The sequence below is a fragment of the Nocardia sp. NPDC041819 genome (genome assembly GCF_055590505.1).
The window spans coordinates 227,099-284,769 of the sequence record NZ_JBVJAP010000002.1; the positions used below are offsets into that span (position 1 = coordinate 227,099).

The 57,671-nt window shown below is 68.0% G+C and carries 36 protein-coding genes (2 of these 36 running past the window's edge); 22 read left to right on the plus strand and 14 right to left on the minus strand.

Annotated elements, in window-relative coordinates:
• From lysX to ACZ6DL_RS07965, 4 genes are all read left to right on the plus strand, one after another.
• On the plus strand, nucleotides 1-1,584 hold the final stretch of the coding sequence (lysX, locus tag ACZ6DL_RS07950) for a bifunctional lysylphosphatidylglycerol synthetase/lysine--tRNA ligase LysX (protein ID WP_466049881.1). Its footprint begins 1,740 nt before the window's first position; 1,584 of the gene's 3,324 nt are visible here — the last part of the coding sequence; the start codon falls outside the window, past its left edge; it ends in the stop codon at nucleotides 1,582-1,584.
• A 99-nt stretch (nucleotides 1,585-1,683) separates the two neighbouring features.
• Nucleotides 1,684-1,896, plus strand: a complete 213-nt coding sequence (locus tag ACZ6DL_RS07955; protein ID WP_063048442.1) for a hypothetical protein — start codon at nucleotides 1,684-1,686, stop codon at nucleotides 1,894-1,896.
• A 204-nt stretch (nucleotides 1,897-2,100) separates the two neighbouring features.
• Nucleotides 2,101-2,715 (plus strand): histidine phosphatase family protein, encoded by a 615-nt coding sequence (locus ACZ6DL_RS07960; RefSeq protein WP_466049882.1) that lies wholly within the window; start codon nucleotides 2,101-2,103, stop codon nucleotides 2,713-2,715.
• A 113-nt stretch (nucleotides 2,716-2,828) separates the two neighbouring features.
• Nucleotides 2,829-3,194: a hypothetical protein gene (locus ACZ6DL_RS07965; protein ID WP_466049883.1), complete on the plus strand. Its 366-nt coding sequence runs from the start codon at nucleotides 2,829-2,831 to the stop codon at nucleotides 3,192-3,194.
• Between the two features lie 217 nt (nucleotides 3,195-3,411).
• On the opposite strand, the gene ACZ6DL_RS07970 is transcribed toward ACZ6DL_RS07965, so the two are convergent.
• A complete protein-coding gene (locus tag ACZ6DL_RS07970) occupies nucleotides 3,412-4,092 on the minus strand; it encodes a RibD family protein (RefSeq protein WP_466049884.1) in 681 nt (226 codons plus the stop codon).
• Complete coding sequence (locus tag ACZ6DL_RS07975) at nucleotides 4,089-5,447, minus strand: helix-turn-helix domain-containing protein (RefSeq protein ID WP_466049885.1); 1,359 nt, start codon at nucleotides 5,445-5,447, stop codon at nucleotides 4,089-4,091. Before ACZ6DL_RS07975 ends, ACZ6DL_RS07970 begins: the two co-directional genes overlap by 4 nt.
• A 301-nt stretch (nucleotides 5,448-5,748) precedes the next feature.
• Between ACZ6DL_RS07975 and ACZ6DL_RS07980 the strand changes: the two genes are divergently transcribed.
• Complete coding sequence (locus tag ACZ6DL_RS07980) at nucleotides 5,749-5,928, plus strand: hypothetical protein (RefSeq protein WP_466049886.1); 180 nt, start codon at nucleotides 5,749-5,751, stop codon at nucleotides 5,926-5,928.
• A 107-nt stretch (nucleotides 5,929-6,035) separates the two neighbouring features.
• On the opposite strand, the gene ACZ6DL_RS07985 is transcribed toward ACZ6DL_RS07980, so the two are convergent.
• A complete protein-coding gene (locus tag ACZ6DL_RS07985; protein ID WP_466049887.1) occupies nucleotides 6,036-6,161 on the minus strand; it encodes a hypothetical protein in 126 nt (41 codons plus the stop codon).
• Here ACZ6DL_RS07985 and ACZ6DL_RS07990 point away from each other — a divergent pair.
• The 3 genes from ACZ6DL_RS07990 to ACZ6DL_RS08000 all read left to right on the plus strand — a co-directional run bounded on the left by ACZ6DL_RS07990 (nucleotide 6,150) and on the right by ACZ6DL_RS08000 (nucleotide 8,265).
• The gene (locus ACZ6DL_RS07990) at nucleotides 6,150-6,701 is read left to right on the plus strand and encodes a hypothetical protein (protein ID WP_466049888.1); all 552 of its coding nucleotides are present in this window, start codon (nucleotides 6,150-6,152) and stop codon (nucleotides 6,699-6,701) included. The two genes, ACZ6DL_RS07985 and ACZ6DL_RS07990, sit on opposite strands and share 12 nt — an antisense overlap.
• A 97-nt stretch (nucleotides 6,702-6,798) precedes the next feature.
• Entirely contained in the window at nucleotides 6,799-7,140 is a 342-nt protein-coding gene (locus tag ACZ6DL_RS07995; protein WP_466049889.1) for a hypothetical protein, read from the plus strand.
• A 795-nt stretch (nucleotides 7,141-7,935) separates the two neighbouring features.
• Complete coding sequence (locus ACZ6DL_RS08000; protein ID WP_466049890.1) at nucleotides 7,936-8,265, plus strand: hypothetical protein; 330 nt, start codon at nucleotides 7,936-7,938, stop codon at nucleotides 8,263-8,265.
• 67 nt (nucleotides 8,266-8,332) lie between these two features.
• Here the strand turns inward: ACZ6DL_RS08000 and ACZ6DL_RS08005 are convergent, their stop codons facing one another.
• From ACZ6DL_RS08005 to ACZ6DL_RS08020, 4 genes are all read right to left on the minus strand, one after another.
• A complete protein-coding gene (locus ACZ6DL_RS08005; RefSeq protein ID WP_466050472.1) occupies nucleotides 8,333-9,232 on the minus strand; it encodes a cutinase family protein in 900 nt (299 codons plus the stop codon).
• 336 nt (nucleotides 9,233-9,568) lie between these two features.
• Nucleotides 9,569-11,038, minus strand: a complete 1,470-nt coding sequence (locus tag ACZ6DL_RS08010) for a glutamate synthase subunit beta (RefSeq protein WP_357127461.1) — start codon at nucleotides 11,036-11,038, stop codon at nucleotides 9,569-9,571.
• The gene (gene gltB / locus ACZ6DL_RS08015; RefSeq protein ID WP_466049891.1) at nucleotides 11,031-15,683 is read right to left on the minus strand and encodes a glutamate synthase large subunit; all 4,653 of its coding nucleotides are present in this window, start codon (nucleotides 15,681-15,683) and stop codon (nucleotides 11,031-11,033) included. Before gltB ends, ACZ6DL_RS08010 begins: the two co-directional genes overlap by 8 nt.
• 741 nt (nucleotides 15,684-16,424) lie before the next feature.
• A complete protein-coding gene (locus ACZ6DL_RS08020; protein ID WP_466049892.1) occupies nucleotides 16,425-17,039 on the minus strand; it encodes a chorismate mutase in 615 nt (204 codons plus the stop codon).
• A 185-nt stretch (nucleotides 17,040-17,224) separates the two neighbouring features.
• Here ACZ6DL_RS08020 and ACZ6DL_RS08025 point away from each other — a divergent pair, with 185 nt between their 5' ends.
• Nucleotides 17,225-18,901, plus strand: coding sequence for a DUF4407 domain-containing protein (locus ACZ6DL_RS08025; RefSeq protein WP_466049893.1), 1,677 nt, complete (start codon nucleotides 17,225-17,227; stop codon nucleotides 18,899-18,901).
• Nucleotides 18,902-19,110: 209 nt separating this feature from the next.
• Entirely contained in the window at nucleotides 19,111-20,661 is a 1,551-nt protein-coding gene (locus ACZ6DL_RS08030; protein WP_466049894.1) for an adenylate/guanylate cyclase domain-containing protein, read from the plus strand.
• A gap of 222 nt (nucleotides 20,662-20,883) precedes the next feature.
• Here the strand turns inward: ACZ6DL_RS08030 and ACZ6DL_RS08035 are convergent, their stop codons facing one another.
• The gene (locus tag ACZ6DL_RS08035; RefSeq protein WP_466049895.1) at nucleotides 20,884-22,422 is read right to left on the minus strand and encodes an MFS transporter; all 1,539 of its coding nucleotides are present in this window, start codon (nucleotides 22,420-22,422) and stop codon (nucleotides 20,884-20,886) included.
• Nucleotides 22,423-22,507: 85 nt separating this feature from the next.
• On the opposite strand from ACZ6DL_RS08035, the gene ACZ6DL_RS08040 reads away from it, so the two are divergent.
• The 6 genes from ACZ6DL_RS08040 (at nucleotide 22,508) to add (ending at nucleotide 28,410) form a co-directional block, all read left to right on the plus strand.
• A complete protein-coding gene (locus ACZ6DL_RS08040; RefSeq protein ID WP_391461017.1) occupies nucleotides 22,508-23,047 on the plus strand; it encodes a TetR/AcrR family transcriptional regulator in 540 nt (179 codons plus the stop codon).
• Nucleotides 23,048-23,138: 91 nt separating this feature from the next.
• Nucleotides 23,139-23,936 carry a hypothetical protein gene (locus ACZ6DL_RS08045; RefSeq protein WP_466049896.1) on the plus strand — a complete coding sequence of 266 codons (798 nt, stop codon included), beginning with the start codon at nucleotides 23,139-23,141 and terminating at the stop codon, nucleotides 23,934-23,936.
• Complete coding sequence (locus tag ACZ6DL_RS08050; protein ID WP_466049897.1) at nucleotides 23,933-25,030, plus strand: DUF4129 domain-containing protein; 1,098 nt, start codon at nucleotides 23,933-23,935, stop codon at nucleotides 25,028-25,030. Before ACZ6DL_RS08045 ends, ACZ6DL_RS08050 begins: the two co-directional genes overlap by 4 nt.
• Before the next feature lie 67 nt (nucleotides 25,031-25,097).
• Nucleotides 25,098-26,075, plus strand: coding sequence for an AAA family ATPase (locus tag ACZ6DL_RS08055; protein ID WP_357962750.1), 978 nt, complete (start codon nucleotides 25,098-25,100; stop codon nucleotides 26,073-26,075).
• Between the two features lie 3 nt (nucleotides 26,076-26,078).
• Nucleotides 26,079-27,374 (plus strand): DUF58 domain-containing protein, encoded by a 1,296-nt coding sequence (locus ACZ6DL_RS08060; protein ID WP_466049898.1) that lies wholly within the window; start codon nucleotides 26,079-26,081, stop codon nucleotides 27,372-27,374.
• Nucleotides 27,375-27,390: 16 nt separating this feature from the next.
• A complete protein-coding gene (add, locus tag ACZ6DL_RS08065) occupies nucleotides 27,391-28,410 on the plus strand; it encodes an adenosine deaminase (RefSeq protein WP_466049899.1) in 1,020 nt (339 codons plus the stop codon).
• Here add and ACZ6DL_RS08070 read toward each other — a convergent pair.
• Nucleotides 28,389-29,189: an RDD family protein gene (locus ACZ6DL_RS08070; RefSeq protein WP_466049900.1), complete on the minus strand. Its 801-nt coding sequence runs from the start codon at nucleotides 29,187-29,189 to the stop codon at nucleotides 28,389-28,391. The two genes, add and ACZ6DL_RS08070, sit on opposite strands and share 22 nt — an antisense overlap.
• A 43-nt stretch (nucleotides 29,190-29,232) precedes the next feature.
• On the opposite strand from ACZ6DL_RS08070, the gene ACZ6DL_RS08075 reads away from it, so the two are divergent.
• Nucleotides 29,233-30,249, plus strand: a complete 1,017-nt coding sequence (locus tag ACZ6DL_RS08075) for a stage II sporulation protein M (RefSeq protein WP_466049901.1) — start codon at nucleotides 29,233-29,235, stop codon at nucleotides 30,247-30,249.
• An 886-nt stretch (nucleotides 30,250-31,135) separates the two neighbouring features.
• Here the strand turns inward: ACZ6DL_RS08075 and ACZ6DL_RS08080 are convergent.
• Nucleotides 31,136-32,548 carry a hypothetical protein gene (locus tag ACZ6DL_RS08080; RefSeq protein ID WP_466049902.1) on the minus strand — a complete coding sequence of 471 codons (1,413 nt, stop codon included), beginning with the start codon at nucleotides 32,546-32,548 and terminating at the stop codon, nucleotides 31,136-31,138.
• Between the two features lie 103 nt (nucleotides 32,549-32,651).
• Between ACZ6DL_RS08080 and ACZ6DL_RS08085 the strand changes: the two genes are divergently transcribed.
• The gene (locus ACZ6DL_RS08085) at nucleotides 32,652-33,290 is read left to right on the plus strand and encodes a methyltransferase domain-containing protein (protein WP_466049903.1); all 639 of its coding nucleotides are present in this window, start codon (nucleotides 32,652-32,654) and stop codon (nucleotides 33,288-33,290) included.
• Between the two features lies 1 nt (nucleotide 33,291).
• Here ACZ6DL_RS08085 and ACZ6DL_RS08090 read toward each other — a convergent pair whose 3' ends face one another.
• The 4 genes from ACZ6DL_RS08090 to ACZ6DL_RS08105 are packed head-to-tail and all read right to left on the minus strand — an operon-like array spanning nucleotide 33,292 to nucleotide 37,545.
• Entirely contained in the window at nucleotides 33,292-34,059 is a 768-nt protein-coding gene (locus ACZ6DL_RS08090; RefSeq protein ID WP_393231521.1) for an SDR family NAD(P)-dependent oxidoreductase, read from the minus strand.
• An 8-nt stretch (nucleotides 34,060-34,067) separates the two neighbouring features.
• Nucleotides 34,068-35,063 carry a Rossmann-fold NAD(P)-binding domain-containing protein gene (locus ACZ6DL_RS08095; protein WP_466049904.1) on the minus strand — a complete coding sequence of 332 codons (996 nt, stop codon included), beginning with the start codon at nucleotides 35,061-35,063 and terminating at the stop codon, nucleotides 34,068-34,070.
• On the minus strand, nucleotides 35,060-36,499 hold the full coding sequence (locus tag ACZ6DL_RS08100; protein ID WP_466049905.1) for a pyridoxal phosphate-dependent aminotransferase: 1,440 nt from the start codon (nucleotides 36,497-36,499) through the stop codon (nucleotides 35,060-35,062). The genes ACZ6DL_RS08095 and ACZ6DL_RS08100 overlap by 4 nt, the downstream gene beginning before the upstream one ends.
• On the minus strand, nucleotides 36,496-37,545 hold the full coding sequence (locus ACZ6DL_RS08105) for a helix-turn-helix domain-containing protein (protein WP_466049906.1): 1,050 nt from the start codon (nucleotides 37,543-37,545) through the stop codon (nucleotides 36,496-36,498). The genes ACZ6DL_RS08100 and ACZ6DL_RS08105 overlap by 4 nt, the downstream gene beginning before the upstream one ends.
• Nucleotides 37,546-38,167: 622 nt before the next feature.
• On the opposite strand from ACZ6DL_RS08105, the gene ACZ6DL_RS08110 reads away from it, so the two are divergent.
• The 4 genes from ACZ6DL_RS08110 to ACZ6DL_RS08125 all read left to right on the plus strand — a co-directional run.
• On the plus strand, nucleotides 38,168-38,500 hold the full coding sequence (locus ACZ6DL_RS08110) for a hypothetical protein (RefSeq protein ID WP_466049907.1): 333 nt from the start codon (nucleotides 38,168-38,170) through the stop codon (nucleotides 38,498-38,500).
• Between the two features lie 179 nt (nucleotides 38,501-38,679).
• Nucleotides 38,680-39,288 (plus strand): hypothetical protein, encoded by a 609-nt coding sequence (locus tag ACZ6DL_RS08115; RefSeq protein ID WP_391461037.1) that lies wholly within the window; start codon nucleotides 38,680-38,682, stop codon nucleotides 39,286-39,288.
• A gap of 179 nt (nucleotides 39,289-39,467) precedes the next feature.
• A complete protein-coding gene (locus ACZ6DL_RS08120) occupies nucleotides 39,468-41,195 on the plus strand; it encodes a WXG100 family type VII secretion target (RefSeq protein ID WP_466049908.1) in 1,728 nt (575 codons plus the stop codon).
• Nucleotides 41,195-57,671 carry the 5' portion of a LuxR C-terminal-related transcriptional regulator gene (locus ACZ6DL_RS08125; RefSeq protein ID WP_466049909.1) on the plus strand. The gene runs 8,753 nt beyond the window's last position, so the window shows 16,477 of its 25,230 coding nt (coding positions 1-16,477); its start codon is at nucleotides 41,195-41,197; its stop codon lies beyond the right edge, outside the window. Before ACZ6DL_RS08120 ends, ACZ6DL_RS08125 begins: the two co-directional genes overlap by 1 nt.

The following is a 57,671-nucleotide window of genomic DNA, read 5'->3' on the forward strand; positions in this document are numbered from 1 at the left end:
GGCAAGGAGCCCGACACCGCGACGCACACCGGCGAGCACACGGCGGTGCCCGCCACGGTGACGGGCCTGCACGCGGACGGCAGCCCGCCGGACATCGCCGAGGTCGACGGTGCGGAGCAGCTTCCGCGCAGGCCCGAACAGGTCCGCGTGCGCATGGACAAGCTCGCGCGCCTGGCCGAATCCGGCATCGATCCCTACCCGGTGGCCTACCCGCCGACGCATACCGTCGCCGATGCGCGCCGCTCCCCGCGCGGCACCACGGTCCGGGTGTGCGGCAGGCTGCTGCGCATCCGCGACTACGGTGGCGTGATCTTCGCGGTGGTCCGGGACTGGACCGACGATATCCAGCTGGTCATCGATCGCGACCGGGTCGGCACCGCACGCAGCGCCGAGTTCGGCGAGTTCTTCGATCTCGGCGATCTGATCGAGGTGAGCGGACAGATCGGGGCGAGCAGACGCGGTGAGCTGTCGCTGCTCGCGGCGGACTGGCACATGCTCGGCAAGTGCCTGCACCCGTTGCCGGACAAGTGGAAAGGGCTGGCCGATCCCGAGGCCAGGGTGCGGCAGCGCTATGTGGACATGGCGATCAACACCGAGATCCGCGAGGTGCTGGCCAAGCGGAGCGCGGTGGTGCGCTCGTTGCGGGACTCCTTGAACTCCCTCGGTTACCTGGAAGTGGAGACGCCGATCCTGCAACAGGTGCACGGCGGCGCGAACGCCACGCCGTTCGTCACGCACATCAATGCCTACGACCTCGATCTGTACCTGCGGATCGCGCCCGAGCTGTATCTGAAGCGGCTGTGCGTCGGCGGTATGGAGAAGGTCTTCGAGATCGGGCGGACCTTCCGCAACGAGGGCGTCGATTTCAGCCACAACCCCGAGTTCACCATTCTCGAGGCCTACGAGGCGCACAGCGACTACGAACGCATGATGCACACCTGCCGAAGGCTGATCCAGAACGCCGCGATCGCGGCCAACGGCGCCATGGTGGCGTTGCGGCCCAACGGGAACGGGACCTTCGAGGAGGTGGACATCTCCGGCGAGTGGCGGGTGCGGACGGTGCACGGCGCGGTGTCGGAGGCGATCGGAGCCGAGATCACCCCCGAGACCGGGGTCGAGGAGTTGCGCGAACTGTGTGAGAAGGCGGGGGTGCCCTATCAGCACGGCTGGGACGCGGGGCAGGTGGTGCTGGAGATGTACGAGCACCTGGTCGAATCCCGTACCGAGGAGCCGACGTTCTACATCAACTTCCCGACTTCGGTGTCCCCGTTGACCAGGCAGCACCGCAGTATCGCCGGCGTCACGGAACGCTGGGACCTCGTCGCCTGGGGCGTCGAACTCGGCACCGCCTACAGCGAACTCACCGACCCGGTGGAGCAGCGCCGCAGGCTCACCGAGCAGTCGCTGCTCGCGGCCAACGGCGATCCCGAGGCGATGGAGCTGGATGAGGACTTCCTGCAGGCGCTCGAGCACGCCATGCCGCCGACCGGCGGGCTCGGCATGGGCGTGGACCGGATCGTCATGCTGATCACCGGACGCAGCATTCGCGAGACACTGCCGTTCCCCTTGGTGAAACCTCGCTGACCGGGGCTTCGTCGTGGAAGGGTCTCCGCGAGCGAATCGGGCCGCTACCCTAGGAGATTCGGCCCCGGGAGGAGGCCGCTACACCGTAAGGGGCTCGATATGTACCTTGACCTGCTGACGAACGCGAGTTTGCTGGACCACACCGTGTGGGCCAGCCCCGACACGTGGAACTCCGCGCTCGAGTTGGCCGCCAAGAAGAAGAAGAGCAGGGGCGGGGGCGGCCTGATCATCGGCGCGATCTGCTGCCTGCTGGTGGTCGCGCTGATCATCGGCGGCATCTACCTGCTGGCCAAGCGCAAGAAGAACACCTAGCGGCAAACATCGACGGCCCGGCTCGCGCGAAGCGAACCGGGCCGTCGTTTCCCGTTGTCTACCGACCGGCTCAGAGTCGATCGATCTCGGTCAGATCGATGTCCATATCGAACGGCACGCTTCGAGTATGTGACCTCGGGTGTGCTGACGTCGAGACCACGGGCCGGATGAAGTGAGTCATGGGCATGCGGCAGAGTGGGGCGGGTGCAGTTGATTCTCGTTCGCCATGCTCAGCCGGTCCGGATGTCGAGTTCGAGCGGGCCCGCCGATCCGGAGTTGGCTCCGGTGGGGCTGGAGCAAGCCGAGCGGGTGCCCGCGGCGCTCGGTCATCACCGGGTCTTCCGTGTGGTGAGCAGCCCGCAGCGCCGGGCCAGGGAAACGGCGGCACCGACCGCCGCGAAGCTGGGTCTCGGCGTCGACGTCATCGACGGACTCGCCGAATACGATCGCGATCTGCCTGCCTACATCCCCATCGAGGATGCCAAGGTCGAATTCCGCGACGCCTATGACCGGATCAAGGCCGGGCATCTTCCGGTGCAGGTAGACGGTGCGGCGTTCAAGGCCAGGGTGCACGCCGCCGTCTCCGATGTCGTCGCGGCCACCGATCCGGCGGACACCGTGGTCGTGTTCGCGCACGGCGGTGTGATCAACGTGCTGCTGCAAGAGGTCCTCGGGCTGGAAAGGCCGCTGACCTTCCCCATCGATTACTGCTCGATCACCAGGATCCTGTTCTCCCGGACGGGACGCCGCACGGCCGCAACCGTCAACGAGAACGGGCACGTCTGGGATCTGTTGCCGCGCAATATCGGCCCGCGCTGAGCATTCACAGCCGAGTGCCAGGCCGGTCGCATCGATTTGCCAGTGACACGATCTGAAATAGGACACGTGAGCCGCTCCGAACAGCGGTCCACGATCCGAAAGGAAGGAACTTCGTGTCGCTCTCCGAAACCGCTACTCCGCTGCGCCGTCTGGCCCGGGTCGCCGTGGCCGGCGCGCTGATCGCCGTCCCCCTGGCGGCCCTCGCGTCGACCGCATCCGCCGAAACTCCGGCGGCCCCGGGCGTGGTACAGGTGGTGGACGCACCGCAGCAGGTAGCCGACCACGACGACTGGTCGCGCCAGTCCGCACATGACGAACGGCGTGACGATCCGGGCCATGGGCAGAACGACGGTCCCGGGCGCGGACCGGACAACGGGCCCGGCCATGGGCCGGACAACGGACCGGGGCGCGGACCGAACGACGGCCAACGGCAGGACGGCCCGCAGCAGCAGTTCATGCCGCCGACCGGGTCGAGCTAGCCCGAACGGCCCAATCGAAGGGGGCCCACCTTCAAGCGCGGGGGTGGGCCCCCTTGTCAGATGAACGGTGCCGCACACAGCTACCGCCGGGAACGATAACGCCCGACGCGGCGAACGGCCTGGTGTGGCGCTCGGCCGGATCCTCGACGTGCTGCAAGCCGTTGCGATGGGGAGGAATACCAGCCGCCGCAGGCAGATACCGACGACCGGTACTGACCTACGCCTTCGGGTGGTAGCGCAGCACCGCGACGTCGCCGAGCTGGGTGACGTCGACCAAACGCATCCGCCGCGTCGAACCGCCGGGGAATTGCGCAGGATTCACGAACCGCGGCGCACTGGGGTCGCCGACCAAGGTAGGGCCGATCGCGAGGTGCAGCTCGTCGGCGAGTCCGGCCGACAGGAAGACCGTGTGCATGTGGGAGCCGCCCTCGACCATCAACCTGCCGACGCCTCGGGCTCCGAGGTTGTCGAGCAGCGCACCGAAGTCCACGGTCTCGCCGAGCGCGACCACGTCCGCCAGTTCGCCGAGCTGTTCGCGCGCCTTCGCTGCGCCGGCGTCGGTTGTGTAGACCACGGGCCGGTGCTCGTCGGTGCCGTGGTGCCAGAACTTCGCCTCCGGGTCGAGATTGCCGCTGTCGGTGACGGTCACCTTCAACGGCTGCCGGGCCCGGCCCGCGGCCGCGCGCTCGTTCTGCCGGTCGTCGCTCTTCACGATGAGCCGGGGATTGTCGGCGCGGATCGTTCCCGCTCCGATCAATATGGCGTCGCACTCGGCGCGGACCTGGTCAACCCGGTCGAAGTCCTCGGCGTTGGACAGCAACAGCCGCTCCGGGCTGGTGTCGTCGATGTAGCCGTCAATACTGGTCGCGACCGACAGCAGCACGAACGGCCGCGTCACGAGACGACCGCCCAACGTTCGGCCGCCTCGCGGAACTCGGCGACCTCGGGCAGGTGCCGCGCAGACAGCAGCTCGTCGACGGCGCGCACGTTCTGCAATACCCGCTCCGATCCGGTGCTGACGCCGACCTGCATCGCGGCCAACCCGAGCGTGGCGGCGGGCTCGGCCTCACCCGCGAGCGCGTAAGCGAGAGCCCGCCGGGAGGTGTAGACGGCCTGGTCGCGGGTGAACCCGGACTGCATTCCGCTGATCGCCCGACCGAACTGGTCGATCGCGGCGCGGTAGTCGCCGAGCGCTGCGCGCCCGTGCGCCTGGTGAGCGTCGATGTACTGCGCGTCGAGGAACCCGCCCCACACTGGATCCGCGTCGGCATCGGCCGCGAGCGTGCGGGCCCGGTCGAACGCGCGAGCACTCGCAGAGCGGTCACCGGCCAGCGCGGCACCGTATCCGGCGAATGTTGCTGCCACCGCGGCGAAACGGGTTCCAGGCGGCGCGGCGCGTTCGGCCGCCTCGGCCAACTCCATTGCCTCGGTACCGTCCTGCATGTCGTTCGCGATCTGCGCCTTCCGGATCAGGGTGGCCGCGATGCAGTAGTCGTCGCCAAGCTGATGCGACCACGTCAACGCGCGGTCGGTCCAATGCTGAGCACGGGTCCAGTTGCAGGCGTCCTGGTACAGCCACGCGGCGAACTCCGCGTAGAAGATCCGCATCCGTTGCATCTCGGCGGCGTCGCCGATGCCCGCGCGGCGCAGTTGGTTCATTATTTCGAGGTTCTGCTCGACCAGCGGGACCACCGATTGCCCGCCGTACAGGTTGTCGCTCTCGATCAACGCCGTTCGCAGCGTGCGGAAGTGGGCGGGATGGTCGATGTGACTGTGGGCCAGGGCCGCCGCGGGCTTGGCTCCCACGGCGGCGGCTAGGGCTCCTGCCCCGAATCCTGCGACTACGGTGCGACGTGGGAGTGACACGAGGACGACCTCTCCGGCGGCGGTCCGGGCGCGCACCCAGACCTGATCAGCATCACCAGCACCCGACGCGATCGGCACCAGCCGACCGGGGGTGTCATTCGCCAGCGTAACCGTTACCGGGGAACCGCCCTCGGGTTCGTCTCGCTGCGATCCGATCTCGGCGAGAACCCGCTCGAACCGCGCAACCACCTCTGGCGAGGCTTCCGCGAGCGCCGTGTCCAGCAGTTCCCGGCTGCTCGGCCGCATGTGCGCAGAGACGCCCTGAAGCTCCCAGTTCGTGACCGACCGCGACGAGATTCCCATTTTGGCCGCGAACTTTTCGACGCTGAGAAGCATCGCCTCGCGCAGCGCTCTCGATTCCACTCCGGTCCAGCGATAGATGATCATCGGCTCGCTCCAGCCCCTGCCCGTGCCGCCGTGGTGAATTCGAAAACTACACCGTCCAACCTCATCCGCCCTCGAATCGCTCAGGGCAGAGCCTGCGAAGTTGCGTTGCAACTGCATCGCTACTTCCTGGTTGCTTCCACCCGCCCTGGCGACGCTGAGACGGCACACCGGTGCTGGACCGCGGGAGATTCCTCATCACGTCTCGGATACGTACCCGGCCGCGCGAGATGTCATCTTCGGTTCGGACTGCGCGGCTGGTCCCGGCGCCGGTGCGCCCGAATCGCCTGCCGCGGAGGCCGCTATGCGTATATCGCACGACACCCGGGACCTGTGGGCCGCACGTTACCGCGACTGCGGCATCGAACCCACAGACCTTGATCTCGACCGCGCCCGTTTCATCCTCGCCAACCATGCCGCCCACGGCGGTGGCTGCCTGCCTTACCTCGCAGCGATGGCGTACTCGCAGGGATCGAAGGAGTAGGCGCGGGATGGACGCGGGCAACAGATCTCAGCGCGGATTGCCGGACTGGCACGAACTCAGCGCGGCGATCCGCTACGTCGCTGGCGACCGGCCGGGCGATCACCTAGTCACACGGTGGGCGCGCGCTCGCGCACCTGCACCGCACCCGCCGCATTGAACCCGGCCGCGCCACCGACATCGACCAGCGCCGCGCCGAGGTCGTCACGCTGATCAACCAGTGGGTGAGCACCCACCTTGCGCCGGCCACCCGCGCCGCCGATGTCGGGCCCGCCGCTGACGCACTCGCCGCCGCCTACATCGACGCCGAGGTGCTGCTGCTCGCGCAGAACGAAACCCCCGAGGAAACGCTGCACGCGGCATGGTCGCAGGTGGGTTACCTGCGCTACGCAGTGGGCCGACCTCGTGACCGCGGTCGTGGACGGACAGCCATGCCCGCCGCCGGGCCAGTGCTGATGCTCGCCGCGACGACCGCCGCGGTCATCGCCTGCGTGTTCGCCGCCGCATGGGCGCTCGCCGCGCAACCAGCGGCCGGGCCACGGTTCCGTGAGATCGATGAACGCCTCTGCCACGAACCGCCGCCCCTGCCGTTGACGGTCGAGCAGGCGCGCCAGCAGTGGGCCCGGCATGTCGGCTGCCGCCTCACCCACTGCGCGCGCAAGCGGGAGATCCAGCGGACATTGCGCGCGGCCGGAGTCGCCCCACCCCTCGACATCACATCAACGGCACCGCCCCGGCGAGGTGGTCGGCACGCCCACACAAGGAGGAAACCATGAAATTCGAATCGGCCGCGCGCTGCTCGCGGGGTGCTCCGCAGCGGTAGTGCTCGCCGGAGTAGCCGCCCCGTCCGGAGCCGCACCGGCCATCGAGCCCGTGGCGGCCAAGCCAAGCGGTATTTGCACCTTCGAGTTCAACAAGACCCCGTACGTGCTGCACAAGGCCGTTGTCGTCGGCGGAACAGTGACCTGCGATCCCGCCCCGCTCGAGTTCCACCTCACGTTGCAGCTGTGGCATCGGTCGGGCACCAGCAACCCGAAGCCGAAGGGGGAACCGGGCATTGTCACGCAGATCCCCAACCCCAGCGTCCACGTCGCCGCGATGGCGCTGGACTGCGTACCCGGCGCGTGGCAGGGCAAGATCGTCATGCGGGCCACCTGGGACACCGGGACGAACGAGGGCCGCAAAGAAACCGTGCCCATCATCCTCCAATGCTAGGTTCACTCCGGTGAAGCTGCTCGTTGTCCGTAGCGGCCCTGCTACGTGGTCGACTCGTTGGTTTGTATTGCGCTGCCACGTGCACTCCTGGTTCCGGCGCGTCTCCCGCGAGCCCGGCTATACCGGTGAAGGTCAGTGGCATCCTCACCGCGAATACGGCGGTTGGGTCATCCGTCCGGCCAGTGGGTGGCGTCGGTTTCGATGGGTAACCCCGCCCCTGCACTACACGCGCGCCATCCCTGCCGACGACATGTATGCCCTCGGCACGTGGATGCTGGCGAAGCTGGAGATGTAGACCAGGACACCGGATACAGAGAATCGCGCCCCGCCTCCGAATCCACGGAGGCGGGGCGCGTTATTCGTCGGACAGGACCTACCCGCGCGGATCGCCCTCCAGCAGCGCCACGACCGCATCGAGCGGCGGCATTCAAGACCCGCACCCGCAGGTGTCGACCAGCACGGTCACGGTCGTTCCCGCCGTGTATGTCACCCTGCGGACCGCGCGACATCCACGTCCCGAGCACCACTTGATCGAGGCCAGCGCAGAGCGCGGCCCGGCGCATCGCCACGGCGTCGTCGGGCGCGTCACGCACTATCGAATCCAGGATCGAAGGCGGGTCCGGCATCGAGTTGTCCTCGGTCTGCCAGAGATCTCCTGCCCCGCAACATCAGTCGCGCTGCGCATTTCACAGCCGATTGCCAGGCCTGTCGCACCGGTGTCCCAGTGACGGAATCTTCGATAGGACCGGTGAGCCGCTCCCGATAGTGGTTCACGGTTCGAGAGAAAGGAATTCCGTGTCGCTCTCCAAAACCGCTGCGCCGCTGCGGCGTCTGGCCCGGGTCGCCGTGGCCGGTGCGCTGATCGCCGTCCCGCTCGCGGCCCTCGCGTCGACCGCGTCCGCCGAGACCCCCGCCGACCAGGGCGAGGTACAGCTGGTGGACGCGCCGCAGCAGGGCGCCGACATCGATGGCGGGCCCCGTCGTTTCGAACGTCACGAACGGCATGACGGGCCGGGTCGTGGGCCGGACGACCGCGACTGTGGGCCGGACGGCGGCCCCGGGCCGGACGGCCCGCGGCACTTCTACAAGTTCGAGCATGTCCTGCCGCCGACCGGCTCGAGCTAATCGTACCGCCCCAACGAAAAGGCCCACCTCCGAGTTCGGAGGTGGGCCTTGTGTTTCAGCGGGGGGCTCAGGCCATGCCCGCGATCCAGTTGTGCATCCAGGAGATGGCCGTCTGACCGCCGCCCACGGGGTAGCTGCCGTACAGGGTGTGGGACTGCGACTTGTAGAAGCGCTCCAGGTCCTTGGCCCGCTGCTGGGTGGCCGAGTCGGTCAGCTGCGCTTGCAGGACCGGGACACCGCCCGAGGACATCAGGTCGCCGAGGATGTTGCCCGCCTCGATCTGGTAGCGCCACATGTTGGCGGGGTTGGCGTCCGACGCCTGGGCGAGGAAACCGGCGAACCGCGTGACGAAGTCCTCGGTGGCGGTCGCGCAGTAGAGGTCGTCGAGCGCGCAGATGGTGCGGGTGCGATCGCTGACCCAGCCGAAGCCGCCGACCCGGGGGCCGCCCGCGCCCGCACCGGGGGCAACCGGACCGACCTGGATGTCGGTGGGCGAACGGCGCGGATCGGAGATCAGGCCGACACCGGCGATGCGATCGGCGGGCACGACACTGAGACCGGTGCCGATCTCGGCGGCGAGGTCGCCTGCGGCATCCGCGCCCTGGCTGTAGCCGACCAGCGCGATCTTGGTCGCGCCGCACCGCTGCGCCATGTTCGCGATCAGGCCGCGCGCGTTGTCGACCGCCTCCTTCTTGGAGTTGCCGTAGATCTCACCTTCCCAAGGGAAGGCGGTCGCGGCGTAGGTCACGTAGTCGACTTCCGCGGAACCGGGCAGCCCCCGAGTGACGCCGGCGAGCATGCCGGGCTGCGGGGTCTTGTCCCGCCCGGTCTCCCAGGTACCCGGGATCGCCACCACGTACAGGCTCGGGCAACCGGGAGCGGCGCTCGCCGACCCACTGCCGAAAACCAAGCCGGACATCACGGTCGCGGACGCGCCCAGAGCCGCGACGACCTTCTTCCACTGCATACCGCTCCAAACCTCGCCCTCGTCGAACTGCCCGCCGAGTTGCCGCGTCAATGCTGAACTCACCGGATGTCGTTTCAGTGCACGCCGAGTGAACAACGATCACCCGACCGGTATGACGTGCACCCATTACCGCATCCCAAGATCAGCAGCACGCCGGAGATCACAATAAAGCCACGAACGCCGCAATGCCATTCGAACCTCGTAGTGTGTCGGATTTCCGATACCTGCTCGGGCTGGAGCACAGGGGAGGCGTGGGCCGGACCACCGATCGCGAAAAGGCGCCTGCGGACGAGTTGTCCACAGGCGCCTTGTTTCCGCTCCGGTAAGAGAGGGGTTCTAGCGCTGCGCCACCATGGTGGGGGTGATCGGCGCCGGGAGGGCGGTCTCGCCTTCCAGGTACCGGTCCACACCCGCGGCCGCGGCGCGGCCTTCGGCGATGGCCCAGACGATCAGCGACTGACCGCGGCCCATGTCACCGGCGACGAAGACGCCGGGAACATTGGTGGCCCAGTTCTTGTCGCGTTGCACGTTGCCGCGCTGGTCGTAGCCCACGCCGAGATCCGTGAGCAGGCCCGGCTTCTCGGGACCGACGAAGCCCATGGCCAGCAGCACCAGATCGGCCTCGAGGGTGAAGTCGGTGCCATCCACCTTCTCGAAGCGACCGTTGACCATCTTGACCTCGTGGGCATCCAAGCCGGTCACCTTGCCGTCCGCGCCGACGAAGCGCTCGGTGTTCACCGAGAACACCCGCTCGCCGCCCTCCTCGTGCGCCGAGGAGACCCGGTACATCAGCGGATAGGTCGGCCACGGGGTCGACGCGGCCCGCTCCTCCGGCGGGCGCGGCATGATCTCGAACTGGTGCACGCTGGCCGCGCCCTGCCGGTGCGAAGTGCCGAGGCAGTCGGCGCCGGTGTCGCCACCGCCGATGATGACGACCTTCTTGCCCTTCGCGTGGATGGGCGGCAGGCCCTCGTCATCGGTGACGTCGTCGCCGTGCTGCACCCGGTTGGCCCACGGCAGGAACTCCATGGCCTGGTGGATGCCGTCCAGGTCGCGGCCCGGGATCGGCAGGTCGCGGGCCAGGGTGGCGCCACCGGCCAGCACGATCGCGTCGAACTTCTCCCGCAGCTGCTCGGCCGTGATGTCGACGCCCACGTTCACGCCGGTCTTGAAGATGGTGCCCTCGGCCTCCATCTGCGCCATGCGGCGGTCGATGAAGCGCTTCTCCATCTTGAATTCCGGGATGCCGTAGCGCAGCAGACCACCGATGCGGTCGGCCCGCTCGAACACGGTCACGGTGTGCCCGGCGCGCGTCAACTGCTGCGCGGCGGCCAGACCGGCCGGACCGGAACCGACGACGGCGACCTTCTTGCCGGTGAGGCGGGTCGGGTAGACCGGGGTCACCCAGCCCTCGTCGAAGGCGTTCTCGATGATCTCGACCTCGACCTGCTTGATCGTGACCGGATCCTGGTTGATGCCGAGCACGCAGGACGCCTCGCACGGCGCGGGGCACAACCGCCCGGTGAACTCCGGGAAGTTGTTGGTCGCGTGCAGCCGGTCGATGCCTTCCCGCCAGCGGTCCTTGTAGACCAGGTCGTTCCACTCGGGGATCAGGTTCCCCAGCGGGCAACCGTTGTGGCAGAACGGGATACCGCAGTCCATGCACCGGCTGGCCTGGGTGCGCAGGGTCTCGTGGGAGAACTTCTCCTCGTAGACCTCTTTCCAGTCCATCAGGCGCAGCGGCACCGGCCGCCGCTTGGGCAGTTCGCGTGCGGTGTGCTTCAGAAAACCCTGGGGGTCAGCCACGTGCGGCCTCCATAATCGCCTCGTCCACGTCCTTGCCGCTCTTCTCAGCTTCGGAGATGGCGAGCAAAACCTTCTTGTATTCGCGCGGCATGACCTTCACGAAGTGGTTCACCTGCTGCGACCAATCGCTGAGAACGCGCTCGGCCACCGCGGAACCGGTCTGGTCACGGTGCTGGGTGATGATGTCGTGCAGCCAGGTGAAATCGTCACCGGACAACTGCTCGACGGCGTCGGCCTGCTCGGGGTTGAGCTTGGCCGCGAAGGTGCCGTTCGGGTCGAACACGAACGCCACGCCGCCGGACATACCGGCGCCGAAGTTGCGTCCGGTCTCGCCGAGGATGACCACCCGGCCACCGGTCATGTACTCGCAGCCGTGGTCGCCCACGCCCTCGACCACCGCGGTGGCGCCGGAGTTGCGCACGGCGAACCGTTCGCCGACCACGCCGCGGAGGAACACCTGACCGCTGGTGGCGCCGAACAGGATCACGTTGCCCGCGATGATGTTCTGCTCCGAGACGAACTCGCCGGGCGCGTTCAGCGACGGGCGCACCACCAGGCGACCGCCGGAGAGACCCTTGCCGACATAGTCGTTCGCGTCACCCTGCACGCGTAGCGTGATGCCCGCGGGCACGAAGGCGCCGAAGCTGTTGCCCGCCGACCCGGTGAACGTGATGTCGATGGTGTCGTCGGGCAGGCCCGCGCCGCCGTAGAGCTTGGTCACCTCGTGACCGAGCATGGTGCCGACGGTGCGGTTGACGTTCGTGATCTTGGTCTCGAACTTCACCGCCTGACCCCGCTCCAGCGCGTCGCGGCTCTGCACGATCAGCTGCTGGTCCAGCGCCTTGTCCAGGCCGTGGTCCTGGGACTTGGTGCAGCGGCGGTCCTGATACATGAACGCCGTCTCGACGTCGTCGAGGATCGGCGACAGGTCCAGCTTGCTGGCCTTCCAGTGCTGCTTGGCCCGCGAGGTGTCGAGCAGGTCGACCCGGCCGATGGCCTCGTCCAGCGTGCGGAAGCCCAGCTGCGCCAGCAGCTCCCTGACCTCTTCGGCGATGAACAGGAAGAAGTTCTCGACGAACTCCGGCTTGCCGGTGAACCGCTCGCGCAGCACCGGGTTCTGCGTCGCGACGCCGACCGGGCAGGTGTCCAGGTGGCAGACGCGCATCATGATGCAGCCCGAGACCACCAGCGGCGCGGTGGCGAAGCCGTACTCCTCGGCGCCGAGCAGCGCGGCGATCATCACGTCGCGGCCGGTCTTCATCTGGCCGTCGACCTGTACGACGATACGGTCGCGCAACCCGTTGAGCAGCAGCGTCTGCTGGGTCTCCGCGAGGCCGAGTTCCCACGGGCCGCCCGCGTGCTTGAGCGAGGTCAGCGGGGACGCGCCGGTGCCGCCGTCGTGGCCGGAGATCAGCACGACGTCGGCGTGCGCCTTGGAGACGCCCGCCGCGACGGTGCCGACGCCCGGTTCGGCGACCAGCTTCACATGGATGCGCGCCTGCGGGTTGGCGTTCTTCAAGTCGTGGATCAGCTGCGCCAGATCCTCGATCGAGTAGATGTCGTGGTGCGGCGGAGGCGAGATCAGGCCGACGCCCGGTGTCGAGTGCCGCACCTCGGCGACCCACGGGTACACCTTGTGCGCCGGGAGCTGGCCGCCCTCGCCCGGCTTCGCGCCCTGCGCCATCTTGATCTGGATGTCGGTGCAGTTGGTCAGGTAGTGCGCGGTCACGCCGAAGCGGCCGGAGGCCACCTGCTTGATCGCGCTGCGCCGCCAGTCGCCGTTCTCCTCCGGCTCGAAGCGCGACGGCGACTCGCCGCCCTCACCCGAGTTCGACCGGCCGCCGAGGCGGTTCATCGCGATCGCCAGGGTCTCGTGCGCCTCGGCCGAGATGGAGCCGTAGCTCATCGCGCCGGTGGAGAACCGCTTCACGATCTCCGAGGCGGGCTCGACCTCGTCGATCGAGATCGGGCTGCGCGCCTTGTGCTTGAACTTGAACAGACCGCGCAGCGACGCCAGCCGCTCGGACTGGTCGTCGACCAGCTTGGTGTACTCCTTGAAGATCGGGTACTGGCCGGACCGGGTGGCGTGCTGCAGCTTGAACACCGTGTCCGGGTTGAACAGGTGGTATTCGCCCTCACGCCGCCACTGGTACTCGCCGCCGACCTCGAGCTCGCGGTGGGCGCGCTCGTTGCGGTTCTCCAGGAACGCGACCCGGTGCCGCTGCGCGACGTCCTCGGCGATCTCGTCGAGGCCGATGCCGTCCAGGTGCGAGCGCAGGCCGGTGAAGTACTCGTCCACCAGGTCCTGCGACAGGCCGATCACCTGGAAGAGCTGGGCGCCGTTGTAGGAGGCCAGCGTGGAGATGCCCATCTTGGACATCACCTTCAGCACACCCTTGCCCGCGGCCTTGTTGTAGTTCGCGACCGCCTTGCGGTAGTCGGCGGCCAGGTCGCCGGTGCTGCCCGGCAGCTCGAGGGCGCCGCGCTCGAGCATGTCCTCGATGGTCTCGAAGGCCATGTAGGGGTTGATCGCGGCGGCGCCGAAGCCCACCAGGGTGGCCATGTGGTGCACCTCGCGGGCGTCACCGGCCTCCACGACGAGGCCGACCATGGTGCGGGTGCGCTCGCGCACCAGGTGGTGGTGCACCGAGGAGGTCAGCAGCAGCGACGGAATCGGCGCCAGCTTCTCGTTGGACTCGCGGTCGGACAGCACGATGATCCGGGCACCGCCATCGATGGCGGCCGACACCTGGGTGTTGATCGCCTCCAGCGCCTTGCGCAGGCCCTTGCCGCCCTTCTTGACGGGGTACAGGCCGCGCACGACCACCGAGCGCAGTTCGGGGTGCGATCCGTCGTCGTTGATGTGCACGAGCTTGGCCAGCTCGTCGTTGTCCAGGATCGGCTGCTCGAGCGCGATCATGTTGCACGACTCCGGCCCCGGGTGCAGCAGGTCGGCCTCCGGCCCGATGTTGCGCTTGAGGCTGGTGACCACCTCTTCCCGGATCGCGTCCAGCGGCGGGTTGGTGACCTGCGCGAACAGCTGGGAGAAGTAGTCGAACAGCAGGCGCGGGCGGGCCGACAGCACCGCGATCGGGGTGTCGGTGCCCATCGAGCCGAGCGCTTCGCCGCCGGTCTTGGCCATCGGCGAGATCAGCAGGTTGAGCTCCTCGGTGGTGTATCCGAAGATCTGCTGACGGATCAGCACGCGGTCGTGCGACATGTGCACGTGCGGGCGGTCGGGCAGGTCGGCGAGGCGGGACACGCCCGCGTCCAGCCACTCCTGGTACGGGTGCTCGGCGGCGAGCTGGGACTTGACCTCTTCGTCGCCGACGATGCGGCCCTGGGCAGTGTCGACCAGGAACATGCGGCCCGGCTGCAGGCGCGCCTTCCTGACCACCTTGGACGGGTCGATGTCCAGCACACCGACCTCGGAGGCCATCACGACCAAGCCGTCGTCGGTCACCCAGATACGGCTCGGCCGCAGGCCGTTGCGGTCGAGCACGGCGCCGACGACGGTGCCGTCGGTGAAGCACACCGACGCGGGGCCGTCCCACGGCTCCATCAGCATCGAGTGGTACTCGTAGAAGGCCCGCTGGCGCGGGTCCATGGTGTCGTTGCGTTCCCATGCCTCGGGAATCATCATCAGCACGGCGTGGGGCAAGCTGCGGCCGCCGAGATGCAGCAGTTCCAGCACCTCGTCGAACCGGGCGGTGTCGCTCGCCCCCGGGGTACAGATGGGGAAGATCTTCTCCAGCCGGTTCTTGCCCGCGGAGTCGACGCCGAAGACGTCGCTGCGCAGCAGCGCCTCCCGGGCGCGCATCCAGTTCTCGTTGCCGGTGACGGTGTTGATCTCACCGTTGTGCGCCACCCGGCGGAACGGGTGCGCCAGCGGCCAGGAGGGGAAGGTGTTGGTGGAGAACCGGGAGTGCACGATGCCCAGGGCGCTCTCCACCCGGGAGTCCTGCAGGTCCAGGTAGAACGCGCGCAGCTGCGGCGTGGTGAACATGCCCTTGTAGACGAAGGTCTGCCCCGACAGGCTCGGGAAGTAGACCGACTCCCTGCCGACCGCGCCCTCACCCGCACCGGCCGACCCCAGCTCGTGCTCGACCCGCTTGCGCACCACGTAGGCGCGACGCTCCAGATCCATCTCCGACAGCGGATCGGAAGCGTTCTTCGGGGAGGCGATGAAGATCTGCCGGAAGCTCGGCATGGCGTCGCGGGCCAGCGCGCCGAGCGACGACTCGTCGATCGGCACCTCGCGCCAGCCGAGGACCTCGAGGCCCTCTTCCTTGACGATCTTCTCCACGCCGTAGGCGGCGCGCGCGGCTTCGCGGCGGGCCTGCGGCAGGAAGGCGATACCGGTGGCGTAGGAGCCCTCCGGCGGCAACTCGAAGTCCACGATGGCGCGGAAGAACCGGTCCGGGACCTGGATCAGGATGCCCGCGCCGTCGCCGCTGTTGGGCTCGGCGCCCGCGGCGCCACGGTGCTCCAGGTTCAACAGAGCCGTAATAGCCTTGTCGACGATGTCGCGGCTGCGGCGGCCGTGCATGTCGACGACGAATGCGACGCCGCAGGCGTCGTGCTCGTTCGCCGGGTCGTAGAGCCCGATGGGTCCAGGTGACCTGTGGCCAGGAAGTTGCGTCATGCCTCTGCCTTCAAGAAAGTCGGCCTTCGAAGAAAACGGCCTTTCGCCGAACGCCTCCGTACAAGACTGCGCCCGTACGTTCCGAAGCCAGCCGCGCTGATGGTCTTCGGCGTGCAGTCAGGTCTGCAGTTGTCTCTCCACCCGCTTCTGTGACGTAGTGGGTGCCCTTCGGTAACGGATCCCTAACAAGATCCTTACCTCCGAGCGGGTGCTCGCCCGCTACGCTGAGCACCTGGCTAGGGCTGCCCGAGCGGGCGAGGTAGCCGAACGTTCTGTGTTCGGCGTAAGAGCAAACGATAAGTCAGGTCCAGGGCCCAACCAACTTAGGTTGTGCTAATAACCATGTTTAGCTGGGCTTCTGCATTTGGTCCTCCACGTGTGCGCGTCGTCCAGTGTAAAGCAGCGAGTGCCTTGCGATCGATCCCCATGGCACCCGGTGCCAGCTGGGGAAACCGGCGCGCGACACCCACCCGAGACTTTCCTCACTAAGCCCGGAAACCGCCCTCACCTGCGTCGAAGTGGATTTCCCCGCTGGACGGCGCGGCAAACCAAGCGGCAGCGGCTAACTCGGCAATCGGCCCGTTGAGATATTTCCGACACCGGCGTGACAAGCCATGAATGTGATCCGACCGTCCGGCCTCGTTTGCCTGCTGTGTCATTCAGCACATAACCAGCAAATCTCGGGAAGTGGTGTTGGACACATCTTTCCGCTGACGCGCCACAGCGCCTGCGCGGCCCGGCCTACGACCGGCAGAGCGAGACGGCGGCCCGCACCAGCGCCGCGCGGTGCAGGGCGTCCCCGTTGCCCGTGGTGAACACCCCGAAGACGCTGCGCGCCAACCGTTCCGCGCAGTCCGGCGCGGTCAGCTCGGCGCGGTGCATGTCGAGCTGGTCGAGGATCTCGACATTCACGCGGTCGATGACCGGGCGCACCGAGGAGAGCCCTGCGGGCGCGATGGGCGCGGCGGCCGGGTCGAAGCGCCACCGCAGCATCAGCCCGCGCTGCACCGTCTTGTTGGCCTCGATCTGCCCGAGGAAGACCTGCCGCACCCAGTCCTGGGGCAGGTCGCGTCCATCGCCCAAGCGGGCCATCACGTCGTAGACCTCCGCCTCCCTGGCCGGATCATCGATCGTGGGCTCGATGCCGAGCTCGCCCGCGGCCACCCACTTCGCGGCGGCCACCGCGTCGGCGGTGCCCAAGCGCTCGACCACCAAGGCGACCAGCCGGTCCATGGACTCGTCGGCCGAAGCGGCGCCCGCGCCGGCCGGCCACATCAGCAGTACCGCCGCCAGCAGCGTCCAACCGACTCGCGCACGTCGTGACCTCCTGGGATCGCCCGCATGGAAACGAATCACCGCGTCAGCGTAGGCGAGGTCACCCGGCCCGCCCGGCGCGCCGCGGACCGGGCTGTGAGCCTGGCCACAATCCGGCCTCCCCTGCTCGCTGGGCACCCCCGGGGCCTGTCACGCTGTCACAACGAATCCGTGACAGTTTCGTCGCGCCCGCGAAAGCGCCTGGGACGTAGAGGATGTGCCTTCCGATGACCGTCACCGGCTTGTTCACCTGGCTCGGCGGGGGCCGGACCAGCGCGATCACCGATCGTCACGAGCGTGCCGGATACGCCGTCACCGGTGCTGTCGTGTTGTTGTTCGCCGGTATCTCCGGCGTGGTCGCCGCCCTGGCCGCGGCGTCCGCCTGGCCCTGGTGGGCAGCGACGGCGGTGGGCATCGTGGTCGGCGCGCTGACCGGCGCGCCGGCGCGTGCTCTGGCCACGGCGCGGCCGAGCGGAGGACCGGATCGGCTCGGGCTGCTCGCGGGCTTCGCGGTCGCCGTGCTGGCCGGTGGATTGCTCGCGGAACTGGCGGCGATCGTGCTGTTCAGCGGATCCGTCGACCGGGTGCTGGATGAGAAGGCGCAGCGCTCGCTCGATTCGGCGCCTCGGGTCGTCGCGGCGCAGGCCGAACTGGACCGGGCGAAGGGCGACCGGGCCGCGCTCGAACAGGCGATCGGCATGGCCCAGAACGATATCGATCACGCCCTCGTGATCGCCCGCTGCGAATTCAACCCGGCCCCCGAGTGCCCGCGCACCAGGATCACCGGCGTGCCCGGTCGCGGGCCGGAGGCGCGGACGGCCGACGCCATGCTCGACGACGCCCGCAAGCAACTCGCCACCGCGCAGGCCCGGGTGGATGCCGCGGACCGCCGGATCGACGCCGACCAGGACGCCTTGGCGGCCGCGCGGACCGCCGCCTTCGACGACACCGATCGCGGACTCGGCGCGCGCTGGCAAGCGATGAACGACTACACCGTGCACCATGCGCTGCCGCTGCGCATTCTCACCATCGTGGCGTTCGTCGCACTCGCCCTGCTGCCACTTGTGCTGCGGTGGTGGCGTGGCGAGACTTCGTTCGACCGGCACAACGCCGCCCGCACGGTGCACGATCGCGCCGAGCGCGACGCCGACGCGGCGATCGCGGTCAAGCAGGCCGAAATGCGCACCGAGGCGGAGATCCTGCGTGCCGAGCAGCAGCTCACCGCCGCCCGTCTCGCCGTCGAGGCGGACACGGCCATCGACCGGGAGCGGGAGCGCACCCGCATCATCGCGGCCATCGGCGGCATCGAGATCGGCATCACGGAGCCGCCGCGCCGCCCCGAACTTCCCGCCGCGGCGGAAGACCGAAAGGACAGCGACATGCCCGACGAGGTGACGCCGAACCTACCGGCGCCGGTGGCCGTTCATTCGCCCGCCGTCGCTGCCCCGCAGGCGGCGCCGCAGAGCGGCGGACTCGAACTGCCCCTGATCGGCACGGTGCCGTTCACCGACACCGCGGCGCGTCTCATCCGTCCGCTGGTCCCGTCGTTCGTCGCCAACGCGATCGACACGGCGACGCATCCGCTGCGCACCGCTCGGCAGGCGTTCGAGGAGGTCGAGGAGATCACGTTCACGCTGCGGCGCACCCGCAAGGTGACCATCGACGGCCAAGCCACGCATCCGCAGGCCGTCGGCTACCAGCCACAGCCCGGCTCCCCCGAGATCGCGCACGCCCAGCACGTCGCCTCCACCGTCGTCGACGCGGTGCCCCGCTACTCCTCGCTTCCGCCGACCGGCGCCGCGGGCTACGGCCTGCCCACCGGCGCCCGGCGCGACGAACTGCCCGGTCGCCGATACCCCGAACTGCCGGAATCCGACCGGCGGGAACTGCCGCCCGGGCGCTGACCGGTCCCCCTACGCTGCGCCACGTCCTCGCCGCAGACAGCGGCGGGGTAGCGCGCGCCGCCACCGACACCTCGGACTAGGGGTACCTCGGTGGTCGTCGCCACCGTCTCGGCCCAGACCGTGCGAGTACGAGTTCGGTCGGACTGCGTGAGCCCGGATGCCGAAACGGCCCTGCGGCACGGGGCGAGGCCTCGGCCTACGCTGCACCCATGCAACACAGGGAGGTGACGCTCGCCGCGGCGCCGTGGGGCTCGCCATTGCTCGGGTCCGCCGAGGAGTCGTCGGGGCTGCGGCGCCTTCGCATTCAGTTGTTGCTCACCGTGCCCACCCTGTTGGGAAACCTGACGGGCATGGTGGTGTCGATCGTGCTGGTGGGCTTCGTCCTGCCGGGGCCGTCGGTGTTCACCCGGGATCTCCTGCTGCTCGACGTGCTCGCAGCACCGCTGTACGCGAGCTGCGCGCTGCTGCTCGGCCTGTGGTGGGGCACGACCCGCGGGCTGCGCGCGCTGCGGTGGGCCACCGATCCGCTGCACGTGCCCACCGAGGAGGAGCAGGCCGCGGCCACGGTGGTACCGCGCAGGCTGGTGCGTAACCAAGCGCTGCTGTGGTTCGGCGGCCTCGTCCTGCTGACCACCCTGTACGGCCTGGCCGAACCGCGGCTGATTCCGAAGGTGGCCTTCGGCATCGCGCTCAGCGCCATCGTGGTGTGCGCGAACAGCTATCTGATCATCGAGTTCGCGCTGCGGCCCGTCACCGCGCGGGTGCTGGAAGCCGCGGCTTCCGGTCGGCGCCGCGGCATCGGCGTCTTCGGACGCTCACTGGTGGTGTGGGTGGTCGGATCGGGCGTTCCGGTGGCCGGGATGATGGTGCTCGCGGTGTCGGCGCTCGTGATGGACGACGTGTCCAAGGCTCGGCTGGCGGTCTGCGTGCTGTCCCTCGGCGGAGCGACCTTGATCTTCGGCCTGCTGCTGATGACGCAGACGCTGGCCGCGACCGTCGCCCCGATCCTCGGGGTGCGCCGCGCGATGCGCCAGGTGGAGGACGGCGATCTCGCTGTCGCGCTGGCGGTCTACGACGGCACCGAGCTCGGCGAGTTGCAGAGCGGTTTCAACCACATGGTGGAGGGCCTGCGGGAACGCGAGCAGATCAGGGACCTGTTCGGCAGGCATGTCGGGCGCGAGGTCGCCGCGGCCGCGCTGGCGGGCGATCCGACGCTCGGTGGCGTGGAGACCGACGCCGCGGCCCTGTTCATCGACATCGTCGGCTCCACGACGATGGCCGCGACCATCCCAGCGCCGGAGATGGTCGCCCTGCTCAACCGGTTCTTCGCCATCGTGGTGGACGAGGTCGAGCGCCACGGCGGGCTGGTCAACAAGTTCGAGGGCGACGCCGCGCTCGCCGTCTTCGGCACGCCCGCGCCGCTGGCCGATGCCGCGGGCGCGGCGCTGGCCACCGCCCGCGCGATCCGGGCCCGGCTCGACGCCGACGCGACCGATTTCGTCGCGGCCATCGGCGTGGCCGCCGGCCGGGTGGTGGCGGGCAATGTCGGCGCTCATCAGCGCTACGAGTTCACCGTCATCGGCGACGCGGTCAACGAGGCCGCGCGCCTGTGCGAGCTGGCCAAGCAGCAGGGTCTGCTGCTCGCCTCCGGTGCCACCGTCGCGGCGGCCGCCGAGGCCGAGGCCGGGCAGTGGCAGCTCGGCGAATCCGTCACCCTCCGCGGCCGCCTCACACCGACCCGGCTCGCGCGTCCCGCCTGAGTCCTTCAGCGGGACGCCCGCTCGACCTTCGCTGCGGCGCCCGCGCACGAGGACGTCCGCTGCGCCGAGCCCGCGGGAACGGTGCGACCGGATCGGCCGGTCCCGAGTGCCGTCCCGATCGCGTGCGACCGGCGCGAATCGCAACGGCGACCGGCCCGGCGCCGGGCGGACGACCCCGGCCCGCGCTTGACCGCTCCCGTTCGGAAGCGCCCTGACCAGCGATCACATCCGCGCGGCGCGCAACCGGAACGCCACCAGCGCGGCTGCCAACAGGATCGATGTGGTGCCGATCGCCGCGAAGTGGATGCCGGAGACGAACGAATCGTGCACCGAGGCGAGGAACGCGTTTCCGGCGGCCTCCGGCAGCTCACGGGCGAAAGCCGTGGCCGCGCCGAGGGATTCCGAGGCGGCGTCGGCCTGATCATCCGGCACGTGGCTCAGGTCGAGGCCGTTGCGGAAGATCGCCATGACCACGCTGCCGAGAATCGCGACGCCCAGCGCGATACCGGTCTCGTAGGCGGTCTCCGACACCGCGGCGGCCGCACCCGCGCGGTCCGCGGGCGCCGAGCCGACCACCAGGTCCGACGACACGGTCAGCGCGACGCCGACACCTGCCCCCACGAACAGGAAGCCGAGCACGAACGGCGTCGTGCTGGTGGCCGCCTCCGGGCCCAGCCATCCGAACAGCGCCGCGCCCACCGCCGCGGTGATCAGCGCGCCGCCCAGCACGGTGCCCGGCCGCAGCCGCCGCACCAACCAGGCCGCGGCGAGCGAGGCGATCATCCCGGCCAGCAGGCCCGGCAGCAGCAGCAAGCCCGCCTGCATCGGCGAGCGTCCGAGCACCAACTGGAGGTACTGCGAGCCGAAGAACAGCACACCGGCCAGCGCGAACACCGCGAGCAGGCTGGTCACCACCGCCGTACGGAAGGTGGGCAGCGCGAACAGCGCCAGGTCGAGCATCGGCCGCGCGAGCCGTCGCTGTCTGCGCACGAACCCCGCACCCGCAAGCGCACCGAGCGCGCCGACCAGGACCGGTCGCATCCCCGGACCGTGCGCCGCGACCTCCTTCACCGCGTACACCACGGGCACCAGGGTGAGCATCGACAGCACGGCGCTGGGCAGGTCGAAGCGGCCGGGCTTCGGATCGCGCGACTCCGGGATCAGCACCGGCCCCAGCCCGATCAGCACCAGCATGACCGGCAGGTTCACCAGGAACACCGAACCCCACCAGTAGTGCTCGAGCAGCCAGCCGCCCAGCAGCGGTCCCGCCGCGGCGCCGCCGCCCGCCATCGCGCTCCACACCGCGATCGCGACCGTGCGCTGCCGCGGATCGAGGAACATCGACCTGATCAGCGCCAGCGTCGCGGGCATCAGCGTCGCACCGGCGACGCCTTGCAGCACCCGCGCCGCGATGAGCATCTCCGGCGTCGGCGCCCACGCCGCGAGCACGGAGGCGATACCGAATCCGGCCGCGCCGAGCAGCAGCAGCCTGCGCCGCCCGATCCGGTCCCCCAGGTTCCCCATGACGACGAGCAACCCGGCCAGCACGAACGAGTACACGTCGATGATCCACAGCAGCTGGGGCGTGGTCGGGGCGAGATCGGCGCTGATCGCGGGTACGGCCAGGTCCAGCACGGTCGCGTCGATGGCGAGCAGTAGCAGGGCGAGCGCGAGCACGGACAATCCGGCCCACTCGCGCGCTCCGGCGCGGGGTGGCGTGGTGGCCGATCGTCCGGTGGGCCGCGCGGTCTGGGTGTTCATGACTTTCTCGACTTCCGTCGTCCATTTTCTTACCGTCCAGACGGTATAGTAACCGACCAACCGTCCGGACGGTATAGTCGAGCCCGTGACCGCTGACACCCGCGACCGCATCCTGGACGCGCTCGAGACCTTGCTGCTGGAAAAAGGCATGTCGCAGGTGACATTGGAGAACGTGGCGGCCACCGCGGGCGTCTCCAAAGGCGGCTTGCTCTATCACTTCAAGAGCAAGGACGCGCTGCTCGCGGGCCTGGTCCGCAGGCTGGCCGACCGTGCGGGCAAGCAGCTGGACGGCGCGGTCGCCAGAGGCGGCTCGGTAGCCGAGTGGTACCTACAGACACCCAACCCGGACGACGCGGCGGAAGCGGTGGAACTGGAGCTCTACCGGTCCATGCTCGCGACCATGCGCACGATCGACGCCACCCCGGAGCCCGACGAGGTGCAGCAGGCGCTGGTCGAGATGATGAACGCCTGGTCGGACGGTCTGGACGCGGAGGTCGCCGACCCGGTGCAGGCCGACCTGATCCGGCTCGTGGGCGACGGCGTGTACCTGCGCGCGCTGCTCGGCCTCCCGCCCATCGATCCGGTTCGCTACCGGCACGTGGTGGACCGCTTACTGCGCCGCTGACGGCTAGACTCGGCCCGTGCTGCCAGCCGCCGAACCGGCCGGCGCCGTCGGGGCGGGAACAGATCCGGTACCAGGGTCTCCTGGAACGACGGTGCCGATCCGACCGCTGAGTTTTCGTGAACTGCTCGATGCGCCGTTCGCGCTGATCCAGGCGAACATCCGCGCCATCGCCGGTTCGATCGTGCCGGGCTTGCTCCTGGCCGAGGCCGTGGTCGTCGCGGTGACCGCGGGCGTCTCCGAGCTGACCGGCGGTTCCGACGCGGGCACCGCCTGGGCGGCGATCGGGTCCACCGCGGCCTGTGCCTGGTTGCTGCGGTTCGCGTTACGCGGCACGACCGTGGCCCTGGGGCTCGCGACCGTCGGTGGCGCGCCGATCGGCCGCAGCACCGCGTTGCGCCGATTCGGTGCGACACTCGGCCCGCTGCTGGTGTTCCAGCTGTTGTTCACGCTGGTGGGCGTCGGCGTGCTCGCGGTGAGCGGCTTGCCCATCGTGACGCTGCCCCTCGCGGTGCTCTGGCTGGGCTGGCTGCGCGCCCGCCGCTGGGTCGCGGTGCCGGTGCTGTTCGTGGAGCGCACCTCGCACCGCGACGGAATCGCCCGCGCCAAGCTGCTCGCCGAAGGCGCGGAGTGGCCGACCGTCGGGCTCTGGATCGCGCAACGCGTCCTGTTCGGGCTGCTGGCGATCCCGCTGCTGGCCATTCCGCTGTACGTCTCGGACTTCTCCGGCACGCACCGGTGGCCGGTGATCGTGCTGACCACGTCGGCGGTGCTGCTGCTGACGGCCTTCGGCGAAGTGGTCGAGGCGTCGTCGCGGGTGGTGTGCTACCTCGATCGCCGTTGCCGCAGGGAGGGATTGGACATTCGCATTCCCCGGCAGGAGACGCGATGAGCGATCCGACACCGCCGGAGATCCCGTCGGCTCGGCATCCGGGTGAGGTCCGGCTGACCAAAGGTCCCCACGCGACCGACGACACGGCGCCCGGCGCGCCGCGGCTCGGCGCCGCCGCCGATCATCGGGCCGCCGCCGAATCCGCCGCGCAGCACCGCGATTTCGACCGTGCTTTGCGGGAACGTTTCCGTGCCGTGCTGCGCGGCCTGGAACAGGGCGGTGTGCTGGAGGTCCGGCGCTCGCGCACCGCGCGGGAAACCGCCGACGACGTAACGACCGCGTTGCCGCTCGAGGTCGCCACCGAGATCCACCCCGCCGCGCACAGTTTCGACGAGGTGGTCTACGGCGGACGCCGCGCCACCGAAGACGAATACCGCAGGCTGGAATACGCCGACCGGTTCTCCGCCTCCGCGCCGCCACCCGCGCCGGAACCGGTCGAGGTCGAGGCGGTCGAGAAGGCGCCGCGCACCAGGCGCAGGCTTCCCCCGCTGCCCGGTCTTCTGCGCGACCCCCGGTTCTGGGCGGCGCTCGCCGCGACGGCCGCGCTACTGCTGCTGGTCTACGGCGCCCTGCAGTCCTGCGGTGCGCCCACCGCGCCCACCCCGCCGCCGCCGCAGCCGCCACCGGATCTGCCTGATGTCCCTCCGCCCAGCCGCCCCGGCTTCGGGGCGGGCGACGACCCGATCTGGGACCGGCTGCCCGCACCGGTCTTCTACGGCGGCGTGCAGTTCCTGATCGCCGCCGCACTGGTGGTGTGGTGGCGGGCCCGCAGGCGGGGCGCACTGGTGCGCGAGCCCCGCCCGGTCGAGGTGGCGGCGAACGAACTGCTCGCCGGCCACGCCGCCCTCTACCGCCGCTCGAAAGACCACGACCACGTCGTCGGGAAGCTGCGGGCGGCCACGCTGCGCCGCATCCGCGCCCCGCTCGGCATCGCGGCCGACACCACGCCGGACCGCATCGTCGCCGTGGTCGCCGCGCGCGTCGGAGCCCACCCCGCCCAGATCGGGGCCGCCTTGTTCGGCCCGGTGCCCGACCCGGGGACCCTGCGGGTGGTCGCCGCTCAGCTCGAATGGATCGAATCGGAGGTCGGATGAGACGCCTTCGCCCAATCCTCGCCCGGCCCACGGCATCCGGGAACGCCCGCGAACCACAGGAGATCGAATGACCAGCACCGAGACCACCCCGACGGCCGAGCAAGCGGGCGCCGCGTTCCACGCCCTGCGCGCCGAGATCGGCAAAGCGGTGGTCGGCAACGACAGCGCGGTCATGTACCTGGTGCTCGCGCTGCTGTGCCGCGGCCACGTGCTGCTCGAAGGTGTCCCGGGGGTGGCCAAGACGCTGCTGGTGCGGGCACTGGCCACGGCGCTGGACCTGGACCACGCGCGGGTGCAGTTCACCCCGGACCTGATGCCCGGCGACGTCACCGGCTCGCAGATCTACGATCCGCACTCCGCGGAGTTCACCTTCCGGCACGGTCCGGTGTTCACCAACCTGCTGCTGGCCGACGAGATCAACCGCACGCCCCCGAAAACCCAATCGTCGCTGCTGGAATCGATGGAGGAACGGCAGGTCTCGGTGGACGGGAAGCCGCAGCCGCTGCCCGATCCGTTCGTCGTCGTCGCCACCCAGAACCCGATCGAGCAGGAGGGCACCTACCCGCTGCCGGAGGCGCAGCTGGACCGGTTCCTGTTCAAGGTGGACATCCACCTGCCCGGCCGCGACGACGAGTTCCGCATCCTGCAACGCCACGCCGCAGGCTTCGATCCGCGCGACCTGACCGCCGCGGGCTTGCGTCCCGTCGCCGGCCCCGAACACATCACCGCCGCCCGCGCCGCGATCGCGCGGACGACGATCAGCCCCGAGGTGCTCGCCTACACCGTCGATGTGTGCCGGGCCACCCGCACTTCGCCCGCTGTGCAGCACGGGGCCTCGACCCGCGGCGCGACCGCGCTGATGGCGGCCTCGCGCGCGTTCGCCTGGCTCACCGGTCGCGGGTTCGTCACACCCGACGACGTGAAAGCCGTCGCCGTCGCCGTGCTGCGCCACCGCCTGCAATTGCGTCCGGAGGCCGAACTGGACGGCGTGACCACCGAGGGCGTGCTGTCGTCGCTGCTGCTGTCGGTTCCGGTTCCGGTGTAGCGCATGGTCGTCACCGGTCGGCTGGCCGCCGCGGCAGGCGTGGCGGCCCTGTTCGTCACCCTGGTCGTGCCCTCCGTGCTCGGCGTGGTCGTGGTGACCTGTGCCCTGGCGGCCGGGTTGCTCATCGATCTCGGTGCGGTGGGACGGGCGCGCGACCTGGCGCTGTCTCGCGAGGCACTCACCACGGTGCGACTCGGGCGCTCCGTCGAGGTGGAGCTCGTCGCGGTCAACACCGGAGCCCGCACGCTGCGCGGCACCGTGTGGGACGACTGGCCCGGCAGCGCACGCCCCGGAAACCGCGCGCACGAACTGGATCTCGCGCCGGGCACCAAGGTCCGCTTCCGCACCGCGCTCACGCCCACCTATCGCGGCGATCGGGTCGCGGGCCAGGTCACCGTGCGCCTGCTCGGCCCGCTCGGGCTGGCGGGCAGGCAGACGAGGCACGACGTGCCCGCCCGGGTACGCGCGCTGCCCGCGTTTCGCGCCGAACGGCTGTTGCGCTCGAAGGTCAAGCGGTTGCAACACCTGGAAGGCCGCAATGTGGCCAACCTGCGCGGGCAGGGCACCGAATTCGACTCCTTCCGCGAGTACGTCGCCGGGGATGACGTGCGCGCCATCGACTGGCGCGCCACCGCCCGCGCCACCGACGTCCTGGTCCGCACCTGGCGCCCGGAGCGCAACCGGCACATGCTGATGCTGCTGGACACCGGCCGGGTCAGCGCGGGCCGGGTTGGCGACGGCACCCGCTTGGACGCGAGCATCGAGGCGGCGCTGCTGCTCGGTGGCCTGGCCGCCGCCGCGGGAGACTCGGTCGACCTGCTCGCCTTCGACCGGCGAGCCCGCGCCGAAGTCCGGGGTATCGGCGGGAAAGGCCTGCAGCTGAAGCTGATGCACGCGATGGCGGGCATCACCCCCGCGCTCGTCGACACCGACAGCGCCGGGCTGGTGCGGGCGGCCATCCAGCGCACCCGCCGACGCAGCCTGGTCGTCTGGTTCACCAGCCTGGACGGCGCCGCGGTCGAGGAGAACCTGCTACCCGTGCTGCCGGTGCTGGCGCAGCGGCACCGAGTGCTCATCGTCTCGGTGACCGACCCCGATGTCGCCGCGGCCGCCACCCGCCGCGACGACCTCGCCGACCTCTACGCCGCCGCCGCGGCGGAATCCGTCCTCGCCGAACGCGCGCTGGTCCAGGAATCGCTGCGCCGCACCGGTATCGCGGTCGTCGCCGCGTCACCGGAACGGCTGCCGGAGGCCTTGGCGGACGAATACCTGGAACTGAAGCAATCCGGCGCACTCTGAGGAGGATCATGGCCCCATGGCCTCAGATCTCGCCGCCTTCGTCCGCGGACTGCCGAAAGCGGAGCTGCACCTGCATCTGGAAGGGACGCTGGAGCCGGAGCTGAAGTTCCGCCTAGCCCGGCGAAACGGCATCGAGCTGCCGGAGAAGACCGTGGACGAGGTGAAGCAGACCTATCGATTCCACGACCTGACGTCGTTCCTCCGGGTCTACTACCCCGCGATGCGCGTTCTCCAGCGCCCGGAGGACTTCCACGACCTCGCATTCGACTATCTGCGCCGGGCGCACGCCCAAGGCGTGCGCCATGCCGAGCTGTTCTTCGATCCGCAGGCGCACACCGGGCGCGGAATCCCGTTTCCCACGGTGATCAGCGGATACCGATCGGCGATCGCGCGAGCACGGCGGGAACTGGGGATATCCGCCGAGCTGATCCTGTGCTTCCTGCGCGATCACTCCGCCGAGTACGCCATGGCGACGCTGCTGGAGGCGCTGCCGTACAAGAGCTGGATTCTCGGGGTCGGGCTGGATTCCGACGAGCGCGGAAACCCGCCGAGCAAGTTCGCCGCCGTCTTCGAGCGCGCCCGCGCGGAAGGGTTCCTGCTGACGATGCACTGCGACATCGACCAGCCGGATTCGGTCGAGCACATCCGCCAGGCGCTGGAGGACATCGCCGTCGACCGCCTCGACCACGGCACGAACATCGTCGAGGACGACCGTTTGGTCGAACTGGCCGCAGCCAAGGGAATCGCGCTCACCTGCTGTCCGGTGTCGAACTCCTTCGTCACCGCCGAGATGAAGTCCGCGCAGATCGTCGGCCTGCTCGATCGCGGGCTGACGGTGACGGTCAACAGCGACGACCCCGCCTACTTCGGGGCGTACGTGGCCGACAACTACCTCGCACTCGCCGAGCAGGCCGGCCTCGGCATCGATCGGCTGGCCGAGCTGGCCAGGAACTCGTTCCGCGCTTCCTGGCTGACACCCGCCCGGCAGGACGCGTTCCTTCGCGAGGTGGACGACTACGTCGCGGCGAACGGCTGACCCACGCGCGGCGGGAACATCGGGTACATCGGCGCGGGCAGCACCCGGCGCTGTCGTTCGGCGATGACCGCGCCGAGGATCTGCGGCGGCGGGTAACCGGCCGGGGGTGCGACGCGCAGCCGCCCGCACACCTCACCCACCAGCGCCGTGCCCAGCTGGTGCCGCGCCGCGGGCGTCAGGGTGCGCAACCGCGCCAGGTACTGCCGCACCGCCAAGGCGAGTTCCTCCGGCAGTCCGGACAGATCGAGCTGCGCGCTCCAGCCGGTCAGCCACGGCGGCGCGATCGCGAGCGCGGGCGGGGGCAGCCGGCGCTGCGCGTGCACGACCACGGTGCCCGCGAGCACGTCACCGATCCGCCGCGCGTGCGGCGAGCACATCGAGGTGAGTACCGCGATGGCGCCGAACCCGCCGAGCATCCAGAAATCGACGATCGCGCCCGCCAGGCCGCGGGTGAGCGCGTGCCGGAAGTCGATCGGCCCGCCGTCGGCGCGCACCACGCGCAGCCCGAGCATCAGTTTGCCCAGTGTCCGCCCCCGCCAAGCGGTCTCGCAGGCCACCGGATACCCGACCAGCACGGTCACGATGGTGACCAGTATCACCACGTCCAGCCAGGCCGAGTCGACGCCCGCGGGCAGCAGCAGCGTGACGATCGCGAACAGCAGCACGAAAGCGAGCGTGCACTGGGCCAGCACGTCGATCAGGAACGCGCTCGCCCTGGTGGGGATCCGGGCGATCGGCAGCTCCAGGGCCACTGCTTCGCCGGTGGTGAACTCAGCCATGTCGATAGCATTCTTGCGACCGGCGGGAGTGGGAGGCAACCGAATGGACGTGGACGCATACAGCCTGGCGCACCGCGGGGCGTGGGACCGGCTCGACTACTTGTCCAAACGGAGCAAGCTGACCGGCGCGGAGGCGGACGAACTCGTCACGCTCTACCGCCGCACCTCCCAGCAGCTGGCACGGTTGCAGTCGCACAGCCCCGACCCGGAGCTGATCGCCGGGCTGAGCGCACTGCTGGCGCGTGCGCGCGGCCGGGTACTCGGGACCCGAGCCGACACCTGGCAGGAGATCGGCCGGTTCTTCGGCCATCGCTTCCCCGCGGCGCTCTACCGGTCCTGGCCGTGGTGGGTCGGCGTGGCCGCGGTGTTCTTGGGCGTATCGGCCGGCCTGGCCGTCTGGGTGGACCGATTCGAGTCGGCGCGCGAAGTACTCGGAATCCCGGCGGATACCGGAAGTCTCACCGCACCGGGCGGCGCGTTCGAGACGTACTACTCGGAGCATCCGCAGGGCGCCTTCGCCGCCCAGGTATGGACCAACAACGCGTGGGTGACCGCCATCGCCTTGTTCACCGGCGTACTGATCCTGCCCGCGGTCTATCTGTTGTTCATGAACGCGCTCAATCTGGGCGTCAGCGCCGGGCTGATGGCCGACGCGGGGCGGCTGGACTCGTTCTTCGGGTTCATCCTTCCGCACGGCACGCTGGAGCTCACCGCGGTGTTCGTCGCGGGCGGTGTGGGCCTGAAACTCGGTTGGACGCTGATCGATCCGGGACGGCTCAGCCGGGTGGAGGCGGTGGCCAGGCAGGGACGGGCGACCGCCACCGTCGCGCTCGGCCTGGTCGGCGTGTTGCTGGTGTGCGGCTTCATCGAAGGATTCGTGACACCGAGCCCGCTGCCCACGCCGATTCGCCTCGCGATCGGCTTCACCGCCGAGGCGTTGTTCCTGGTGTACGTGTTCGGGGTGGGTCGCCGTGCGGTCACGGAGCAGGCGAGCACGGATTCCGAGGCATCAAGCGATCAGCCGTCCGCTGTGACGCAGCCAACATTCAGCACACCCTGAGCGACGCAGCTGGGACAATCGGCAGCTACGCGGTGTGAGATCGGTTCGGAAGTCCCCCATTTGAGTTCCGCTGGCCGCAGCGAGTCCGGCTCGAGCTGCGGCCAGCGTTACCGTCAACTCTACACAATCGTTATCCCTACGCAACCCTCCCCGTCGAGGTCAAGCGTATAAAGCAGCGCTCCAGCAAACCCTGGTGGCCGCGCACTTTCACCCCCCGCCAGCTAATCGCATGCGACACGCGCGATCACTGTTTCGACGGCCCGGCACCGCCTCGGTGACACTCCCGAAACACTCGATGGGAATCGCCTCCGCAATAGCTCGGGAACTCCTCAGAGGCGTTAGCCGGGGCTAAAGATAGACCTCTCCATGGTTGCTGACATGGGCTCCTACCTGCACGTTCATTTGCAAGAATTGCCGGTTGCTGATCAGCACACCAAAGAAAGAGACCACAGGTTTGTTTACGCGGTAATAAACCGGGTAAGGACATAGTGGCGCGCGGAGAAGACCGGCCAGTTCCCCGACAGGCTCCGGATTAACCGGCTGGGCAAAGAGCGGTCGCTCACCCCGCCCAGGGGCCCGATTCAGCACCTCGGCCGCAACCGTAACGGGTTATGTGATCTTCGCCTCACCTGTGGCTACGAGGGCTGGAGCCGCGCGAAATCGACGCCACCACAGCCGAGTTCGAGAGACGCACGTCACAGTCCAGCGCTCGACCGGTTCCCGTTCCCTCGCCGAGGCGATTCGTCTGTGCACGGCTGGACGCACCACTGTGCACGGCTCGACGCACCACCGAGTTCGTCGATGCGCGGGCAGAACGGTGCGCCCCGGTCGGAGGCGGAAAATGACTCGAGTGGGCCGAGTCACTTGCTCGCTGCCCCGCCCTTGCTCAGCCGACGCGCAGGATCCCGGTAACCGTTCCTTGGAGCAGGTGGCCGTCCTGCGTGATCAGCGGCGCGGTTTGGAGAGGATCGTCGACGACGGTGCCGGGCAGATGGTGTGAGGCGGTGACCGCACCGGTTTCCGGGTCGAGCACGGTGAACGCGTACCCGTCGAGGGGCGTGGTGTGGTTCGCGCCGACGCGGGCGACCGTGTACAGCAGGCCGTCGGCGGTGGACAGGCGCGGTACGGCCGCGCTGCGCACCGTGTTCTCCCACACCACGCGGCATCCGTCGCCGTCCACATCGACGCGCGTCATGCCGCCGGTGAACGGCGCGCTCGGGGGCACCGCCGGTCCAGCGCCCTCGGGCAGCGCCGGGTAGGGGTATCCGTATGTGCTCGCCACGAAGACGGAGCGGCCGACCCCGACCGGCGAATTCTCGCTGCCCGCACCGCCTTCACCGAGCACCGGTGCCGCGCATGCCAGTTCGCCGGTCCCCGAATGGAATATCAGGACGTGCACCTGCCCGTCGGCGTTGTCGATGATGGTCAGGTAGTCCGCGCCGGTGCGCGGCCCGAAATAGGTGGGGGTAGAGCCGGTGCCCCAACTGAGCTGTCCCGGCTTGCGCGCCGATCCCCGGTCGTACGGCGCGCGCCACACGATCTCAGGAACGCCGGACGCGGCGGCGCGCAGTTCGTACAGCGCGTGCGTCGTGGCCACCGCCACCTGTCCGCTCGGCGCCGACGAGATGCTGTTGGCCACGCGCTCTCCCGCGGGCAGCGTGAGCGCCGTGACCTGCCCGGTAGCCGTGACGAACCCGGCCACGCCCTGACCGGACGCGAACCACACATTGCCCGACCAGTCCGGCACGAGTCCGGTCACCGCGTCTCCGGGCGGGAGCACCGGACCGAGATCGGCGAAGTCTTCGCCGATCAGCCGCCACGTCCCCGCCGCGTCGCGCTCGTGCCGGATGCGCAGCAGCCGGTCGGTGCCGTCCACGACCACCAAGCGATCGACCTGGTCGAGGTAGGCGTACACGCCGCCGAGCAGGCTTCCCCTGGTCAACGGCAGTGCGGCGAGCGAAGCAGCCAGCGGGCCCGGCGCCGCGGGGTCGAGCAGGTGCACCGTCGGGGTCTGTCCCGCGATCGCGGTGCACAGGGCGACCACGAGGCGGTCCGATCCTTCCAGCAGCGTGGGGCACGCGGAGGCCAGCGGATAGGCCGCCACCGCGCCCGCGGCGGCGGGCCCGGCGAGCGCCGTCACGTCCGAGGATCCGGCGTCGCCGTGCATGGTCGCGGCGCCGGGCGGCCCGAGGAACGGGTTCGGCGGCGCGAGCGGCCCCCATGGCGCGGCGGCCGAGGCGGGCCGACCGGGCAGCAGAGCCAGCGCGCAGGCGGCGAGAACGATCATCGGTCGGCGCATCGAGGTCGTCCTTCACAACGCGGTAGTCGAACGGATAGCAACGGAACAGTATTCGGACATTCGCCGCACCGTCCGGTACGGGCGGGCCGATACGATGGCGCCCATGAACTCCGTTCGGGCCCGCTTGTTGTCCACCCTCGCCGGTCAGCTCGGAAATCCCCACGGCGTGCTCGGCAAAGGTATCGCCTTCGTGCTCAATCGCGGCAACAAGGCCGCCATCGCCGGTGCGGTGGAGGCGGCCTCCGTCGCGCCCGGCGGCGCGGCGGCCGACGTCGGATTCGGCGGCGGCGCAGGGCTTTCCCTGCTGCTCGATCGGGTCGGCGCGGACGGTGTGGTGCACGGCGTCGAGATCTCCGCGGACATGCTGGCACGCGCCCGCTCCGGTCACGGAAGCGACATCGAGTCCGGTCGCCTGCGGCTGCTCGAGGGTTCGCTCACCGCACTGCCCTTGCCGGACGACAGTCTCGATGCCGCGATCACCGTCAACACCGTCTACTTCGTGCCGGACCTGCAAGCCGCGTGCGCCGAACTCGCGCGCGTGGTCCGGCCGGGTGGCCGTCTGGTGGTCGGCATCGGAGATCCGGACGCGATGGCGAAGCTGCCGTTCACCCCGTACGGCTTCACCCTGCGCCCGGTGCCGGAGGTGATCGCGGCACTGGAACAGGCGGGCTGCCAGGTCGAGCATCGGCGGCTCGCGAATACGCCGATTCCGCACCACCTTCTGGTGGCGACGCCCCGCTGACTCACATCAGCGCGCCGCCGTCGACCCGGATCTCGGTGCCGGTCATGTACCGCCCGTCATCGGAGGCGACCATGGCGACCACCCCGGCGATGTCCTCCGGAGAGCCGAGCGCGCCGCCATTGAGCCACCCGGTCATCCGGGAGAACAACTGCGGGTCGAAACCCTCGGGCTGAGCCAGGATGGACTTCGTCGTGATACCGCTGGTGATGCCGGCCGGAACGATGTTCACCGCGCGCAAGCCCTGTTTGGCGTACTCCAGAGCGATGGCGTGCGTGAAAGCGTTCACGCCGCCCTTGGACGCGGCGTAGGAGGCCAGATAGGGCGCCGCGCTGAACGCCGCGGTGGAGGAGATGTTGACCACCACGCCGCGCCCGGTGTCCAGCAGAGCGGGCAGCGCGGCCTGGGTCATCAGGAAGGTACCGGTGAGATTCACCCCGATCACCTGGTTCCACACCTCGAGCGGCATCTCGTGGGTGCGCGCGGGGCGGAGGATGCCCGCCGCGTTGACCAGCACGTCCAGTCCGCCGAGGAACTCGAGCGCCGTTTCGGTGGCGGTGCGCACCGACGCCGGATCGGCGGTGTCGACCTCGACCGTTCGCAGTCGCTCGGCGCCGTCACCCGCCTTCTCCGCGGTGGTGGCCAAGCCCGCCGCATCGATGTCGGCGGCGACCAGCTGCGCCCCTTCGTCCAGCAGTCGCAGGGCGATGCCCTGACCGATGCCGGATCCCGCTCCCGTCACCACCACGCGGCGGCCGTCAAATCTGCGCATGCCAAAAATTAGAACACGTTCTCATCGACCGTCAAGGTACTTCCGCGCTCTCCGGCGATCCGCAGCACCATGGCGGCCGTCGCCGCGGCGTACGCAAGACTGGCCGCTGCCGGACGGCTCGCCGGATAGTTGGAGCGATGGGTGACGACGACGCCGTTGGGCAGGGTGACCGTCCGGTCCGCAACGGTCGCGACGCAATTGCCGCCCGCCTTGGCCACGAGGTCCACGATCACGGTCCCGGGGCCGAGCAGGTCCAACTCCGCCTGCCCGAGCAGGCGGGGCGCCGGGGATCCGCGGTGCACGGCGGTACAGACGACGAGGTCGGGTGGCGCGGCGGCGAGCGATTCCAGCAGCGCCGCGTTGTCGTCCCGGTTCGGCACGAACTGCCCGGCGCCCGCCGCCGACGCGGCCGGCCGCTGTGCGAGGCGATTACCGACCGCTGTCGGCTTCTCGTCGCCGAACGTGCGCGCGGCCGCGATCGCGGCGAGTCCGGCCGCGCCGCACCCCAGCACCAGGGCACGGACCGGACGGATGAGCCGCGCGGGGGCGAGCAGCCGCCTACCTTCGGCGTAACCCTCCGCGCCCGCGATCCGGCTCATCCCGGACAGCGCATCGATCTCGGCGGTCGAGTCGTCGCGCGGCACCTGGTCGAAGGCGACCGATTCGATGCCGAGGCCACGCAACCGATCGATCTCGCCGCGACGGTAGTGCGGATCCTGGAAGCCGACCAGCGTGGTCCCCGCGCGCAACGGCACCGAATCCAGGTCGAACGCGGGCGGTTTCACCCAGACGACGATGCCCGCGCGCTCGAACACCACCGCGCGATCCCCGACGACATCCGCCCCGGTCGCGCGATAGGCCGCGTCGGCGAAACCCGCGCCTCGCCCCGCGCCTTCCTCCACGAGCACTCGAAGTCCCGCCGTCGAAAGGGTGCGGACCGCGTCGGGTGTGAGCGCCACACGAGTTTCCCGTGGCGCGGTCTCGCGAAGCACCCCGACGATCACCGCGCGGCTCCGGGCTCCGCTACCAAGGCGGTCAGGCCGCGATCGGCGAGCGCGGCGCGATAGGTGAGCCCGCCTGCGATATCGCGGATCAATTGCTCCAGCCGGTCGAAGAGCTCCTCGAGCAAAGCGGGCGATTCGTGTCGCGGCGCTTTGCGGGGAGCGAGAACGTTCAACCGGACGCCGGGTCGCAGCGAGCCGGTGCGGTCGAGCGCGACGCTGTCGACGCCGGCCACGGCGAGCAACAGGTCTTCCACCTGCGCACTGGTGCGTACACCCGCCGCGTCGAGGAGCGCGCGATCGAACACCACCGAGACGAACATTCCTTCCGGATTGCCCAGCGGTCGCAGGACCTCGGCCCCGAGCCGGGCGTTGATCGCGGCGATGTGGCCGCACGCCCGCTCGATCTGCGCGCGCATCAGCGCGTGATTGCGGGCGAAGTAGTCCTCGGAGGTGTGCTCGAGGATCGCGCGAGCCAGATGGGTGGTCTCGCGCTGGAACGAGATGGTGAGCCGTTCCCGGATCCGCTCCAGCCACGCGCTGTCGCCCGTGCATGCCGCACCCATCTTGCAGGGGCCGAAGGCGTTGTAGCCCTTGGAGTTGCCCGTGATGGTCAGCACCACGTCGTACAGCCGCCGGATGCCCTGCTCGGTCGGCACGTGCAGCGCGGCGACCGGGATGTGCGAGGCCACCAGCAGGTCGAAGGCCATGTCGCAGATGACGGGGACGCCGCAGTCGAGCAGCACCCGTGCGATCTCCGCCAGCTCGGCGGCCGTGTAGTCGGCGACCACCGGGTTGCCCGGCAGCGTGAGCAGCACACCGCACAGCTCGCCGGTCGCCCGCAGCCCGTCGAGGCAGCGGGCCAGCCGGGCGGGGTCGATCTTGAACCCGTCGTCCGGGGCCACCGGGCACGACACGATCCGCAAGCCGAATTTCTCCACGTGGATGCTGGAGCTCTTGTAGAAGCCCTCCGGGCACACGATCACCCCGCCCGGCCTGGCCAGGCTCGCGACGGCCTCCTCGAGCAGCATCGTGCTCGAGTACGGGCAGACGATCACCTCTTCCGCACGCACCCGGACGCCGGGGACCCCTTCCACCGGATGCGACAGGCGCCCGAACAGCCTGCGGGCCGCCAGCTCCCGCAGGATCAACGGCTGCCGCTTGTCGTAGAGCCTGCCGTCGAGATACTCCGCGGCGGGCGCGATATGCAGGCTCTCTCGCCACGCCCGGTCCAGCGCCGCGACGGCGTGCGCGTCCGGGGCACGGCCGGTCTCGCCGTGGTAGGCGTCGATGACGCCCGAGTGGCGCAGGCCGCCGGTCCCCGCGAACCAGGCGTCCCGCGAAACGTGCCCGCGCACTTGCCGTTTCCTGGCCTCGGAGCGATTGGTCAGCATCGCCAAGTCGGCGAGCGGATCGGTGAGCACGTGGCTCTGAGTCACGGAACCTCGCCTTCTGAAGAGTCTCCCGGTGCGGGCATGGTGTTCCATTTCTCCTGGAGCGCGGCGCGGAACAGGCTGCGGCAGTTGCCCTCGGCGAGTCGTTCGAATTCCGCCAGTGGCGGTTGCGCGACGATCTGGTCGACCACGATGGCCGAACCGGCGCGCCGGAGGTCGTAGAGTTTCTCGAACCGCCGGACCGCGAACGCGACGTCGTGCTTCAGCGCGGAGAAGCGCGTCGCCACCCGGGCCTGGCGCGAGTAGTCGTACTCGCCCACCGCGACGTAGCGGTCGTCGACCACGAGCATGCTCTGCGCGTTGCGGGCGTATTCGCGCTTGACCAGCACGCTCTCCACGCCCGAGCGCGCCTGCTTCCACAGTTTGTCGTCATAGGGCCAGACGTCGGAGATGTCGTCGAGCACGTACATCCGCCGCACATCGATCTTCGGCGGATGGGCCTTGTCGGCCAGGCGCAGGATCGCCGCGTGATAGTCGTCGCCGACGTCGCCGCCGATCGTGCCCAGGTCGGCGGTGTGGATCGCGCGCACCGACGTGGTGGCCTGTTCCAGGATCGTCAGCCAGTCGGTGACGGTGTTCCATTCCCATACCGTGGCGCTGCGCGAGGGAATCTGCGCGAGGATCTCTTCGGCGCGTTCCAACTGCCGGTCGGCGATCAGGCGCAGCGGTTCGATTTCCGCTCGCGCGCCGGAGGCGTCGATCAGACTCTGCGCGATACCCAGTGCGCGCGAGACCAATTCGGGGTCCTTGCCGAGCAGGACGTTGAATCGCATCCGCAGGTCGTAGTAGATGCTGCTGGTGGGGTCGGTCGCGGGATCGGCGCTGCCGTCGGTCGGCAGTTCCGCGCCGAGGGCGAGGCTCAGGCGTTCCCGCAGCGCGAGCGGCGGAATCCGGCTGCCGTTCTCGATCTGCTGAATCAGACTGCGGGAACAGCCCGCTCGGGTGGCGAGTGCCGCCTGCGTGTAGCCGCGTTCCAGTCGTAGCCTGCGGACCAGATCGCCGACCTGCTCATCCGAGCCGGAGCCAGCCATCCCGTGCCTCCCATCCTGCACCTTGCCTACGCATGCTCACGGCATGTCACGATGCATCATTCTAATCATCGAGTGGCAAAAGGCATCCGACGAATCGCGCTCGCCGAATTTCGTTGTCGAGCAGAGATCCAGCCGCATCCGACACCCCTGCGAAAAAGGCCGCCACATGAGCCCAGGAAGGTACCGCACCGGCTTTACCCCACAGCGAAAACCGAAATTTGCCCCGATTTCTGACGGGCATTGAGCTATGTGACTATCTAAAGTCATTGAAGCTTATCTACTATCATCACAAAGCGCTAAAGCTTCGTTGACAGCAAGATGTGGCCGCACCTAGCCTTGATCTCGAAGTCACCGCAATTCGGTCTCCGCACAACGGTTTCCGGTCTGCCGATCGCGGTGGCCCGATAACTCTAGGAGGTGCCGGATGCGGATACCTCGTCATGGCGCGGCCCGGCATCATCTGCGGCCAGGTGTGACCACGCGCCTTCCCGCTCCCGCCGACCTCCCGACGCATTCGGACACCGATACGGCCGAAGCACGGACGAATCCACCGCGTTCGGGCACGGTAAACCGCCGAGCGGCGGGTCCACGTCATCCCGAACAGCGTGAATGAGAGCGGATCATGGCACTCGACATCACCGATTCGATCATCACCAGCGACATCAGCCCGGAAACCGCCCGGCTGCTTCCCTCGTCCTCCGGCACAGCGTGGGAACTCAGCTGGCTGCCCTCCGTCTTCCTGACCCGCGATCAAGCGGTGAGCGGGATGGTGCTGGACGAAATGCTCAGCGATCCCGGCACGCTCACCAGCGACCTCGCGCTGGAACTGGCCGCCCTGCACGCCGCCGAGCTCGGCCTCACCCTGCGCGAGGTGCTGATCCGGCTGTACGTCCGCATCACCGAACGCGACAACGAAGCATCCCGCCGCACCCACACGCCGCTCCCCGCCGCCTGACCGCGACAGGGCCGGCGTCGGTGCACCGGCGTCCGGCCCTTGCGTGCGGCATCCGACCGGCGAACGATTGATTGTGCGCCGGCCGCCATCGCGGGCCGTGCGGTGTTCCGCCCTCGGTGGACCACGACGCGACGGCTCGGCGACACCGCGGAGTGATCGCTCCGCCCGAGGAGGAACCGATGTTCATCCAAGTCATTCAAGGCAAGGCCGCCGACCCCGCCCGATTGAATCGGTGCATGGATCGCTGGAACGAGGAACTGAAGCCGGGAGCCGTCGGCTATCTCGGCACGACCAGCGGACTGTGCGACGACGGCACCTTCATCGCGCTCGCCCGATTCGAATCCGAGGAGGCCGCCCGCCGCAACAGCGAGCGCCCGGAGCAGGGCGCCTGGTGGCGGGAGACCGAGCAGTGCTTCGACGGGCCGGTCACCTTCATGGACTGCGCCGAAGTCACGCAGTGGATGGGTGGCGGCTCCGACCGCGCCGGATTCGTGCAGGTCATGGAGGGTCACACCCGGGACGCCGGGCGGATGCGCGAGATACTGGCCCAGTCGGGCGACCGGTTGCACGAGGTACGCCCGGAGATTCTCGGCGGCACGCTGGCGACCTACGGCGACGACGGATTCGTCGAGACGGTGTACTTCACCTCCGAAGCCGAAGCCCGCGAACACGAGAAGGTCGAGATACCGGACGATCTACGGTCGCTGTTCGAAGAGGAGAACGCCCTCATGGGTGACGTCGCCTACTTCGACCTGCACCAACCGTCGCTGAGTTCGCCACAGAAGTAAACAGGCCCGCGACCGGCAACCGCCCGATCCGATCGGCGACTGCGCACACACAATCGAGCTGGTCCCACCCTTCGGCCGTTCCCAGCTTCGGGAAGAGACGCCACGGGTGCCGGAGCTGCTCCCGGAGGACAATGTCTTCTCTCGGTGTCGTTGACGCAGGGTGAAGGGTTTGCCGGGATATGGGTCGGTCGTTGCGGGTGGATACCGACCTGCTGCGAGCGCTGACCCCGGAACTCGCCGCGATCGCCGACGTGGCGCAGGAGGAACTCGCGCGCCTGAAGCAAAGGCTCGCCGCCGAGGGAAAGTGCTGGGGCGACGACGAGCCGGGCCGGATCTTCGGCGACAGCTACGAACCCGCGGCCGACAAGGGAATCACCGGCTTCGAGAACCTCGTCCACAATCTGCGCGGAATGAGCGGCAGCGTCGCGGATGCCGGCAACGTGCTGGAGGACCAGGACCAGAACATCGGCTCCCAACTTCGCGATCGGGATCCGTTCGGCTCCGATCCGGCCTATAACGTTCCCTTCGAGCGGCCGCAATGGCAGAGCCCGGCGCCCTATCGCCCCGTCGCCACGCCGGATGCCGCCGTGCCGGACTCCGCTCGCGACGCCATCGCGCCCGTCCCGGCGTCCAACCCCACCACCCCGGCGTACGACTCCGCCGCTCCGGCATCCGACCCCACGGCCGCACAGGGAAACCCGCAGCCCGGCTACCAACCGACCGCGAATCCGATCGCGCCCGGCCGGACGGACCCCGGCGACTACGGCCCGGTCGAGAGTCCCGGCTCACCTGGACAAGAGCCGTTGCCCAACTCGGCCCCGACGCCTTCGATTCCGGATCGGCCGACGCCGACCGCGCGAGGAGCCGCGCCGACCGCGCGAACCCCGGCGTCTCCCGCCACTGCCACGCCGCCCGCCACCGGCTCACCCCCTGCGGCGGCGACACCCAAACCCGGCGTACCGCAACCGGGAGCCGTCCAGCGAACACCAGAAGGCCGATGGACGAGGCCGCCCACCGATTCGCCGTGGATGCGAAACGCACCCGGCACGCCGTGGTCGCGAAACGCTGGTGGTCCGCCACCGGGCCAGGCCTACCCGCCGCGCCGCAAAGGTCCCCGGCCCGACGCGGCCCAACCCGGGAACCCCGGCAAGGACACGAGACGGCGCAAGCCGAAACCGGCCCCGGCGGAAGCGAAGCGCTCCCGGATCCGGACGGATCCGGACGCCGTGGCCGCCGCGCAGGCGCTCGCCGCTCGCCATGGCCTCCGGATAGCCGGATTCGACACGTCCGGTGTGTCCAGGCCTACGGTCGACGAAATCGCGGCGGCCGTCGACGACATCCTCGGCAAACATCCCTACATCGAGCTGGCCGGGATAGAGATCGCCGACCTACCGGACGGTGCGGTGTCGCGTGTGACGTCGGCTCGCGCGACGCAAGAGGCGGAGGGTCCGGTCACCGGTGAGCGGATCCTGCTCGACCGTGTCACGGCGGCCAGCCCGGCGCTGCTCGAAGAGAAAGTCGAAACCGCGATTCGATCGGGCGAGCGAGTAGCCGGATCCGGTGAGCGGCCGATGTATTCGACCATCGTGCACGACCTCGGCCGGATTCTCGAAGCGGGTGCAGGGCGCCGGGTCCGGCAGTCGGCGCATCGGTCGTTGCTCATGGAGTACCAGCGCGTCAGCGGGCCGTGGGGCGGCCGTGACACGCTGGCCGTGATCGTCCGCGGTTACCGGCAGTGGCGCGCACAACTGATTCGAGCCTGCTTCTCCGGTGACCTTTTCGATCCCCGAGCGGCGGTCGTCGAAGGGTTCACCGAAGTCGAACTGCGCGGCGATCGCGCCTGCGGCCCGGCGAAGGTGCTGCACCGACTGGTCGTCGAGCACGCGCGCGGACGATCGAGCGCCTGATGGTGCAGATTCCGGACTATTTCCCCGGCTGGCTGACCGAGTTGGTGCTGGGGCACTTCCCGGAGGGGGATCCGGAGGCGATGCGGCGCAGCGCCGACACCTGGTCGGACGCGGCGAACGGACTCGTCCTGGTGCTGCATCGGCTCCAGCCGACGGTGGAGCAGCTGGAGAAGGCGGTCGAGGGCGAGACCGGTACGGAAGTACAGAAGCAATACCGCAAGATCATCGCCCACACCCAGGCGCAGATCGAGTTCAACAACGCTATGGCGAAGCAGCTGTACGACAACGCCACGGCCATCGAGTACCAGCAGTACGTCATCATCGGCATCGCGGGAGCGCTGCTCGCCCAGGTGATCATCGACATGGCGATGCCTCCGCCCGGCAGCATCGTGAAGGCGATCGCCGACCGGGCCGAGGCGAGAGTGGGGATGGAACTCGCCAAGCGTGACTTGGTGCTGACCATGCTGGGAAAGGCCGCGCGGTTCGTCGCCGAGCACCCACGCCTGGTGCTGGCCTCGAAAGGCGTGTTCTTCGGAACGGCGATCGGCGGCGGGGTTCCCTATGTCGCGCAACGCGTCCAGATGGCGCAAGGCCACCTGGAGAAGATGGATTGGAAGAAGGTCCGGATCGGAGCGGCGGCCGGCGCCGTCGGTGGGCTGGTCGGTGTCGAGGTCGGTCGTCGCGTCGCGCCCGTGGCGATCCGAACGGGCGGACGCGTGCTCGGCACCGTGGCCGCGGGCGGCGTAGGCGGTATGGCCGGCGGCTTGGCGGGTGGGCTGACCGCGTACGGATTGACAGGCGGCGAACTGCGCGGCAAGGACCTGGCCGCGATGGTGTGGACCGGCGCCGCCTCCGGTCTCGTCGGAGCCTCCGGGGCAGCTGTGCGGGCCGCGCGGACCGGGGCTTACACAGGAGTACCCGAACGGGTGGCTTCCGCGGATGGGGGCCTACCCCCCGATGTCGCGCCGATGGCGAAGATTTCCGCGCCCGGGGACGGTCAGCCGCCCCAAACGCAAACGGCGAGTCCCGAACGCGTGTCCACTGCCAGTGAGGTGGACGCACCACGGGCGAGGGGTCCCGAACCCGGGTTCGGGGATGGTTCGATGGACCGGCCGGGCGGCCTGACCCCGGAGATGATGGCCGAAGGCGAGCAGATCTTCCGCGATCTGTTCGACAATGCGGAGGGAGCGGACCGCCAAGCCCTCGCGGCGTTCATGAGAGGCGACGGCCCCGGGCAGTTGCCGGACGGGAGCGGCGGAACCACCCCCGGGAACGCGCCCGACTACCCGTCGGGCGGTCCATCACACCCCTACTCACCGTCATCCCCCGGACGCGGCGGCTCCTGGCCTGCGTGGGGCAGCACCGAGGTCGCGCGGGCGGGCAGCTCGGTCGCCGTGGCCGCACCTCCCGAAGGCGGTTCGGCCACACCGATGCCGACCCGTCAGGCCCAGATCAGCGATCCTCAGGTGCGTCCGGACCAGAGCGCGCAACCGGTCAACCCCGTGCTCGCCACCGAAGTCCTCGTCGACGGCAGCAGTTCTTACCCGGATCCTTTGCTGATCGAGCACGGACCTACCGGGGACATGTACTTGGTGGCGCCGGAGCAGACGACCGGTAACACGCCCCAGGAGATGACAGGACCCCGGCCTGCGGGCGAGACCCTGGAAAAGGGCGCCACCGCCGCTGAGGAACAAATCCTTCTCGACCTCGATTTCGATCCGGCGCTCCCGCGGCTCGACACCGCGACTCCGGAAGAATCGACTGCGATCGAACCCCCTGCCTCGGCGACCGCGCCGACACACGCCACACCGCAGCTGTCGCCGACAGCCGACGCGAACACTCCGCTCGCACCGCCGAGCCCACCGAAACAAGAGGTCGCCTCACCTACGGCGTCCGCACGCTCCACCACCGACGCGAACAACCCGGTCGCGTCGGCCAACCCACCGCGACCTGCTCCGGATGCCACGGCGCCGCCGACGCGCCCCGGGACCGACACGAACACTCCTGGGCTACACCAAAGACCACCGGAAGAACCCCGCACCCCATTTGCACACGGTCCCTCGGACCACACACCCTCTGCCGCACACCCGCACCCGCCGAACCCGATCCCCTTCGCCACACCGCCAGCGCTGTCGGGGCCCACCCCGGGTGGCCACCACGATCCGGCCGCCTCCACGAGCATGGCGACAGCACCGGCTGCGATTCCGGGATCCCTGTCAACCGATCCCGGGGAAACCCCACAGTCCGCCGCGGCACCACCGGCCCCCACCGCCGCGACCAGCCCGCCGGGCGACGACGACGAACCCTCCGCCGATCCGGAGGAGTTCCCCACCCCACCGGGCACCGTCGTGGACGACCCCCGGGAACACAACGTCCAGAAAGACCCGCGCGAGCACAGCATCTGGCAAGACCCACGGGACCACAGCGTCCAGAAGAAGCCGGCGGGGGATTACGTCACCATCCCCGGCGTCTCCTACCCGCTGGAGGACGAACCGCCCGCCGACGCCATACCCGTCATCCCGCACACACCCGCCCTGACTCCGCTGCCTGTCGATTCCGTCGGCTTGGGCCGCGCCTTCCAGAACCCCGACGACCCCGACTCCGCGTCGCCACGCCCTCCGGATATCGCTGATCCCCTGTCGGATCGCCACGTCGCCGCACCGGAAACAGGTCTGGACGCCGGGCTCGACAAACCGCCCGCCTCATTCACCATGCCTTCGCGGTATGCCACCGAACCGAACCCCGGGACCCCCGGTGCGCCGCAGACACCCGCGGGGCCGCACCTGAACCCGCATTCCCTCGAATATCACCAGGACCCCAGTCGTCTACCCGCCGTAGGCGGGGTTCCGCACCTCCAACCTGTCCCCCAACCGAGTGGGAAGACGGAGCATAAGCGCCTCATCGCCCAGATGGGTGGCGGCGACAAACCCAGACGACGCAAGAAGCAACCCTCGCCCGAACCGGAGCCCACACCACCCCAGCCGACGCCCGACCCCCCGGCACCCACACCGGAAACGGAACCGCGGCCGAAGCCTCGCAAGCGCGGCCAGCCATCCACACCGCCGGTCCCCGAGCGGCTGGTGGAGCGCGAGGGCGCCGAAACGACCGGAGCGATCGGTGAGGAAGGTCAGCGCGGCTCCACGACCGCGCCCGACGGCTCTGACCGTAAACGTCCGCAGTCGGGTGTCAGTTCGGAAAAGTCTGCCGGACAACCGGATCCGCGTTCGCTCCTGCAACGGGCACAACAAGGTGATCCAGCGGCGTTCGACGAGCTGCGCGAGCAGTACGGACTCGACACCCTCCACCACGTGCGCCGGGCACTCGGAGTGTCCGAGTCGCAGTCGACCGACCAGGACGAGCAATTAGCGCTGGCGGCGGGGGCGATCAACGGCACCGTGTTCCGGTTCGCGGAACAACAGCGGTGGCCTGTCCCCGCGGGGGAGGATGTGGGCAGTTGGTTGCGCCGCGTGGCGGATGATGCGGTCATCCAGTCCGGCGTCCTCGAGGCAATGCCGGACACAGCGGCGGCCGAATCGGCCGCGCCCGCCGACCTGCACGAAGTCTCCACCGGAAGACCCATTGCCATCGAGTCCGGTAACCGGGTGGACGCCACTACGGACGCGGGGCGTCCTGCCGCTCCGGTCGCCCGAGCCGTGGCCGCCGCGAGCGAAAGCGCGATCGGCCCGTCGTACGGCGTGCACGCGCCGGAGGTCGACAACGCCACCCTGGCAACTCCCGACGAGCAGGTCGGCGATGCCGCGAATGATCAGCTCCCGGTCGACAACTCCCCGTCGCTCGAACAGGGCGCCGACCAGGTGGTCGATGCGATGCGGCAGGCCGCGGAAGCGGTGCTCGCGGACTACTACGCCCGATCCGGACCCGATATTCCAGAGGCCGACCGGCTGAACAACCTTCCGGCTGCCGCCCTCGCGGAGATGCTCCGCAGCGAGGACTCCGCCGACGCCACGGCAGCGGTGATCGAGGTGATTCGCCGCGGCGAAGACAAGATCTTGCGCTGGACCCAGGTCGCCGCCGTGACGGCGATGCGTCGAGTCCCGGTGAACATGGACGCCGGAGAGGGTAAATCCCTGGTCTTCCTCGCCCATGCCATCCGCGAGGCCATCGAACACGGTGCCGTACAAGTCATCACCACCCGTGACAACCTCGCCAACCGCGAAGTTGCCAGATACGTCACGGTCCTGGCCGAGTACGGCATCGATGTCGTCCGCATGAACCCCGACCACGCCCCTCGGCCCCCCGAACCCGGCCGGCCAACCATCTACATCGGCACCCAGCAGGACGTCGGCTTCGCCGCGCTACGCGACAACTGGGTTCCCGGCCGCAGTGCGGCGATCGACGAGATCGACGAAGCCCTTGTCCACGCCGACACCCAGTACATCCTCTCCGATGGCGCCGACCAGTTCGCCGACGCCCCCATCGCCGCCCAGGTCACCCAAGCCCGCGATTTGCTCACCACGGCACTGCGCGACAATCAACTCACCGAAGCCGATTTCGGACGCACCCCCGGCCAACGCGGCGGACCGGCGCGGCTGACCGAGGACGGTAGGCAAAAGCTGGAGCAACTGCTCGGTCGTGCGCCCACCGAGACCGAATCGACCCGTATCGCCATGGCCGCCGCAGCACGGTGGGAATACGTGGAGAACGTGCACTACGTTGTGCACAACGACAGGGTGTTCATCATCGACCAGACCACCCACAAAGTCCTCTTCGATCCTCAGACCTCCTCCGAGAGCCGCTGGAACGGCGGCCTCGCGCAAGCCATCGAGGCCGAACACGGCTTGCGAATCCGCAACGACCCCGCCAGTTCGAAATCCATCACGGCGCAGCAACTGTTCAGCCAGGACAACTACGACCACGTGACCGGCGCTTCCGGCACCGCCGAGGGTTCCGCCACTCAGCTACAGCAGCGCTACGGTATGGACGAGGTCGCCAAGATCGACCGTTTCCACGAATCCCAGCTCATCGTCCACGCCGACAGCATCTCCCCGGACGAGGCCTCGAAGCTGAAGACTGCCGCCGCCGATATCAAAGCGATGCAGGAAACCGGCCGTCCGCAACTGATCCTGGCCGACCGCAACGACCTCGTCGATCCGCTGTCCGCCCTCCTCGACGGCCTCGACGTCGCACACACCGCCGTCGACGCGAAATGGTTCCTCGATCACGGCACCGATGCGGAGGCCGATCTGCAAGCGATCTTCGATCACGCCGGCGAACGCGGCAAAGTCCTCGTCATCAACATGCAAGGCGCTCGCGGCGTCGACATCCCGATCTCCGACGACATCCGCGAACTCCGCGGCCTGCACGTCATCGTCACGGGCCGCTCCGCCCGATCCCGCGACATCGACATCCAGGCCGAGAACCGCTCGGCCCGCAACGGCGACCCGGGCAGCGCCCGCTACTACACCTCACCCGAAGACGACCTCTACGCCCTGTTTCCCCATCCGCTCGTACAGACCGTCGTCGTCCAGTACACCCAGGCCGCCGCCGAGCATCAGACCCAGCCGACCCCCGATACCGAGGTCGCGCTCACCCAGGCCGAAGACTACCTCCGCGCCCTGGTAGACCCTCTGCAAGAAGTCGCGGCTCTCATACACCAGCACGCTCATTCACCCACCGACCACACCGCCGACACCGCCACCCGTGGACCACCTGCCGCACCTGCCGATCAAAGCTCCCGGCAACCACAACACCCGCCGCCTATCGGTTTCCAGCCGCCCAGCCCCTCACGGCAGGATGGTTCGGGACAGTCGCCACGTGCGGATGACTCCCCCGCGCCCAGCTCCGCCCCCGATGCCGGCACGGCTGTCACAACACACGAATCGTCTGAAACCGAGCAGCCGCAGCGGCCGCTGCGCGCTGCCGAAGAACAGCGCTTTCTCGACTGGTATCGAGGGCGGCCGGCCGATCGGTCAGGGCTGTCTCGCCAGAGCCTCGCGGAATATGTCGAAATGCACCATCTGGAACTCGATCAGGTGCGGCGATGGCTGACCCGGGCGGGGATCGAGGCGAGAAGTCACGCGGCGGAGCCCATCGCGCAGCTTCCATGGCCCGGCGAGGGCGACAAGACGACATGGCTATCGGAAATGCGCCGATATCTCGGGATAGCACCGGCCGAGATGGACGTGCTGGTAAATGCGGCTCGAGGCACCTGGGAGGCAATCGAACGGGGAGACCGGGACCTGGAAATCGAGCAGATCAGGGCCTTACTGCGTCGGGTACCCTACGCCCGGAGAATGTACACGGATGTGTCATCATATTACCCGGAGCTGCTCACCGATGACGGCACTGCCGCGTACCCCGAAGGTTATCAGGATATCGGTAAATATATTCGTTCGATGCGCACCGAATCGGGTCTTTCAGAAGAGGACTTGGCCGCTGCGGTAGGAAAATCGAGCGGCACGGTCAAGAAGTGGGAAATAGGCGACATCTGGCCCCCTGCCCCCACGGTTCAGATCATTGCCGAGGCCTCCCCGTTCTCACACAATGCCACCTATGAGGAGCTCGTCGAGTGTTTTACATACCTCCCCAGGGCGACCCTGATATTCCCCGACCCACGTGCCGTCGCATCCTTCGGTGAGTATCTCCGGCACTTCCTCCGGGTCAACCAGATCAAGGATTCGGACGCTGCGCGCGTTTTCGGACTCACACGAGTGCACATCGGGCGTCTCAAAAAAGGTGCAGAGATCGATGAACTGACTATGCTGCAAATCTACCGTGATGTGCTGCAGGAGCGGGGTGTCGAGCGATGGAATGACCTGGCCGAGGCGTGGGGTCTCACTTACCGGATGGACCCGGCAGGCGAGACCGTTCCCGATCCGGCCCTTTTCCCGACGGTCCACGATTGGCTGACCGCAGTACGCCTTTACTACGGAATGAGTCGATCGCAATTCGCGGCACGAACCGGAATAACGAAGAACACAATCTCCCGAAGAGAGACACGGACAACACCGAGCGTTGTCGCGCTCCGGCAACTTCGGGACACTCTCGAAGATTTCGATGAGCAACTACCGGGGGCACCCTTCACCAATGACACTTTGGTGAAGGGCTTGCAGCGGTTCTACGCACGCCAAGACGTGGGAACCGGAGACGAAGAGGATACTCGTCTGATCTGGGAACTGATAGCGACTCGGCCCGGATCCCCCGAGGAGCGGGGAATTCGGAGCCAGATTCTGGAAAAGTATCTCTGGATTGCGGAGGCAGCGCCACGGTATTGGACGGTACCGGGAGAGGAATACCGAGATCTCGTCCATCGAGCCCTTGAGTCGATCGGGGTGGCCGCCAGCACATTTGTTCCGCCTGGCGAATTTCCCAGGGCTGCCATGGCGAACGCCCGCTGGGCCATGAAGAATATCTACTACAAACAGATGTACGCGAATTTCGGTTCGAAGGACCGCGAGCTGATCTACAGCGTAGACACGTACATCAGGAACCGTACCGCTGCCCCCGGGGCGGCCGAACCCGATAACGCCGAGATCAGTGCGGCTCTCGGACTGGAGCTCACCGCCGTCGAGAAAGCGAAGCAGTGGCTCCACCTGCGCAAACCGATATTCCTGGATCAATCGAATACCGGCACCGAGGAAACCGACCGAGACGAGAGTGACGACACGCCTCCGGTGGATGTGGCGGCACCCACCGGCACCCGCTCCACTTCGGGAGATGAACTCTCGGATGAGAAATTCGCGGCGAAGCTGAGACAAGCTCTGCCCGATCTGTCCGACGCAGCACGGCGCACCATGCTGCTCTACCTCATAGAGGATATCTCGCTGGCCGAGTTGTGCACGCGACTGAATATCGGGCAGGAATCGGCCACGAAGCTGATGGCGACGGCCACCGAAAGGATCCGACAAGTTTACGTCGCCGAGCGTGACGGTGACCCGGTCGACGCCCCGCGCCCGGACGTCGGGCAGTCGAAGCCACCCGCGGAACCCACCGGCGACCCCACGCCGAGAGGGGACGACAGGCCGCACGATGATCCGGTGCAGGGCGAGTTCGCCCTGATCCGTGCAGCTCTCTCCGATTTCCCGGACGGACACATCGATGCCGCCGAAAAGATGTTGGCCGCGCTGCTGTCGACGACTCATGGGCGTACGCAGGTGCGGCACGGCCTTTTCGGAGAGCCGGGCAACCGGTGGGCAGTCGTCGAGGTGACCGAGGAATTCGACGCGACCTTCGACGTGGCGTCCGAACCTGCTCTGCCCGTGCGCGATGTACCCGGCCGATCAACGGAACCGGGCCGACTCACCGAGTTGCTCGACGAGAACGCCGCGGTGTGGGGCTACGAGTTGGCTCACCTCGGGCAACACGCCCGCAGCGGCCACGGTGGAAGAAGGAAGAGGTGGTTCAAGCTTTTCGAATCGCCCGGACAGCATGACCCGTCGAATGTACTGCCCGACCCGATCGTGAAGCTGAGCTTCGCGCGGGAGTCGGTGCCACGTGGCGTCGGGACCTCTCGCCATGCCGCGCGTGAGGTGCTGACCGGCGCGGGCTGGCAGGACACCGACCAGATCGAAGACGTGGTGCTGTCGGTCACCGAACTGGTCACCAATGTGCACGTGCACAACGCAGGGGACGCCGAGGTCCGGTACTGGCTGTTCGATGACGTGTTACGGGTAGAGGTCGCCGACGAGAGCCGAGGTTTGCCGAAGTGGCAGCCGGAGAGCAACTTCGCCGCTCTGGAGGACACCGCACAGAACAGCCCCGACGATGCCTCGGCCGACTTCGACGTGGACGAGTTCCTCGACGCCATCGATCTGGGCGCACTGATGGCGGGCCGGCGAGAACCGGGCATGCGCGGGCGCGGCTACGGGCTGCTGGACGACATGGCCGCCGCATGGGGCGTGGACATGGGCCGCACCGGGGGCAAGACGATCTGGTTCGAGGTTCAGCGCAACAGCCCACCGGGCACAGCACAGACCGATCCCGGAACGCCGGGCGCAGCGCCGATGACGCCTCAGCTCCCTCCGGACACACGGTCTGGCCAGGTATCGCAGGTACATTCACGGACAGAACCGGCGAACGACGATCCTCCAACCGAGCCGTCCCTGGCCGAAACCACGAGCGACGAGACGCCGTCGGTCCGGCCTGAGCAGCCGAAGCGCTCCGGCGGCGGCGGGCTGCCCGCGAGTGGAACCGAACCCTTCCACGATGTCGATCCCCGCGCCGCCCTGGACCTCCCGTCCGGCCCGAAACAGAATCGGCGGTTCGGACGCGGACGTGGACCCGATTTCCGAGTCTTTCATCACCACGAAAACGATCCGCTGGGCCGCCCCTATGGCCCGGGCGTGCCGCGTCGAGACGATGGCGAATCGAGCCACCGACAGTACGAGGTGGCTTCGCCGGATCGTCCGGATGCGGTGCGCCCCGAAGAAAGCACAGACATCGATTACATGCGAGTCACTGTGCGCGGCGGAAAGTTCTACCGCGATGGGCAGTTGTATACCACTGGATCCCTAGGTGACATCTTCCTCATCGGCACCGACCCGGACGACATCCGTGTGGCGCCCGCCACCGAGGCTACGCACGCGGCGCTGTATCGAACCTATCGAAACCGACGTGAAGGTCCGATCAGCCTTGGCGTCTGGCTGTTCACCGATGGTGAACCGGAGTGGATACATTTCGGCAGCGGCGCGTTCAGCAAGGCATCGCGGGATCCGAAGTTCGGCGCCTATCTGCGACACAGGCTGATCAGTTTCGACGTAGATCTCGACGGCGTCACCTTCAACGTCAGGAGCAAGGACAGCCAAGGCAGGCTGTGGCATTCCGATGCGGTGCGGACGACGGTCGGCTCCGTGATCGACTCCGGCGGGGACAGTGCCGAAAGTACGTTCACCGGGTTCGGCGATGACTACTGGGTGACCGTCACCGCCGTGGAAGCGATGCCGGATGGCGTGGCGATAACGTTGTCGTTCAATCCTGTGCTCGGCGCTCCCGGTTCGGTGACGCTCGTGCTCGGTCGCGAAGGCGGGGTCATCACCGCGGAATACACCGATATCGAACTCGGTTCGGACGCTGCCCTGGTTGCGGCAGCATTCACCGAGTTCCATTCATCTCGGCTCGAGCCCTGGCTGGCGGAGTCGGACGTGCGCTTGGCACTCCCGACTACAGCACTGAGCCCACCCGAACCCTCATACAGCTCGGACGGGGATCTGCCCTCCGAGCTCGGCCCGCAGGAGAAGCCCGGCCACGCCGCCGAACCAGTTCGCGACGCGGACAACACGTCCCGACAAGAGGCTGCGGCGGCGACCGCCGCCGACCGCCCCATACCGAGTAAGCCGCGGTCGGAGACCGCGGAAGGTGTCTCGGCCGGCACCGACGTGCCGGTCCCCGATTGGCAGTACGACACAGGTGTCAATCAGGCGATCGCGGCGCAGATCTACACGACCTTCGGCATCGAGGTGCTGGGGCTGGACAAGCTGGGGATTCCCGTCGAGCTGGCGCTGTCGGTCCGCAATGCGGTCGTCGACGCCCTCGCCGAAGACCCCGGTATCCGCGCTGCGGCGATCATCGTCACACCCATGGCACGTACAACATTCGGTGCGGTCGACACGATGCTGGGCGGGCGGGAACTCATCATTTTCCTGAACGAGAACTACCTGACCAGTCCGGACTATTTTCTCGAACTGACGGAGGCAGATTTCAGGAGCGGATGGACCGCGGCACCGACCGGCGATCCCATCTATGACAGACTTCGTCACGAGCTGGCACACCTAAGGGATCCCGACGATGTACGCTCGCACGGCAGCCCGCCCATCAGCGCATCCCGATACTCCCTTCTCGAAGAGCTTCGCACCTCGGGTTCGCTCGCATCGGATAGTCGGTTCGACCGTCGGCGAGATTATCGCAATCAGCTGGCACCCAGAGCCTTCGGGTACCTCTACGAGTATTTCGTAGGACTGCGCGAAAAAGGCGCTCTCGCGCCGGATTCCCGATTCGACGAATGGATGAACCAGCTCAATCGTTACAGTCGTGAAGAAAAGCCGGATCCTGCGGGCAAGCCGGGCGACGCGGTAGTCGAATCGATCCCGGGAGACGAAATCGATCCGAAGTCGGATCGTTGGGGCCGGTTGCCGGTTTTCAATCCGGCGGAGGCTCTGGCCGAGGCGAACGTATCTTTCGGCCGCAGCCAACCGACCGATCCGACGCATCCGGTCTTCGCTCTGCGGGAATTCTCGCGCGGCCGCACGGTCGCGGAGGCACTACGGGACTGGCCACAACACGCCCTGACTTCGTCCCCGCCCTACAACCGCGGATCCGTGCCTGCGGTTTTCGGATTCGTCGCGAGCATCGCGCCGGACGGCGCCGTTGCCGCGCTGGCCACGACGTGGAGCGGGATGAGCGCCGACGCTCGAGCGGCGTATCGGGCGACAAAGGAATCCGAATTCACGACACCTGGGCGAGACGGCACGCCGCTCTTCGTCCTCGACGAACTAGTTCGTATGCGGGACAAGCAGCAGGCCAGAATGGGCGCCGCGGCTCCCGGCCCCGCTGTCCCAAAGGGTGCCCATGACCATGGTTCGGATACTCCGGACGTCCCCCGGGGTTCCGCGGCGCATTCTCGACCGGATCCGAACAACCTTTCCGCGCGCGAGTCTCTTACCAATCCGCCGAACGGGTCCGCCGACCTGACGGAGTCAGCGGCACAGCCCCGCCCGAGCACTCCATGGAGCGGTCATCCCGACGCGGCGACCAGGCCTCCGACCACCGAGGCTCCGCGAACCACACCGTGGAATCGTGCCGCGGAGAGCGGGCCGACAGCGGATCCGGAACTCGCAGGCGGCGAAGCATCCCGGCCATCGACCGATACGAACCCGGTCGAGCTTTCGGGATCGATCGTCGTGCGGATGTTGGGCAAGGGAACCGCCGAGCTTTCGAAGCGTTCCACGATCAGCGGCCTGGTTACGGCCGTGGGGCCGGAAACCGATTCCACCCCGACAACGGCGATCGATGAAACCGGAGTGCGTCGGACTACCGCGTCGCTGGTATTACACGCGGTCGAAGCAGAGGAGATGAGCCATCCGACGCTGGCCGACGAAGTCGGCGGCTTCGCTCCCATCTCCATCACAAGCGGTGACCTCACCGCGCAGGTGATGATCCTCTATCGGATTTTCGCATCGGGATCCGTCGAAGCGATGATCATCTACGTTTCTCCGGTACAGGACAATGCCGGCTTCGGCACCATACGCGGGCTCATCGATTCCGCGTTGACGGATCGCTTCCCTGGCGCCACAATCGCGATCACCGAGCTCCATCAGGACGGCGCAGGCGAACCTGTCGAGCGGACGTTGCATCGCGGGAGTTGGGGTCGGGATGCTGCGCGGCTGCCCGCGCCCGAGCCAGCGCCCAGCGGGCCGACGGTATCCGGCACCGTGGTGGTTGAGACTGCCGAAGAACCGGCCGACACCGCCGCATCACCTGCTCCGGAGCGTACGGGCGCCGGTCGCGAAGCCAACAAGATCCAAGGCGCACCCAGCGAAAGCACGCGCGAAAACCCAGACGAACCAGCGCTGTCCGACACCGGTGTGGTCGACTTCGACTCATCCCCGCAGTCTCCTTTTTACGGTCGGGACGATAATGGTCGCTACATCGAATTCGAGTTCGACGATGTCTGGATCATCCCGGTAACTTCGTCCGACGGGAAGATCTCTGGTGCAGGATTTCCAGGGGACGAGCAAAATGCCGATGATATCCGAGCGTGGGGCCTGACGGACAACAGGCCGGGAAATCGAGAATTCATACCCGTCTGGCCGGTATCGGATGTGGCCACAAGAATGCCGGATATAGCTCCGACATCACAGTGGGCTGACGACCCGCAGTCCGAGAAAGCCCCGTACTTCGATGCCGAAACAAATGCTGAGCCGATCGTCTTGTTCGCGCATGCAGAAGAAGACGGCTATCTGATCAAGCTCGAAGATCGGCAGACTGGGCAGCGTAGGGGAGTCCTTGTCGACGGGGTCGTGTTCGGCCGCATTGTGTGGTCGAGTGATTACTTCCAAACCGCTCTTGCCCAACATCCGGGAAGTCAGTTGCTGCTGGTCGGGTGCAGCGCAGCGGCCGGAGATGCACACCGGTTGCTGTCGAACCATCTGCACAGACAAGGTTTCACAGGGGATGTCTGGGGCGGTCGCGACATTATGCTCACGAGCGATGAGGGGCATGTATGTATTCGGATCGAAGTGGCCCCGGACGGCACCATGGTTCCGCCATTCGACGTTACTCGCGCTCCCGGATCTCCTCACGAGGAAGCCCCGGCAGAGTCGCCGCCTCGGCAGGCGGCACAGCCGGAGGTGCGTCCGCCCAGCCAGGCGGCTGAATCGTCAGCTACCCCGGGCGGGCTCCCACCCAATCCGCTACCCCCAGGGGTAGAACTCTTCCACCATGTCGACCCCAACCCAATCGACGCCCACTTCCCACACCACCCACACGGCATCGGAGCGAACAAACAACGAAACCTCAACCAACACCTTCTTGAATTCCACCACCATGGCAACGACGATGACCGATTCTGGGACGAACCACATCCGGAGGGCGCACGACGACAACAACTGGAAGAAGGCACCCCCCAAACCGACCCCGACATCGCACGCGGGCGCGCCTTACGACCAGCCGACGCCGGAGCACTACCCCACGACAACCAGGCACACGATTCACCCGTCCCGTCCGATGAGCTGCCCGCAGATGTCCATCGCGCACACCAGGCCGAGCACGGGGTTCTCGTCGGCGGCGTCGGCGGCGTGCTCCGGCAATTGAAGCAAGCCGTCACCGCGGCGTACATGGATCTCGAAGGTGTCGAGGAGTCCGATCCTGTCGTCGAGGCTCTTTTCCAGGCGCCCAATGGGAACTTCGCAGCGCATTTCCATCAACTTCTACCGATCCAGCAAGGTGCCCTCGTCCTTCGACATCACCAAGGCCTCTCCGAAACCGAGACAGCACACGTGCTGAACGCGGTTGCGGAACCTACGACGCCAATCGGGGATGTCGTGACGCGGACCTTGGTGTCTGGTGCGGTACGGCGACTGGCCAGGTCGGTCGCCGCCGAGCTAGGCGTGCCTGACACAGACGACAAGCTGACCCCCAACGAGAACCAACACCTCGAATTGTTGGCTCAGGGGTTGACGGCCACAGAAATTGCGGAAACTATCGGGTGCGCTCCGAAAACCGCGATGGAAGTGATCGAAGGAATCGTCAGGAAATTCCGGGCCGAAAACAAGGCAGCGGCCGTAGCGGAGGCAACCCGCAGAGGATCGCTGAACCTTCTCGATTTTCCCGTTGCACAGAAGTATTCCATCGCACTATCGACGGACGACACGACCGTGCTGATGCTGACTGCGAAAGGATTCACGGGCTCGTCGATCGCGAAGATGATGACGGCGTCGACGAGCCGAACGGTATCCCCCGGAAGCGTGAAGGGAATCATGGACCGAGTCGGCCGCGCTTTCGGGATTCGCGATCGAGCCGGAATCGTTTCGGTCGCACTCCGGGAAGGAATCCTCGACCTCAATGGCTCCGATTGGTCACAGTGGGGTAATCCGAGCGGCGCCGAAACCACTCTATCCGAGCGCGAGACAGTGGTCCTCGAATTACTGGCCAGAGGTATGACGAATGCATCCATTGCCGAGCATCTCGAGTTATCACTCGGAGCCGTCGGAGCCTACCGCCAGAGGATACACAGGAAGCTTGGAGTATCGACTCGGGAAGCATTGGTGGACGCGGCCGAGCGTCGCGGCATGGACATCGCCGACCCGGCAGAGCCGAGCCCGCCCGAATTGTCCGAGCGTGAATCCGAGGTGCTCAGGCGGATTGCGATGGGCGCGGAATACAGCGAGATCGCAACGGAGTTCGGAATAGCCAAGGGCACTGTACTGACCTATGTGCGGAGAATCCGCGGAAAACTCGGCATCGGTCCGGAGTCCGACCTGGTAGAGGCGGCACGGAACAACAGTATCAACTTGGACGTCGACCTTGCTGCCTCCAATGCGGAGGCTGATCCCGCTTCCACCCCAGAAGAACCGGTACGTAATGCCTCGCAACCCCCGTATCCATCACACGATGATGCCGGTCGAGTTGCGTCCAACGAACACAACTCGGAGCAGACCGCCGAATCAGGGCTCGACTCATCGAAGACGAGCCCTCCCACATCCGCCGAGGAGCAACGGTTCATCCGATGGTTCCGGCGTCGACTGGTGGTCAAGTCCGGACAACCACGGCAGAGCTTGGCCGAATACATGAAGATGCACCACCTGCTGCCATCCCAGGTGGACAGGTGGCTGGCGAACGCGGGCCTCGGCTCGACCGAGATCACATCTGCACGGGGCGGACAGTTCCCCCGCCCCGACGGCAATGACCCCACAATATGGATGCGCGAAGTGCGCGAATATCTCGGCGTGCCGCACCACCAGATGGACGAACTGATCGACGCCGCGTGGATCTGGAAAGCAGCAGAACAGGGAAGCCGGCAGCTCAAGATCACACATGTGCGAGCCATCCTGCGCCGAGTCCCCGGCGCGCGCGAGACGTACATGCATGTCGCACGTCTGTATCCCGAACTCCTGACAGCGGATGGCGAGCCGGCTTACCCGGAAGGCTATACGCATATCGGAGAATACTTCGAATTCTGCCGACGATATCACAGCAGAGCGATCGAAACATTCTTCGGGCCCAGTCGCGAGTATGTCGAATACGAGACATATACGGCTGCGGCCGTCGCGCGCCTGGCCGGAATTGCAACCATCTCCTACACCAATCTATCGCAAGGCCGAGCTCGTCCGTCTAAAAATCTCGCGAAGAGATTGAATGCCATAATGCCACCACCTTACGAGGTGACCGAAGACGAAATATCGGAATGCTACCCATATCTACCGAGAGTAACTCTGATATACCCGCCCACATCCGTTGTCCAATCATTTGGGGAGTACATTCTTCACTTCAGAAAAATCAATCACCTGACCCGGGATGAGACCGAATCAATATTTGGCATCATAGAAATAAACAATTATCAGAACAATAGCACGAGGATTAGCGAACCTGCGCTACTGAGATTATATGATCGCGTGCTACATCGTGCGGGACCCTGGAACGAGCTCGCCGAGGCGTGGGGGTACATATATAGAATCGATCCGGCGGGGGAAACGGACCCCGATCCAGCCGACTACGATTCGGTGAACGATTGGCTCAGAGCCGAGCGCCTGTATCGCCGGATGACTCGGCCGGAGTTCGACGCACAGGTTGAAATAGATGGTCTAGCAGACCATCTCTCCCATGGACACAGGCCGCTTCTCACCCTGCTACGAACGATTCGCGACAAGCTGAGTATACGTCGAGACAGGATGAGAGCAGCCGTGCTGCTTTTTTACCAGCGTCGCGATCTTGCCACCTACACCACCGATGATGACGACCTGATATGGAAGCACATCGAAGCTCGGGTCGGATCGCCGGAAGAAGCAGCGGCCCGCGATCAGC

What these genes read in the sequence shown, in the direction of transcription:
- ACZ6DL_RS08035 (WP_466049895.1), bottom strand. Translation starts at nt 22,422, where the DNA reads ATGAACACCCAGACCGCGCGGCCCACCGGACGATCGGCCACCACGCCA.
- ACZ6DL_RS08060 (WP_466049898.1), top strand. Translation starts at nt 26,079, where the DNA reads ATGGTCGTCACCGGTCGGCTGGCCGCCGCGGCAGGCGTGGCGGCCCTG.
- ACZ6DL_RS08110 (WP_466049907.1), top strand. Translation starts at nt 38,168, where the DNA reads ATGGCACTCGACATCACCGATTCGATCATCACCAGCGACATCAGCCCG.
- ACZ6DL_RS08090 (WP_393231521.1), bottom strand. Translation starts at nt 34,059, where the DNA reads ATGCGCAGATTTGACGGCCGCCGCGTGGTGGTGACGGGAGCGGGATCC.
- ACZ6DL_RS08080 (WP_466049902.1), bottom strand. Translation starts at nt 32,548, where the DNA reads ATGCGCCGACCGATGATCGTTCTCGCCGCCTGCGCGCTGGCTCTGCTG.
- ACZ6DL_RS08070 (WP_466049900.1), bottom strand. Translation starts at nt 29,189, where the DNA reads ATGGCTGAGTTCACCACCGGCGAAGCAGTGGCCCTGGAGCTGCCGATC.
- ACZ6DL_RS08025 (WP_466049893.1), top strand. Translation starts at nt 17,225, where the DNA reads ATGACCGTCACCGGCTTGTTCACCTGGCTCGGCGGGGGCCGGACCAGC.
- ACZ6DL_RS07975 (WP_466049885.1), bottom strand. Translation starts at nt 5,447, where the DNA reads ATGATCATCTATCGCTGGACCGGAGTGGAATCGAGAGCGCTGCGCGAG.
- ACZ6DL_RS07955 (WP_063048442.1), top strand. Translation starts at nt 1,684, where the DNA reads ATGTACCTTGACCTGCTGACGAACGCGAGTTTGCTGGACCACACCGTG.
- gltB (WP_466049891.1), bottom strand. Translation starts at nt 15,683, where the DNA reads ATGACGCAACTTCCTGGCCACAGGTCACCTGGACCCATCGGGCTCTAC.
- ACZ6DL_RS08075 (WP_466049901.1), top strand. Translation starts at nt 29,233, where the DNA reads ATGGACGTGGACGCATACAGCCTGGCGCACCGCGGGGCGTGGGACCGG.
- add (WP_466049899.1), top strand. Translation starts at nt 27,391, where the DNA reads ATGGCCTCAGATCTCGCCGCCTTCGTCCGCGGACTGCCGAAAGCGGAG.
- ACZ6DL_RS08055 (WP_357962750.1), top strand. Translation starts at nt 25,098, where the DNA reads ATGACCAGCACCGAGACCACCCCGACGGCCGAGCAAGCGGGCGCCGCG.
- ACZ6DL_RS07980 (WP_466049886.1), top strand. Translation starts at nt 5,749, where the DNA reads ATGCGTATATCGCACGACACCCGGGACCTGTGGGCCGCACGTTACCGC.
- ACZ6DL_RS08050 (WP_466049897.1), top strand. Translation starts at nt 23,933, where the DNA reads ATGAGCGATCCGACACCGCCGGAGATCCCGTCGGCTCGGCATCCGGGT.
- ACZ6DL_RS08115 (WP_391461037.1), top strand. Translation starts at nt 38,680, where the DNA reads ATGTTCATCCAAGTCATTCAAGGCAAGGCCGCCGACCCCGCCCGATTG.
- ACZ6DL_RS08030 (WP_466049894.1), top strand. Translation starts at nt 19,111, where the DNA reads ATGCAACACAGGGAGGTGACGCTCGCCGCGGCGCCGTGGGGCTCGCCA.
- ACZ6DL_RS08120 (WP_466049908.1), top strand. Translation starts at nt 39,468, where the DNA reads ATGGGTCGGTCGTTGCGGGTGGATACCGACCTGCTGCGAGCGCTGACC.
- ACZ6DL_RS08005 (WP_466050472.1), bottom strand. Translation starts at nt 9,232, where the DNA reads ATGCAGTGGAAGAAGGTCGTCGCGGCTCTGGGCGCGTCCGCGACCGTG.
- ACZ6DL_RS08105 (WP_466049906.1), bottom strand. Translation starts at nt 37,545, where the DNA reads ATGGCTGGCTCCGGCTCGGATGAGCAGGTCGGCGATCTGGTCCGCAGG.
- ACZ6DL_RS08085 (WP_466049903.1), top strand. Translation starts at nt 32,652, where the DNA reads ATGAACTCCGTTCGGGCCCGCTTGTTGTCCACCCTCGCCGGTCAGCTC.